At 39.0% G+C, this 46,606-nt stretch carries 40 protein-coding genes, 1 tRNA gene and 2 pseudogenes (1 of these 43 cut by a window edge); 12 read left to right on the forward strand and 31 right to left on the reverse strand.

Annotated elements, in window-relative coordinates; translation table 11 throughout:
• On the reverse strand, positions 1–219 hold the beginning of the coding sequence (locus tag ACOT8F_RS14755; protein WP_421652688.1) for a hypothetical protein. 270 nt of this gene lie to the left of the window's left edge; 219 of the gene's 489 nt are visible here — the first part of the coding sequence; the start codon lies at positions 217–219; its stop codon lies beyond the left edge, outside the window.
• Positions 220–365: 146 nt separating this feature from the next.
• Between ACOT8F_RS14755 and ACOT8F_RS14760 the strand changes: the two genes are divergently transcribed.
• Together ACOT8F_RS14760 and ACOT8F_RS14765 are read left to right on the forward strand one after the other, a co-directional pair.
• Positions 366–725: a hypothetical protein gene (locus ACOT8F_RS14760; RefSeq protein WP_421652689.1), complete on the forward strand. Its 360-nt coding sequence runs from the start codon at positions 366–368 to the stop codon at positions 723–725.
• Positions 722–1,207 carry an endolytic transglycosylase MltG gene (locus ACOT8F_RS14765; RefSeq protein WP_421652690.1) on the forward strand — a complete coding sequence of 162 codons (486 nt, stop codon included), beginning with the start codon at positions 722–724 and terminating at the stop codon, positions 1,205–1,207. Before ACOT8F_RS14760 ends, ACOT8F_RS14765 begins: the two co-directional genes overlap by 4 nt.
• A gap of 68 nt (positions 1,208–1,275) precedes the next feature.
• On the opposite strand, the gene phoU is transcribed toward ACOT8F_RS14765, so the two are convergent.
• The 7 genes and pseudogenes from phoU to dhaK all read right to left on the reverse strand — a co-directional run bounded on the left by phoU (position 1,276) and on the right by dhaK (position 8,253).
• Entirely contained in the window at positions 1,276–1,935 is a 660-nt protein-coding gene (gene phoU / locus ACOT8F_RS14770; protein ID WP_421652691.1) for a phosphate signaling complex protein PhoU, read from the reverse strand.
• Positions 1,936–2,092: 157 nt separating this feature from the next.
• Positions 2,093–2,282 (reverse strand): annotated as a pseudogene (locus ACOT8F_RS14775) (hypothetical protein); the annotation flags it as partial.
• Positions 2,283–2,547: 265 nt separating this feature from the next.
• A complete protein-coding gene (locus ACOT8F_RS14780; protein ID WP_421652692.1) occupies positions 2,548–3,843 on the reverse strand; it encodes an MFS transporter in 1,296 nt (431 codons plus the stop codon).
• Between the two features lie 15 nt (positions 3,844–3,858).
• A complete protein-coding gene (locus ACOT8F_RS14785; RefSeq protein ID WP_421652693.1) occupies positions 3,859–4,641 on the reverse strand; it encodes a carbon-nitrogen family hydrolase in 783 nt (260 codons plus the stop codon).
• Between the two features lie 24 nt (positions 4,642–4,665).
• Positions 4,666–5,343, reverse strand: a complete 678-nt coding sequence (locus ACOT8F_RS14790) for a DUF2848 family protein (RefSeq protein ID WP_421652694.1) — start codon at positions 5,341–5,343, stop codon at positions 4,666–4,668.
• A gap of 42 nt (positions 5,344–5,385) precedes the next feature.
• A complete protein-coding gene (locus ACOT8F_RS14795) occupies positions 5,386–6,078 on the reverse strand; it encodes a GntR family transcriptional regulator (RefSeq protein ID WP_421652695.1) in 693 nt (230 codons plus the stop codon).
• A 417-nt stretch (positions 6,079–6,495) separates the two neighbouring features.
• Positions 6,496–8,253 carry a dihydroxyacetone kinase subunit DhaK gene (gene dhaK / locus ACOT8F_RS14800; protein WP_421652696.1) on the reverse strand — a complete coding sequence of 586 codons (1,758 nt, stop codon included), beginning with the start codon at positions 8,251–8,253 and terminating at the stop codon, positions 6,496–6,498.
• 571 nt (positions 8,254–8,824) lie between these two features.
• On the opposite strand from dhaK, the gene ACOT8F_RS14805 reads away from it, so the two are divergent.
• Both ACOT8F_RS14805 and ACOT8F_RS14810 read left to right on the forward strand, forming a co-directional pair.
• Positions 8,825–9,310 (forward strand): peptidoglycan-binding domain-containing protein, encoded by a 486-nt coding sequence (locus tag ACOT8F_RS14805; protein ID WP_421652697.1) that lies wholly within the window; start codon positions 8,825–8,827, stop codon positions 9,308–9,310.
• Positions 9,311–9,626: 316 nt separating this feature from the next.
• Complete coding sequence (locus tag ACOT8F_RS14810) at positions 9,627–10,001, forward strand: tellurite resistance TerB family protein (protein ID WP_421652698.1); 375 nt, start codon at positions 9,627–9,629, stop codon at positions 9,999–10,001.
• Between the two features lie 153 nt (positions 10,002–10,154).
• Here ACOT8F_RS14810 and ACOT8F_RS14815 read toward each other — a convergent pair whose 3' ends face one another.
• From ACOT8F_RS14815 to ACOT8F_RS14830, 4 genes are all read right to left on the reverse strand, one after another.
• Positions 10,155–13,043: a hypothetical protein gene (locus ACOT8F_RS14815; protein WP_421652699.1), complete on the reverse strand. Its 2,889-nt coding sequence runs from the start codon at positions 13,041–13,043 to the stop codon at positions 10,155–10,157.
• Positions 13,044–13,616: 573 nt separating this feature from the next.
• Positions 13,617–14,816, reverse strand: a complete 1,200-nt coding sequence (locus ACOT8F_RS14820; protein ID WP_421652700.1) for an ROK family protein — start codon at positions 14,814–14,816, stop codon at positions 13,617–13,619.
• A gap of 666 nt (positions 14,817–15,482) precedes the next feature.
• Positions 15,483–16,835 (reverse strand): APC family permease, encoded by a 1,353-nt coding sequence (locus ACOT8F_RS14825; RefSeq protein ID WP_421652701.1) that lies wholly within the window; start codon positions 16,833–16,835, stop codon positions 15,483–15,485.
• A complete protein-coding gene (locus tag ACOT8F_RS14830; protein WP_421652702.1) occupies positions 16,828–17,754 on the reverse strand; it encodes an acetamidase/formamidase family protein in 927 nt (308 codons plus the stop codon). The genes ACOT8F_RS14825 and ACOT8F_RS14830 overlap by 8 nt, the downstream gene beginning before the upstream one ends.
• A gap of 284 nt (positions 17,755–18,038) precedes the next feature.
• Between ACOT8F_RS14830 and ACOT8F_RS14835 the strand changes: the two genes are divergently transcribed.
• Together ACOT8F_RS14835 and ACOT8F_RS14840 are read left to right on the forward strand one after the other, a co-directional pair.
• On the forward strand, positions 18,039–18,260 hold the full coding sequence (locus ACOT8F_RS14835) for a hypothetical protein (RefSeq protein WP_421652703.1): 222 nt from the start codon (positions 18,039–18,041) through the stop codon (positions 18,258–18,260).
• A 1,085-nt stretch (positions 18,261–19,345) separates the two neighbouring features.
• On the forward strand, positions 19,346–19,606 hold the full coding sequence (locus ACOT8F_RS14840; protein ID WP_421652704.1) for a YhjD family protein: 261 nt from the start codon (positions 19,346–19,348) through the stop codon (positions 19,604–19,606).
• 378 nt (positions 19,607–19,984) lie between these two features.
• Here the strand turns inward: ACOT8F_RS14840 and ACOT8F_RS14845 are convergent, their stop codons facing one another.
• A complete protein-coding gene (locus ACOT8F_RS14845; RefSeq protein ID WP_421652705.1) occupies positions 19,985–20,521 on the reverse strand; it encodes a 3D domain-containing protein in 537 nt (178 codons plus the stop codon).
• 1,155 nt (positions 20,522–21,676) lie between these two features.
• Here ACOT8F_RS14845 and ACOT8F_RS14850 point away from each other — a divergent pair.
• Positions 21,677–22,588 (forward strand): DMT family transporter, encoded by a 912-nt coding sequence (locus tag ACOT8F_RS14850; protein WP_421652706.1) that lies wholly within the window; start codon positions 21,677–21,679, stop codon positions 22,586–22,588.
• A 566-nt stretch (positions 22,589–23,154) separates the two neighbouring features.
• Here the strand turns inward: ACOT8F_RS14850 and pstB (ACOT8F_RS14855) are convergent.
• The 13 genes and pseudogenes from pstB (ACOT8F_RS14855) to ACOT8F_RS14915 all read right to left on the reverse strand — a co-directional run bounded on the left by pstB (ACOT8F_RS14855) (position 23,155) and on the right by ACOT8F_RS14915 (position 38,338).
• Positions 23,155–23,964 (reverse strand): annotated as a pseudogene (gene pstB / locus ACOT8F_RS14855) (phosphate ABC transporter ATP-binding protein PstB).
• 33 nt (positions 23,965–23,997) lie between these two features.
• Entirely contained in the window at positions 23,998–25,773 is a 1,776-nt protein-coding gene (locus ACOT8F_RS14860; protein WP_421652707.1) for a methyl-accepting chemotaxis protein, read from the reverse strand.
• A 485-nt stretch (positions 25,774–26,258) separates the two neighbouring features.
• Complete coding sequence (gene pstB, locus ACOT8F_RS14865; RefSeq protein ID WP_421652730.1) at positions 26,259–26,996, reverse strand: phosphate ABC transporter ATP-binding protein PstB; 738 nt, start codon at positions 26,994–26,996, stop codon at positions 26,259–26,261.
• Positions 26,997–27,046: 50 nt separating this feature from the next.
• Positions 27,047–27,784, reverse strand: coding sequence for a phosphate ABC transporter ATP-binding protein PstB (pstB, locus tag ACOT8F_RS14870; protein WP_421652731.1), 738 nt, complete (start codon positions 27,782–27,784; stop codon positions 27,047–27,049).
• Positions 27,785–27,888: 104 nt separating this feature from the next.
• Positions 27,889–28,776: a phosphate ABC transporter permease PstA gene (gene pstA, locus ACOT8F_RS14875; RefSeq protein WP_421652708.1), complete on the reverse strand. Its 888-nt coding sequence runs from the start codon at positions 28,774–28,776 to the stop codon at positions 27,889–27,891.
• Complete coding sequence (pstC, locus tag ACOT8F_RS14880) at positions 28,776–29,696, reverse strand: phosphate ABC transporter permease subunit PstC (RefSeq protein ID WP_421652709.1); 921 nt, start codon at positions 29,694–29,696, stop codon at positions 28,776–28,778. The genes pstA and pstC overlap by 1 nt, the downstream gene beginning before the upstream one ends.
• A gap of 82 nt (positions 29,697–29,778) precedes the next feature.
• On the reverse strand, positions 29,779–30,699 hold the full coding sequence (locus ACOT8F_RS14885; protein ID WP_421652710.1) for a phosphate ABC transporter substrate-binding protein: 921 nt from the start codon (positions 30,697–30,699) through the stop codon (positions 29,779–29,781).
• Positions 30,700–30,889: 190 nt separating this feature from the next.
• A complete protein-coding gene (locus tag ACOT8F_RS14890) occupies positions 30,890–33,037 on the reverse strand; it encodes a peptidoglycan D,D-transpeptidase FtsI family protein (protein WP_421652711.1) in 2,148 nt (715 codons plus the stop codon).
• Positions 33,038–33,281: 244 nt separating this feature from the next.
• The gene (locus tag ACOT8F_RS14895) at positions 33,282–34,574 is read right to left on the reverse strand and encodes an MFS transporter (RefSeq protein WP_421652712.1); all 1,293 of its coding nucleotides are present in this window, start codon (positions 34,572–34,574) and stop codon (positions 33,282–33,284) included.
• A gap of 385 nt (positions 34,575–34,959) precedes the next feature.
• Positions 34,960–35,568 carry a superoxide dismutase SodA gene (sodA, locus tag ACOT8F_RS14900; RefSeq protein WP_421652713.1) on the reverse strand — a complete coding sequence of 203 codons (609 nt, stop codon included), beginning with the start codon at positions 35,566–35,568 and terminating at the stop codon, positions 34,960–34,962.
• Between the two features lie 435 nt (positions 35,569–36,003).
• Positions 36,004–36,077 (reverse strand) — tRNA-Ile (locus tag ACOT8F_RS14905).
• Between the two features lie 60 nt (positions 36,078–36,137).
• Positions 36,138–36,620, reverse strand: a complete 483-nt coding sequence (locus ACOT8F_RS14910; RefSeq protein WP_421652714.1) for a DUF456 domain-containing protein — start codon at positions 36,618–36,620, stop codon at positions 36,138–36,140.
• Between the two features lie 86 nt (positions 36,621–36,706).
• Entirely contained in the window at positions 36,707–38,338 is a 1,632-nt protein-coding gene (locus ACOT8F_RS14915) for a Na/Pi cotransporter family protein (RefSeq protein ID WP_421652715.1), read from the reverse strand.
• 398 nt (positions 38,339–38,736) lie between these two features.
• Between ACOT8F_RS14915 and ACOT8F_RS14920 the strand changes: the two genes are divergently transcribed.
• Positions 38,737–39,519: a DUF1189 domain-containing protein gene (locus ACOT8F_RS14920; RefSeq protein ID WP_421652716.1), complete on the forward strand. Its 783-nt coding sequence runs from the start codon at positions 38,737–38,739 to the stop codon at positions 39,517–39,519.
• Positions 39,520–39,582: 63 nt separating this feature from the next.
• On the opposite strand, the gene ACOT8F_RS14925 is transcribed toward ACOT8F_RS14920, so the two are convergent.
• Positions 39,583–40,782, reverse strand: coding sequence for an MFS transporter (locus ACOT8F_RS14925; RefSeq protein WP_421652732.1), 1,200 nt, complete (start codon positions 40,780–40,782; stop codon positions 39,583–39,585).
• A gap of 142 nt (positions 40,783–40,924) precedes the next feature.
• Between ACOT8F_RS14925 and ACOT8F_RS14930 the strand changes: the two genes are divergently transcribed.
• Together ACOT8F_RS14930 and ispG are read left to right on the forward strand one after the other, a co-directional pair.
• Positions 40,925–41,257, forward strand: coding sequence for a hypothetical protein (locus ACOT8F_RS14930; RefSeq protein ID WP_421652717.1), 333 nt, complete (start codon positions 40,925–40,927; stop codon positions 41,255–41,257).
• 135 nt (positions 41,258–41,392) lie between these two features.
• Positions 41,393–42,502 (forward strand): flavodoxin-dependent (E)-4-hydroxy-3-methylbut-2-enyl-diphosphate synthase, encoded by a 1,110-nt coding sequence (gene ispG, locus ACOT8F_RS14935; RefSeq protein ID WP_421652733.1) that lies wholly within the window; start codon positions 41,393–41,395, stop codon positions 42,500–42,502.
• 63 nt (positions 42,503–42,565) lie between these two features.
• Here the strand turns inward: ispG and ACOT8F_RS14940 are convergent, their stop codons facing one another.
• On the reverse strand, positions 42,566–43,063 hold the full coding sequence (locus tag ACOT8F_RS14940) for a DUF4190 domain-containing protein (protein ID WP_421652718.1): 498 nt from the start codon (positions 43,061–43,063) through the stop codon (positions 42,566–42,568).
• 198 nt (positions 43,064–43,261) lie between these two features.
• On the opposite strand from ACOT8F_RS14940, the gene ACOT8F_RS14945 reads away from it, so the two are divergent.
• On the forward strand, positions 43,262–43,843 hold the full coding sequence (locus ACOT8F_RS14945) for a 5' nucleotidase, NT5C type (RefSeq protein ID WP_421652719.1): 582 nt from the start codon (positions 43,262–43,264) through the stop codon (positions 43,841–43,843).
• A gap of 25 nt (positions 43,844–43,868) precedes the next feature.
• Here ACOT8F_RS14945 and zur read toward each other — a convergent pair whose 3' ends face one another.
• Genes zur through ACOT8F_RS14960 form a run of 3 tightly spaced genes read right to left on the reverse strand, consistent with a single transcriptional unit; the run spans position 43,869 to position 45,894 of the window.
• Positions 43,869–44,279 carry a zinc uptake transcriptional repressor Zur gene (gene zur, locus ACOT8F_RS14950; RefSeq protein WP_421652734.1) on the reverse strand — a complete coding sequence of 137 codons (411 nt, stop codon included), beginning with the start codon at positions 44,277–44,279 and terminating at the stop codon, positions 43,869–43,871.
• The gene (locus ACOT8F_RS14955; RefSeq protein ID WP_421652720.1) at positions 44,279–45,118 is read right to left on the reverse strand and encodes a metal ABC transporter permease; all 840 of its coding nucleotides are present in this window, start codon (positions 45,116–45,118) and stop codon (positions 44,279–44,281) included. Before ACOT8F_RS14955 ends, zur begins: the two co-directional genes overlap by 1 nt.
• Positions 45,115–45,894 (reverse strand): metal ABC transporter ATP-binding protein, encoded by a 780-nt coding sequence (locus ACOT8F_RS14960; RefSeq protein WP_421652721.1) that lies wholly within the window; start codon positions 45,892–45,894, stop codon positions 45,115–45,117. Before ACOT8F_RS14960 ends, ACOT8F_RS14955 begins: the two co-directional genes overlap by 4 nt.
• A 257-nt stretch (positions 45,895–46,151) precedes the next feature.
• Between ACOT8F_RS14960 and ACOT8F_RS14965 the strand changes: the two genes are divergently transcribed.
• A complete protein-coding gene (locus ACOT8F_RS14965) occupies positions 46,152–46,406 on the forward strand; it encodes a DUF2624 domain-containing protein (protein ID WP_421652722.1) in 255 nt (84 codons plus the stop codon).
• Positions 46,407–46,606 lie beyond the last annotated feature (200 nt).

Here is a 46,606-nt window from a genome sequence, read left to right on the forward strand (position 1 = left end):
CAACCGATCAGCATGAATTATTCTGATAACTTTATGTACTGTTTCATATTCTTCGAAAAGGAAATGCATGCAGGATTTCATCGTTAAACTGCTGATAGACCAGCTAACCTTCAAATAATTTGCCTTTAAAGAAAGTGTAAGACTATCCCCTGAAAAAGTATCCTCTTGTCGAATTGCTGTAAAAGGATTTGTCCCTGTTCTTTTATTTTGCCCTCTCATTTCATCACTCCTGAAACAGCAATAGTTTGGATTTTTTTACTTTTCTATAATACGTCAGTTCAGAGTCTTTTTACAAAAATGATTAATTTATTCGACAAATTGTGATATAACTGTATAATGAAAACTTTGTTAGAAGGTGGGGCAATATGGTAATAGTATTGATCATTTTATTGGTTATTTCGATTCTCCTCTTTGGGGCATCTTTTTTTCAGCGCGATAAAGTAAAAGAGCTTGAACAGGAATTTGAACATCTGCAGCTCTCTGCCATGCAGGAGATCTATAAACTAAAGAAAAAAATGCGTGTTTTGGAGGAAGAACTGCTGCAAAACGATGTGCAGCTGACTAAATCTCCAAATACAGATGATGAAATTGACGCCCAGGTGATCAAAAAAGTCATGGCAAAATATCAGAACGGGATGACCTTAGAAGCCATCGCACAATCTGAAAATCTTACAATGCTCGAAGTCAGAACCATTGTAAAAAATAATGAGAGGGTATTAACATGAGCAAAAAAGGCATGCAAGCTTTCTCGGCAGGAATGATCATTGCCTCTTGTATATTAGGCATCGCCTATTTTTTGTCAGGACCGAAAGAAATGACAAAAGCGGAGACAGCCGCTGAAACCAAAGCGGTTACAGACGAAAGTGTCCAGCAGCACCTATCTGATAAGGGCCAAATCGCCATCCCGCGCAAGGATTACGAAAAACTGATTGCAGAAAAAGAATCAGCGGTTGCAAAATCCGGAGGAACATCCCAAGCAAAGTCTCAAAAAGCACCTGCAGACAAGCCATTCACCTTAACAATTAAGGACGGAATGAGTACTGCGGATGTGGCAAAAGAACTTGAAAACGCTGGAATTGTCAGCTCTGCAAGAGATTATGCCACCTTCCTGGTAGAAACTGGCTATCATACAAAAGTACGTTCTGGCACCTATCAGCTCAAGCAGGGAATGAGCTTCAAACAAATTACAAAAGTACTCGTAAAATAATGGAATACATATAAATAAAATCCGCTGAAAAAGCGGATTTTATTTTTTGAAAAATATTCAGGAAAATGTTAGCTGTTCAAGTCATAATGACGGCCTTTAACAAGATAGAAGACACCTTCAGATATGTTTGTAGCGTGATCGGCAAATCTTTCAAGATAGCGGCAAACAAGCAGAAGCTGGGTAATTTGCTGCATGGATTCCCGTTTATCATAGGTTAGTTCAAGCAATTCCCTGATGGTCTGTCCATATAAGTTATCTACCTGGTCATCCATATCAGCAACGTTTTTGGCAAGGACAACATCCTCTTCATTATAGGCTTTCAAAGATAAAGAAAGCATCTTAGAGGATATTTTCGTCATCTCCTTAATGTGAATGATCGGTTTGATGAGCGGCTCGTCTCCAATTCGGATTGTCGACTTTGCAATGTTAACGGCAAAGTCCGCCATTCTCTCAAGCTCATTTGATATTTTAATCGCCACGATTATTCTGCGCAAATCAGTTGCCACAGGCTGCTGTTTCGCTATCAGCAGAATGGCCATATCATTGATTTCTTCATCAAGAATATCTACTGCCTTATCCTCTTCCATGATTTCAAGAGCACGGTCAACATTTTGTTTTTCAAGCGCATCTATTGCTTTTGATAATGCAATTTCAGTTAAACTCCCGATTTCTATTAGCTTATCTCTTAACGTATTCAAGTCATATTGAAATTTTTCACGTCCTGGCATTTCCGCTCTCCTCCTTTATCTCTATCTTCCCATTGTATAGCAAAATAAAGCATGTTACATCTAGTTTTCTAAAGTTAAGAAGAAATATTCAAAAAGGCTGATTTCAGATCAGGTAAGAGGTTCATATACCTTTGTTAATGACACAGTTCTAGTTTTGAAGGGCAGGAATGATAAGGATTGTTACTTCTTTAACATGTTTTCGATTATTAGAAACATACATGAAATCATGTAATATGAGCAACTTCCATAATAAGATCGGTTAAATTTACCCCTGGCAGCACTTGATTAAGGTTTGCACTAAATTTCTTTGCTTCTTCTGGAACATCTTTTTCTAATCGTGAAATAGAATAAGTAACATTATTCTTTGTATTGATGCAGTAAAACGAATAGAATGGGCCCGACAGACTCGTAAAACGCTGTTAGACTTTTCCTGGGAACTAGAACCAAATGATTTTACTCACCGTAATGGATTCGCTTGGCAAAGTGCGGTGGACAAGAAAATAGAGAAGTGTGGATAACACTTCTCTAGGCATATCTTTTATTTTGCGCTATTAAAAATTTTAATATTTTGCAGAGAAAGAAATGTTAGTCAAGATAATGTCCACAGAAATTCTATGCATGCATATTTTCAGTTTCTGTAAAAGACTCCTCTGATTCTTGAAAGAGTGCAATATCTGGGCGAACACCAAACCATAATAAAGCAGTAATTACAATAGGGATAATATTAATCATAAGAGCGGCGTTCCAACCAATTGTTTGAGCAAGCCATCCGCAGATTAGAGGGGATAGGAAAGCTCCGATATTTCCCCACATGTTCATCCAGCCAGAAACAGAACCAGCAAACTGCTGTCCTAAATCATTGGCAACTGCCCAAGAAGTCACCACTGGAAAACCTAGTGAGCCTAAAGATAAAGTCAGCCAAAGTACACTCATTGATGTACTTGTTGCTCTAGAGGCTAGAAACATCGTGATGGCAAAAACAATCAGTCCACCAATTGCAAGTCCACCGCGGGCTGCCATTTTTGATTTACCCTTATTCAAAAGTTTATCTGAGATAGCCCCACCCGTCATGACGGTTATAAAAATCGCAAGCCATGGTAAACTAGCGGATAACCCCGATTTTGCCAAAGTCAGATGTCGTGCTTCCTGGAGATATGTAGGAAGCCAAACCAGATAGATTGTAACAATATAAATAGTAACAAAATAAGTTAAACCAAATATCCAAAAGCGAACATTTTTAAGTAATTTCCCCCAAGGAGCTGCTTTCTTTGCTTCTTTTGAGACAGCTCGTTCCTTCATGATGAATTCAAGTTCATTCTTAGAAATTCTAGGATGATCCTCCGGCTTATTCCTGCCAAGAGCATACCAAATAACACCGATTAAAATTCCGACAATACCAATAATATAAAAAGCTGCTTCCCAGCCGAAAGCCTGAAATATTGCCACCGTAATAGCGGGGCCGATTACCGGACCAAAATAAGAGCCGGCCAGCAGTGCACTTGAAGCTCTGCCTTTTTCTTTTTTACTAAACCAGTAGCTGTTAAATACGGCATTACCAGGATACATTGGACCTTCACCAATACCAAATAAAAAGCGAACCGTACCAAGCAGCCCATATGATTTCACCGCTGGTGTTAACATCGTAAATACTGACCACCAAATCAGAGCAAATGAAACTATGAATCTCGCACCATACTTTTCACTAATGATTCCAGCTGGTATCTGGGATGCAGCATACCCCAACGAAAATAATGAATTAAGAAAACCAAATTCAATTTTATCCATGTGGAACTCTTCCATCATAGGTATAGCCACGACAGCAATTGTGGAACGGTCCATATAGGCCACCAACCCTATAATAAAGAACAAGAATGCCAGCCACCATCGTAAATTTGAGCGTTTTTCCAAGTAAATCCCTCTCCTTTAAAGTTTATAAACAGATGTTCTTCTATCTTTAAAGATTGGCATTCTTTCTCTAACGCTTTCCACCATATCTAAATTTAAATCACAGTATAAAATGGCAGGTTCATTTCCTGCTTCAAGAAGTACTTCACCCCAAGGGTCAATAACCATTGAGCGCCCATTGAATACATCATTTTGATTTCTGCCGGCCGTATTGACACCTACAACAAACATTTGATTTTCTATTGCTCTGGCACGAAGTAAAGTTACCCAATGTTCTTCCCGTTGTATTGGCCATTCTGCCGGAATAAAAAGAACTTTTGCACCATTTAATGCATAAGTACGAGCGAGTTCCGGGAAACGGATATCATAACAAATTTCTACTGCTGCTAAATGGCCATCCAGATCAAATACATTACAATCTGTACCAGGAGCTATATACCGATCTTCAGCCATAAGTCCGATTAGATGAACCTTGCTGTATATATTTCGTAATTCTCCAGTTGGAGAGAATGTAAGGGAAGTATTACGAACCCCATCGGAAAAATTCACTGGAAGCGAGCCTCCGATAATCCAAACTTTAAGCGTTCTGGCTAGTTCGGAAAGAAATTGAGAGGCAGGGCCTTCTAAGTTTTCTTTATGTTCATCCAATCGTTCAAAGTCATAACCCGATGTCCACATTTCAGGTAATATAATTGCCTGTGCACCATTAGCGGCAGCTTCTTTGATCATACTTTGTGCAGTTTCGCGGTTAACTTTTTGATCACCTTGGATAATATTCATTTGACAAACGGCAATTTTCAATTAGAATCACCCTTTCTTTTGAAGTTAAATCGCTATATCGCGAACCCAGTATTCATGTGTTATTTTTCTATTTAGAACTGGATCGGCTAAAGTTAAACGGAAACCCTCTCCAAATATGAATTGTCCGCCAAGAATAGGAACAGTTCCGCAAAAAAGAATGGTTCCTTTCGGATCGACAGCATTTTTACTATTTGCAAATGTCAAGATATCATCAACTGACAAATTTGCTGTAACATTGCCGTTTTGGTAAACCTCCCAATTATTGTTTATAAAAATTTCACAAGTCATTTGTAAATCATCCCAGTGATCGATCACTTCAGTTAATAACCACGCTTCCTTTGCTATAGGCTTGGGGGTAGCTTGTTTTGCATAAGGAATACTGTAACCTTCCAATTCTCGATCTGTGTGATCTGATCCAACTGTCACGTATGTTTTCTCGTTATTGATCAGCAAAACGAATTCTACTTCACCTGATGTTTTTTTACCAAGAACCTGAATTTCATCATCTTGAGTAACTAAAATATTGCTGACTGGATATACCATAGGGACGGATGGAGGCGGCTGGATTCCTTCTGCTGCCAATTCTTCTATATGCTTTTTAACCATTTCCTGGTTACGGCCAGAATACCCAATACATGCTGAATTTTTTACCGAGAAATTAACGTTTTCACCATTTGGTCCAGAAAAATTAATACTGTACATTTTGATCTCTCCCTGAATAATGATAGGTTTAATTTTCAATTTTTAGTACGGGTTTTCCAATCCGCCTCCTTTCTGACAGATTTTAATTATTTTTAAATTTTTTACTATGGCGTCCCGTGTATGTTCAATATGGTTAAGTACTGCCTGTTTTGCCCTCTCAACATCTCTATTTTTTATAGCGTTAATGAGCAGGGCATGTTCTTTTAAAGTTTGTTCATTTCGATTTGGTGTATTGAGCGCACGAACACCAAACCAGCGTAATTGGTCACTTAATGTCCCCATAAGTTGAGCCAGGCGGCGGTTTCCTGATAATTCAGCTAAATAAATGTGAAAGTCTTTATCTGTCAAGATGAACTTGTTCTTATCTTCAGTTAATTCAGCTTGTGTACCATACAGCTTCTCAATATTTTCAATCTCACTATCCGAAATGACAGGGATTAATAATTCAACAACCAAGACCTCAATCGCACGGCGAATTTGAATCACTTCTTCAACATCTTTTTCAGAAATGTCACAAACAAACGTTCCTTTTCTTGGTACCGAAGTTACCCACCCTTCCATTTCCAAAAGGGGGATGGATTCCCTGACAGGAGTTCTGCTAATTCCCAGCATTTCACTTAATTGCCGTTCAAATAAAATTTGACCGGGAACAATGGTCTGGTCGATGATGGCATTCTTAATTGATTCAAAAGCCTGCTGCTTAAGGGATAATTGTTTAACTTTAGATAAATTCATAACATCTCCTAAGTATTGATTTCGTTATTCAGACTGGCATGTGGCATGCCAGATTGTTTATAATATTATGATAATTATGATTGTAAACGCTGTCAATCTTCTTTTTCTAAAACATATATAATACCGTTACTATCAAAATCATATGATACCATCATATAATGAAGAAAAGGTCTACGAGATTCCTATATTGACTTGGCGGATGCTTTTGAAGCTATGCCGAAATTTTAATTTTGTAAGATGATCTAAGTTAGTTAAGAATACGACATTAAATTGATAAGTACCGTTATATAATATAATAGAAGAAATTCGTAAAAACTAGCCTATACTCATCGGGAGCATAGGCTAGTTATCATTCAACAATCGCACCAAATTGGGTTTAAAGAATTATCACTTAAATAACATCTAAGAAAAAGCTGATTATTTTAGACTACGGGAAATTTCCGTAAAAATAACCCCTAGAGCATAGGCACCAGCATCAGGATAGCCAAGGCTTCTTTCGCCAACTGTACCAGCGCGGCCCATTCGAGCAACGATTTCCTTAGTATAATGTGCTCCTTCAACAGCCGCTGCTGCCCCTTTTTCAAAAGCAGTCTTAAAGTCCTCACCAGCTGCTACACTTTCTGACCATGAATTTGCACAAGGTACAAGCGCATCCACGAGGGTTTTATCACCCACCACTGCACCCCTTCCAAATGAGCGCTCTCCAGTAGTCTGTATTCCTTTAACAGCTGCCTGCAACATGTCTGAAAACTCTCCAACGGATAATTCAATTTTTCCCTCAACAGCTTTACCAGCAGCACGGAAGGCCGAACCCCAAATTGGACCAGACGCACCTCCGCAATATTCCATGATGATCATAGAGCATGCATCTAGAAAGGTCCCTATGTTTAAACGTTCTTGATCCAAAACCGTGCTCCACTCCCGCTTTAATTGCTTGAATCCCTTGGCAACGCTCATACCAAAATCTCCATCACCAGCATGCGAGTCGAGTTCACAGAATGGTACTTCATTCTTGATAATTACTTCACTCATTTTATCGACAAGATAGATCATGTTATCTAAGGAAAATACATCATCTTTGATTACAGCGTTTTCTTCCCTTGTCACTGTTCCAAAAGAAACAAGCTTTTCTTCATCGTTATCGAAAATATCAATGTACTCTACACTCGCTACTGGGCCTTCTACTTTGAATGCTGGAGATTTACATTCTCTAGATAACAACGTCTTTAATTCTTCGTCCAGTTTCATTACTGTCAACGAGACTCCTGCCATATCAATACTCGTCATGAAATTGCCGACAAAGGTTCGACAAATTCTAATGTTTCTGCGATGCATTTCTCGGATAACCGAATTATTAAAAAGATACAGTTCTTGTAAAGGAGTTGATCCAAAGCCATTAACTAGTATGGCAATTTCTGTTGTTCCATCGCTATCTATTTCTATATCCTTGAGAAGATCATTCGTCATTCGTTCTGCCAATTCATCTGCAGAGACTATGTGTTCCCTTCTAATTCCTGGCTCTCCATGAATACCGACACCATATTCGATCTCGTCCTCTCCTAACGTGAAAGTAGGTGATCCTTTGGCAGGAACGGTACAGGAGGTAAGTGCTACACCAAGGCTTCGTACATATGCGGCTGCTTTTTCCGCTACTTCTTTGACTTGCATTAGATCCCTACCATCTTCTGCCGCAGCCCCAGCTATTTTATGAACCAACACAGTCCCTGCGACACCACGGCGTCCTACTGAATACAGACTGTCTTCTACTGCGGCGTCATCAGCCACCCGGACGTATTCTACCTTAATACCGTCTTCGGCAGCTAATGCGGCACCATTTTTAAAGTTCATCATATCTCCACTGTAATTCTTTATAATCATTAGAACGCCTTTGTGACCGGCAATTGCTTTGATCGCCTGATACACTTGTATCTGAGACGGGGAAGCAAATACATCCCCGCATACTGCAGCATCCAACATTCCTTTCCCTACAAACCCCGCATGTGCTGGTTCATGTCCGCTGCCACCGCCACTTAATAAACTTACTTTGTTTTCATCAATTCCTTTCTTCTTTATAATTTTATACCTTTTTAGAAACTCCAGTTCCGGATGGGCCATCACCATTCCGTTGCACATTTCCATTACGAGATTCTCAGGTTTATTAATGATTTTTTTCACTTGTGTTGCCCCCTCATTTTTTTAATTTCATATGGATTTAATAAATTTCTTTTTGGACGTTATTCTAGAGCTATTTGGAAATGAACGAAATCTTTTTTAAATATTATTTTCAATAACTATATTAAAAAATGTAAGCGTTTTAGGCAAACGGAATAATCATGTTTATTTATTTTTAGAGAAAAAATATAACTTCTCTAAATTGCTTCCATATTACGAAGCAAAATTAATCCAAAATAGTGATACTATTTAAATTTTTCACTTACTTTTTTCATTTTAATATTTTTTTATCATTTTTCCAATCCTCATTTTCGGTTTAAATCTATAAGTTTCGTTTGTTGTTATTTTTTATTTATATTTTATGAAAAAGTAAATTCTCTTTTGTGTTGGCCCATCTATGGAATGCCTTGGAGAAAGCGCATTGTTTTTCCTTCAAACTAATTAGCTTTGAAAGAGTTATTTATTGAAAAACAGGACATAGGACTGAAGGAAGTTTTAGGAATTGGAGGGAATTAACAAGCTGAAGGGAAATTTGTAAAATGAGTTCGACGCTAAAAAGAAAAGGGAGATGGCTATGAAGAAATTACTTACTGGTTTGTTTGTAATTGCTATGGCATGGGGGATTTCTTTTTCAACCGCTTCAGCCTCTGCTGGAGGATTTCATCACCCGCAAAGCTGGGAAAAGAACTCGATATTACGGGAGAATACACATGGAGTGGAAGTCCGGAATATGCAGTATATCCTGAATGTATTGGGTTTTTATACGGATTCTGCAGTGGTTGACGCAGATGGAATTTTTGGACCGCTAACCAAAGCTGGTGTAAAGAAATATCAAAAAGCACACCATCTGAAAGCAGATGGTATCGTTGGTCCCAGAACCTGGGATAGTTTCTCTCAATATATTAAGAAAAGAGGCACGAACACCTATGGAGCTGGTGGGTACATGGCTCTCAGAGTCCTTTGGAAGTACGATAATTCTTCCTATACATCTGGCTCAAAAGCCTATGTTTACGGTAATGGGGATACATTAAGCGACCAATATCGTTTATATGCAAATTAACTGCGGACAGGAAATTCTTAAAATTTTCCTTCAAACTTCCAAACGTGTCTGCAATTTGGCACGTTTCTTTATTTCCTTTTAAAAGTGTCACCAATATTTTGATAGAAAACCCACACCCATATATTTTATGGAATATAAAATGGAATGTTTTTAATTTTCGTTTCCTCATAAGGATGAATGTGTTTAATATGTAACGGAAGATACATGGTAATATGAATAAAAAAAGTCTAAGAATTTGCTAAAAATCTAATAATATGAAACCAAGTCAGACATTGTTCGTATAAATATAATAATGAATATTAGGAGTTGAGAGTTATTGTTTCTAGCAGAACTCCAGTCAGAGGAAAAAATAGCGTTTCTTGAATTAGCTGTTCTGATGGCTAAAATTGACGGAAATTTATCTATTTACGAAAGTACAATTCTTAACAAGTATAAAAAGGAAATGGGTCTTGAGAATTATAAAATAAAGGACCTTCCCATCGAAAATATTTTAGGGCTATTCAAGAATGAAAGGTCCCAAAATATTGTCTTGACTGAAATCTTTCAACTGATCTATTCAGATGGAGTTTTTCACGAGGAAGAGAGAGAATCTGTCCGCTTAATAAAGAAGCATTTTGGTTTCGATTCTAGTGAATTTAAGAACTTTAAAGATTGGATTGGTAAAATAAAAGAATTATCCATTTCCAGGTAAAGCTCGCGACTCAGCCTTACTAATGAAAAACATTAGACTAGCAAACCATTTTCTTGGGATAGAAATGGTTTTTAAATGGGGTGAAGAAAGACGGATAATTGGTAAAAAGCTGGATAGCCCCTTTAAGACTATTCAGCTTTTTCTTTGAAGAGGTTACTTCGATTCTTCACGTATTAATTGAACATCATCCATTGTCAGTGTACCACCCGCTTGCGAATTGGCAATATTCCCAATTTTCAATACGTCACCTTTAGAAACATTTATATGAGAAATAGTAACTTTTTTCATTTTTTCAGATGCAGGTACCTCTACTATTTGCTTATCTTTGCCATTTTGGACATAAAGGTAAGCATCATCAAAATTGCCGTTTCGTTTAACATTAGCCCTTAACGTATAGATGCCTCCTTTTGGAACAACATATTGCCAGAGATCAGAGTGAAACGGATTAGCGTCGGTACCTCCGATTTGCACAGCTCCATTGACAATAGATTGATTCACCATGTTGCTGCGGCTCCAGTTATCGAACCCTTTATTGAAATCACCATTTTGCAGAGTCCCTGGTGTGTTGTCAACCTGTGCATTTCTTAATGTTATGGAGTCAAGATTAAAGCTGCCGGAAGCATCATGTACCGTTACCAGGTTCGTTCCTTCCTTAAGCTTAACTTTTTCATTTGCTTCTTTCCATTTACCTTTGGTTGCATTCAATGAAATCGGTGTTGAATAAGTGCATTCCCCACTTTTCACATCTCTAACATGAAGAGCTGCTTTACTAGCTTCATCCGCAGAATAGTTTAATTTCAAGTGATAAACTCCTGCTTCTGAGGTACTGATTGCATAAGTCACACTCTGCCCTGATTTATTCACTTTTAGATAGCCGAATCCATTATAACCTTTCGTCTCCTTTGCAAATTGAACCCCTCTAGAATAAGAAGCAACTTCTGCTTCAAAGGTTTTATCCGTGTTTGCCGGTACGATTTTATACACAACACTGTCATGCGGTGCGAGTGTTACTTTACTAGACGACTGGATACCTAAATCCTTATGCGCCCATAAGTCGCGAACTTCACCTTTTTCAATCCCCAGTTCATCTTTAAAATTAAAATCAAACGTTTGGCTCGCATCCTGGCGGTTAAATAATCCGACAACCCATGATCCGTCTGGCAATTGCCCTGCCCATCGCTGGCTGTCGCGGCTGCCATTAGACTGTTCATAAGGAACAGCACTTTCATAAATAGGCTTCCCGACCAGACCCATTTTGTTGAATTCAATCAACTCGGTGTTTTGATAGTACTTGTAGTCGTTTCCAATCGTATCCGGGCGGTCGGAAATCGCAAGCGGTGATCCTGCCAGTGTGTAGAGAGACATGGTTGTCTTCTTCTCGTTTTCTGCATAATCTCCTGAGTACGTATTCAGTCGGAGGAAATCACCATCTAACATCATGTTTGAACGGCCGGAGATATCAGAGAAGCCAGTAAACCCCTGGAAGGCGTTTGCCCATTGTGACCAAGCAGGCTGCCAGCTCTGGCGTCTGCCGCTTATATGATCCCATCCCCCTTGGAACGTATCCTCATCGATTCGAATCATATCTCCATATTTCTGTTCAAGCTCTCCATGATTCGAGAGGTTTGGCATCACCAGACTTAAGGTTATGTGATTTTCCCTGGCTGCCTCAGACATCCACTTTAAGGCTGTTTCATAATCCATTTCATGTGCCTGCCCTACTGTTCCTAAATTCGGATCTTTTCCAGTTTCATACCACGAAAGGAAATCAACCCGCAGAAAATCTGCCCCTTGGTCTGCGAAGTATTTAACGTATCCTTTTATATATTGTTCAGCACCGGGATAATCAACATTAAGCCAATAAAGAGAGGCTGCATTCGGGCTTCCCCCGCTGAAACGGTCACCATCATTCGGATCATTCGGATTACCTTGATCAATCATGTCCGTAACGTATATAGGCCCTCCTGGATTATGTTCCGTCCCTTGGACAATATATTTATCTGGGTGTTTCACAACCTCTGGACTGACCCATAGCGGGTTGTAATAAACACCAAATTTCATCCCTTTTTCGTGAATGTAGTTCCCCCAGTACTTCCAAGTGTGACCTTCGGGATATTTTTCAGATGGATATTGGAACGGCTCATTATCTTGACTAGGCTTTTCACCCGTTTTATAAAGCTCGACATCATCCAGCTGGAACGAGCTATCCTTCGCTTTGGCGTCCACGTTAAACTCAATGGTTAGCCTCCCGTTTGTCACCTCTGCATGAACTTCAAAAAGTCCATAGATCGGCTTTCCAGATGCATCGGTCAAACCGTCTTTTAATTCGACTGTTTGTTCAGGCGCTGCCTCCACATCTTTTCCATCCGCAAAATCTTTCAGCTTCATGTTGGCCGTACTTGTGCCATTAATAAAATCATTCACATCACCATTCGGAAATTTCACCCGTGCTGTCACCGTATAATTTCCGTTTCCAAGTCCTGTTACGGTTTGAGATACTTTTGCAGTATGGGGATCATTGCCATACACCCACAATTTTGAACCTTCATAGGCATCGTTTGAATCAACACCGTAGTAGGCATTCGTTTCAACATTCCACCCATTCAGGCCATCTTCAAAATCACCATTCTGCAGCTGGCCGGTAATAGGTTTAGAGCCTAAAGGATTCGTCATCCAATTATTATTATGACTCACTACATAGCCATTTTTATTTAGTAAAGAGGCTCCTTCAATCCATCCATCTGTACTAATCATGTCGTAGCCGTATGGCTTAAAATTTTGCGCCATCCAATCAATATCTTTCTTATATTCATCCTCATGCATATAGGAATTATTTGTGAACTGATACTCATAGGTTGAAAAATACATCGGACCTGCTCCTTGCCTGGTATATTCCGTATCTTGAGCTGAAGCCGATCCTGTCATTATGGTGGTAAAAGTTATTGTCGAAAGGACAGTAAAAGGAGCAATCTTGGTTAATAAACTCATACCTAGTAATTTATTCTTATTAAACTTTCGGGTATTTGAGAATCTGTTCATCATGATATCCCCTTTTAAAATATGGTATTTGTGAACCTAAATAATGAGTAAACCACTTCTTCCTTCTTTCATTTAGCAAATGCCGTAACTCCGGCTAGCCAAGCTTTATCCTTTATCATGGGTAAAACCAATTTTTGAATAACATCGATCTGATACCGCTTTCATTTTATTTTACGATCCTGGTAAAATACTAAACTTGATTAGCGATACAGCACAAGCGGGCGATTTTTCTTCAGGAAGGGTTCCTCCGTTTTCCTAAGTTTTAATCGTATTCAATTAATTCATTAACCTCACCCCCACCAAGTGTACTTTTAATCGTACATTCTCTGTGAAAGAAGTACTTGGGCCTAAATATAATTAAAACCAAGTTGATTAAAGGGAAATCGGCTGCATTTATCGCTTCAGCCAAAAGAAGTATTGGGGAATGCTGGCTGGCGAATTTGTTCAAATCCTTTGACAAAAATCAGGCTAGATAGGATAGAAAATGGTCCATAAAATATTTCTTGTTATACAGGGGATAAGTCTGGATTTATCAACTGACGATTCAAAAAAGAACTTTTGCCTGTCATTCTGCATTTATTCATAGATTGGCAGCTGAAATAAATGAGTGATAGCAAGGAGTGCACCTCCGACTAACCAAGCTTCATCATTTAATCGAGATTTAACAATTTTTGTTTGATGTCCCATTTTTGAAAAAAAGTTGTTTTGAGCAATTTTTTGAACTTTTTCCATAAATAATTTTTCATATTTTATCCCTTCACCAGCCATCACAATCTTCTCTGGATTTAAGGTATTAATGAGATTATGAATCCCATGGCCTAAATAAGCAGCCATTCCGTCAATTAATTGTAAAGCAAGCTCATCTCCTTTATCCGCTTGCTCAGACACTTCTTCAAATTGAAAATTCTTTAAGCTTGTATTGGGATAATGAAAAAGAAGCTCTTCTCCCTTATTTTCAAAATAAAATTCAGAAGCATACATTTCTAAACAGCCCTGTTGTCCACAGTGGCACGGGTAACCACCTACTTCAATCGTTGTATGGCCAAATTCACCAGCCCCTCCTATAGAGCCGTAATGAATTTTATTTTCCATTACAACAGAAAGTCCTAAACCGGAACCGACAGATATCAAAGCAAAACTATCACTTTCTTGTCCCTCTCCTTTAGAAAGCTCTGCTAGTGCGTATCCGTTAATATTTTTGTCTACCATAACCGGAATATCGGTGAACCTTTCTTTTAACATTTGAGCAATGGGGACATTATTCCACCCTAAAAGAGATGATCGAATGATGATCCCTTTATGGCGATTGACAAGTCCGGATGATAATAGACCAATTCCTTTAAGATCAGACAAATTCTTCTGATTTTTATCAAAAATCATTTTAATGTTTTTTTCGAGAATATCCACGACAACCTCTGGTGCTGTATGTTTTTTGAATGCTATTCTTATTTCATCAATTATTTCAGCATCCATGTTCGTCAACCCAATGAGAAGACGTTTTTCTTCAATTTTTATACTGATAGCCAACCCAAAGTTTTTGTTAAATTCAATAAGCCTTGCTCTTCTCCCGCCTGTTGAAGAGGATTCACCTACTTCAAAAACAAGCCCTAGTTTCGTTAAATCGTCAATTATATAAGTAAGTGTCGACATTCCTAATTCACTTAATCTAGCAATTTCGACACGGCTTATAGGATGTCTCTCACGGATAATTTTCAACACTTTAAAACGATTAATATCTTTTATTAATTCTTTACTTCCATTTCTTATTGTGTTCATACTTTTTCCCTCGATTTCAGCCTATATAGCCACATACTTTCTTCAATGAACGAAGTATGTTTTTATTTTAATGGAAATACCAACCAACCGCAATAATTATTACAAATATTATAAACATTCAATCTATTATCCTGCTCACGATGGATACGGATTGACCTTCCAGTACAGCACTAAACATAACTAGACATAAATGCCATCCAGATAAATCTTTTGGAGTATGATCACTGAGGGTAGGGATATATTCTTTAATACTAATAAACAACCATTATCTTTAGGAGATAACTCGAATCGAACTTAACCTTCTCCCCATTCATACTGCAAGTAAGATTGTTCTTCGAAATCTAAGATCGAAATATCGAAAGAGTTACCTGTCCCGTCATTCATATTGAACTTAATTGTTCAGCCTTTTCGAAGGTCTACAGCTTCTAAGTTTGGCTTCTATTTTTGCAATTTATCATTCTGTGTTAATGTAGCCTAAACCTTTTCAGCTGAATGATTTAGTGGTCGATTATATGCTTCATGTTTTTAACTTTTATGGGGGCTGGATTCCCCGTTAAGCCACCTTCCTGAGAAAAAGGAACAATAACTTATAGACTTCTTTTTTTGTGTTAACACAAAAAAGGAGAAGGGGTTAACCCCTTCTCTCAGCCTGCAGCCATAACCTGCTTACATCGTTTCCTCAAACGAGACGTCCTTCTTCGTTCCTTTTAAAATAAAGAAATATACCACACCGATTGCAATCCATGATAGTCCGAGAGCAATAGAAGCAGCGTCAAGACTGTAAACAACATAGGCTATGACAAGGAACCCGATTCCAGGCAGGACAAGATGAGCTATATAATTGGTTGATTTTTTCTTAATGATAAAGTGGTAAATAACTGACACGTGCAGCAATAAAAACGCTGTGAGCGCCCCAAAATTTACGAGGGATGTTAATGCTGAAGTTTGTCCCATAAAAACAAGACCGATGATAATTGAAATAATACCAACAAAGATAGTACTGAAATAAGGTGTTTTAAATTTAGGATGCACCTTGGCAAGAACCTTCGGAAGATTTCCGTCTCTTCCCATACTGTAAAGAATTCTTGAGATAGCAGCCTGAGCAGCAAGTGCGTTAGCGAGACCCCAGGAGATGGCGGTTGCAATGATGCAAAGGTTTTTTAGCCAGACGCCCCCTGCGAGTTCTGCCACTTGATAAAATGCGACGTCAAGGTTCTGAAATTTGCTGTAATCCGGCCAGATCAATGCAGCGATCCAAGTTTGGACAATGAACAGTGCCCCAACGAGAAGCAGGGAATAGACAGCCGCTTTTCCAACTGTGTCTTTCCCGCCTTTTGTTTCCTCAGCGAGCGTGCTGATTCCATCAAATCCAAGGAAGCTTAAGACAGCTAGGGACACAGCCCCCATAACAAGCGAAAAGCTGAAGCTGCTCGAATCATAAATCGGCTTAAAGGTAAAACCTGAGCCAATTCCTTTATTAATTGCGATAATGCCGATTACAATAAAAAGAAGCAGAACAATCAGTTCAAAGCCAAGAATAATCAAATTGGCTTTGGCTGTGAATTCAACACCGAGAACATTGATCACCGAGTTGATAGCAATAAAGAGAATAAGCCAAATCCAAGTGGGCACGGCAGGAAGCAAAGAGCCAAGCGCGTTGGCAGAAACGATATATAATAAGGAAGGAATAAGAATGTAATCCAGCAGGACAGCCCATCCGGCAATAAAGCCGACAGTCGGATGAATGCCTCTTTGCGCATAGGAGTAAACAGAGCCTGCAATCGGGAAGGCTTTTGACATCTGGGCGTAGCTGAGGGCTGTGAAAATCATGCCGACCATCCCGATTAAATAAGCCAGGGCGACCATTCCTTTTGAACTGCCGGCAACATAGCCGTAAATGCCGAACGGAGCAATCGGCACCATAAATATCATGCCATATACGACAAGGTCCCTTAAGGAAAGGGACCTTTTCAATTCCTGCTTATAGCCAAATTCAGAAACGGACATCTTTTTAGACATGCTCCTTTTCTCCTCTCAAAAGAGAATCCAGGCTGAATTTTTGTTCTACGTACCGAAGTGGCAATTCAACGCGCGCTGTTTTATTCGGATCAACCACCTGGCAAATTTTCAGATCACCTGCTAAAGACAGGAGGAAGATGGCTTCGTCCCGATCTAAACCTGTCTCGGCATCCAAAAAGTCTACCATGTTTAATACAGCCTGATTGGCTGCATCATCAAGCTTTTCTTTGGAAGCAATCGTCATGACATGCGTTTCATTTACAATCATCGGTACCGGGAGCTTCTTTTCTTTAATTACATCAATTTTGACGAGCACTTCACCGGCTACTTCCACGCCGCAGACAGCTGCTTCGCCGTCAGCCATGGCCGCATGAAGGTCACCAAGTGCAAACAATGCTCCAGGAACATTGACTGGCAGCAGAAGTACAGCACCTTCTTTAATTTCCTTGCAGTCCATGTTGCCGCCGTGAGCATTGGGAGTGCCGCAGGATACCTCCCCATTTTCAGGAGCTGTTCCAATTACGCCGATCATTTTATTAACAGGAATTTGAAGAGAGCTGCTAAGCATGGCATTCTCGTCCAGAATCGGAATCATCCGGATGGAATTCTTTTTCAGTTCTCCTCCAAGAATTCCTAAATCGGGACCTGTCACCATAACTCCCTGTTTTTTAATTGTTATTTTTTCAATTTTTACGGCCAAGAGATCTCCAGGTTCTGCTCCTTCAATATAAACTGGCCCTGTTGCAGGGTTAATCTTGTTCCAGTCAAGTGAATCAAAAGGTGTGTCAGCAGAGGTTATTTGGTCCTCAAAGCAATCACATGTTTCAAATAAAACAGCTGTACCAGGGCTGACCCTCAGCACCGGTTCATTTTTGGCGCTCATAGCATAAATTAAATGTTCTTTTGATACTCTCTCCATTTCAGCCACCCCTTAAGTTCGTCTTATCTTTCCCTATGTTACAAAGACAGATAACCCATCTATATTATTAGAATATATTATTTTTCTGAAAATTTCCAACTTTATAAAACTCGACGCTTGAAGCAACCTCCTTTGGAGCGAAGCGTAACATGCGCCCAGAATCCTTGCGGCAGACGGTTGCTTTCTGATCAGTCCGTAGTGCTGCCGCCAAAGATGGTCTTTGATGTTTGGAACGAATTTATTAAATGATAAAATTTCTATAAGAACTTGTTGAGGGGAAACCTATGAAACTGCTAAAAAAGTACAAACTAAAGGAAGAACTGTTGCGAATTGGATCGACTCACCAGGCAGATTATGATTTATTGAAGTCTAAAGATTTTCTATCCAGCAGTGCAATCATAAGACGGGAAAAGAAAACTTGGTGGAAAGCCTGCAAGGACACTTTTGCCGAAAGACGAATTGCTAACTTCCCTAAAAGAAGAATTCCAAAGAATCGGAAGCTATAAAAAAGATGTGTATCGCGAAAAGAGAATTGTTTCCGCATCCAGTGGTCCTTATTGAATATCTAGGTTTAACGTGGCTAGAAATAGCTGAAAAATGCGGTTGCAAGGATCCAAGAATACCAACAAAAGATGATGCAACAACTGAAGAGTCAATTGAAGAATATCAAGCTTTATGCAGATCTAAGGGCAGCTACAATGAAGGAAATAAACCTTGCCTCACAATATACGCACGATATTTACAGGCAGCTCTTCGGAACAATAGTGGAACTATTATAGGAATCATCTATAAAATCTCCCCCTCTATTCAAAAGATAGATTGTTATATTTGCCCCACTCACTCCTACAGTTGGATCGGTACTTACTTTTACATTTTTATAGCTGTTGCGCTGAAGAATCTTGTAAATACCCCTCCTGTCATGCTATAAGTTGAAGAAAATGATCCAGAAGCAAGTGCACCAGCAGCTGACAATAATATTCCAATGGCAATTCTACAGGAACAAGTTTCTTTCCTAAAACAGAATGGATTATTATGGAAATGTAGGATGCTTGCTATGTAACTCCTAATTCTACGGCTGGCTATCAGTTATGGTTAAGAAATTTTACTGGTCTTCCTATGAGTAGACATATTACAGTTAATTATTAAGGAGGATTAAACTTGACTATAGGGCATTTATACGACTTGAAAATGTCTGCACTTCTTATTTTAATAACAATCGGATGTACAGCAATCCTTTTCTTCAACATTTTAATAAGAAAACAAAAAGATGTTTTGCATAACCTTCTTGTATGTTCTCTAATAATATATATTATCTGTTTGATTAAATTTATCTATTTCCCACTATCCATTTTTAAAGAAACCCATGCATTTAACGAGAAGAAGTACCCTGCTAGTAAAAAAACACTGATTCACTCATGAAAGCAGCTCCATTCGAGAAAAACTTAAGCAGAAGCAGTAGCCTCCGCCATCATGAACCATTATGGATATATTGCATGATGAAACAGATTGCAAAACAAATCTACGATTTCCTTTTATTCTTTAACAGATGTCAGACACTTATAGATAAGGAACTTGAAAGGATGGAAGCATCATGAAAGCTCCAATTCCTGTAGCGGAAGAGGACCTTATTTATGAATATATCTATCTTGTCTACCTCATTACAGAGCTGGAAGAGAATCGCCTAAGCTTCGAGAGGCTGCCATTTAAAATTCCCGAGCCTTATGTGGCCATGATTGATGGGATCCTTAAAGCCCTTCGCCTGGAAGCAAGGGAGATGAAAAAGGAAATGAGGAATTTGAAAATCAAGGTTTTGGAGGAACCGCAAGGCGATGAAATCTTCTTTGATTATTAATACTTCGCCCATGGATATGAGGGTAGTTTTCGCACTGTACCTGTTGTGTTTACAGGGGATAAATGGAGCAAATGTTGGATGTTAGAAGGCAAACCCCCTACCATACGTCTTTGCCCCGCCTGGAACTGATAATAAGAGAAAAATCGGTGAAAAAGTCGATATCGAGCAGCTTATCTTTATAGAGGGCCCTAGTGGATATAAGGAAGTCACTCTGACTGAGTTTCAGCCGATGCCACCAGTGGTCCTCGATCAAATCTTCCCTGGCCTAGCATTTGGGCAGAACTGGAGGTCTGCTTCGACATACAGCTCAATAAAGACATCGTGATACGCAGTTTCCAGTGGCCACCATTAAGCAAAAAAATAAGAGACCGAAGTCTCTTATTTAACAACTTTTATTTCAATTGTTCGTCTTCCATATGACAAAGCATCTGAACGATTCGGCATAAAGATGTCGATTCTTTTTCCATTAATTGCTCCGCCAGTATCTCCAGCAACAGCATGTCCATAACCCGGTACATAGACTTTCGATCCAAGAGGAATGACAGCTGGATCAACAGCAATTACTTTTTGATTTGGATTGTTACGCAAATCAATTCCTGTCCGAGTTATTCCAGAACAACCAGCACAAGAAGCCGTGTAAGCAGAAGATTCAACAGTGATTGTTTTTGAATCTTTTTCTTCTTTTTTCACTGGACCTTTTACTGATTTTGTTCCAGGTAATCTTAGTTCTTGACCAACGTAAATCAAATCAATATCTTTGATTTGTGGGTTAGCCTTTGACAATTCTTGCAAGGTAAGATTGCTTTCCTTTGCAATATTTCCCATTGTGTCCCCACTTTGTACTTCATAAGCAAAAGCAGGAGTGGCAATTAGCATCGATAGTCCTAATGCAGTCGTAGCGATTAGTTTTCTCATAAGGGTTTCGCACGCTCCTATATGTATTTGAGCCATTGTATCTATCTGGCTATATCAACATTTTATAGTACGTAAGTTAGAATTAGGTTACGGTTAGATTACAATAATAAAACAAAGTAGGAGATCCTGCTTCCTTCTCAGTTACTAAAGATTTGTCAGATTCAAGCATTATATACTTCGTTCTTATCATCACTAATTTGGTTTAAGGAAGAATGTCTGAAGGATATTCCATAATGGTCATTCTTGCTTTCCTGGACGCATTTAATTTCAACAATCTTTCCTGCTATAGAAGATGGATTTTAACAGAAATCAACTTTCCATTTTTCTTTAAGTACATCTAACCGTTAACAAGTTCCCATAAGCGGCAGTAATACTTCCGTACCAAATTGAAGCATTCCTTTGCCCCAGCTTCAGTATCTTTGATAACTTGCACACGTTCCCGCTACAACTAAATCCCTCCCTTTTGGCGTTCGGGATCAACTCACGTAACTCTAATGGTTCGCATATCCCAACGCCCATAACTGGCTTTCACCGTTAAGTTGATGAAAATGCCTGGCACACAATTAAAAAAGACCATGGTTATCACGGTCCTTAGTTTATCTATTTTTCTACAGAAGGAATTATTAAAATCCCATTTAAGGTTAGATTTGCCCCGCTGTACGGCATGATTCACTTGATTCTTTTGTTTCCCGTATAACAGTTAATCCATTAATTAAAATCGTAAACTTTGATGCACTGGATTTAAAGTATCTGGGAAAGTGGACAATCACGTAGATATCGAATACAAATTTATACGTTATGACACCATTTGTTTAGCAAAATTAAAAAGCCGATTTCCAAGTTTGAAAATAGACTTTAATGATTTTATTCAACTAAAGTACCCTTCTTTTAGGTAATAATGAAAAGAATACATGTTCCCCTAATACATGTTCCTCTGCTACAAAAGATGGTCGGAAAACTTATTAAACACGGTCTTTCTAAAGCTGAAATCATGGAAATAACAAGTTTTTCATCCGACAAAACTAGGACTTAGTTATTAGAACAAAAATATTATCAACTATCTTTTGTCTATTTAAACGAGGACAGAGCATTTAACTTGTTTTATTTAATTTTAGGCGTATCATTATTAGGTACGTATGTCAAGGAGGCACAACTATGAAACAACTTTCGCGAACACATACAGTCTTACTGCTTACATTTCTTGTGATTGTGTGGGGTGTCAATTGGCCATTATCCAAGATAGCACTTAGCTATACACCACCATTATTATTTGCCGGAATCAGAACAATTTTGGGCGGCCTTATTTTACTTATTTTTGCACTTCCAAGATATAAGAGCCTTCGTTTTAAAGAAACATGGCATTTTTACTTAATTTCTGCTTTTTTTAACATCATCCTTTTTTACGGTCTTCAAACGGTAGGTCTTGGTTATGCACCAGCAGGTTTATTTTCGGCCATTGTTTTCATTGAGCCAGTGTTACTTGGGATTTTTTGTTGGATTTGGCTTGGAGAATCCATGTATAGATTAAAAATGATTGGATTAATCCTTGGCTTCGCAGGTGTTGCGATTATAAGCGCAAGCGGATTTACTGGTGATATTTCCGTAATTGGTATTATTCTAGCTCTTGGCTCTGCATTAGGCTGGGGATTAGGCACGGTTTATGTTAAAAAGACAGGTGAACGTGTTGATTCGATTTGGATGGTTACCATACAGCTTATTATGGGGGGACTTTTCTTATTAAGTGCAGGCTCCAGTTTTGAGAGTTGGTCAAATATCCAGTGGGAAATGCCATTTATAGTAAACTTATTATTCATCTCTACTTTTGTAATTGCCTTTGGCTGGCTGGCCTTTTTTACACTCGTCGGTTCAGGCGAAGCAAGCAAGGTCGGATCATTCACTTTCCTGATCCCGCTAATCGCAATCCTTTGCAGTTCTTTCTTGTTACATGAAAATATTACCCTAAATTTAGTAGTAGGTCTGTTATTTATCGTAATTAGTATATTGTTTGTAAACATTAAGCTAAAATCAGTGACGGCCGACTCAGGTGTTTATAATAAAAATGTTTAACTGATTATAAATGTTTGTTTTCTAACCGTCTTCATAATTGCTTTATTTTTTAACCCACCTCTGGCAAGATCAGCCGGCGAAATTTCTCTCAAATTCGAACAATCCGACAATGTGGTTATACACGACAACACCGATCCAGAAGTGATCTTTTTCCAATACGATTTTCAAGGGTCAGTAACAATGTCGAAGAAGCCCTTTACCTTATCATTCATTATAGTGTTGAGGGATCGTGACGGTAAGATAGTGCACTTGAAAGACTATCTCAATCCTCTTGCATACTCCGAAGCACTGAGTTATCTCAAACGAGTGAAAAGTAAAAATAGGGGAAAAGCGTCACATAGAAGGAGAAACTGTAGCACCGTTCGCATCTTTTATTACTAAAGCACTTCAACAGCTGAAGAAATAGCCGCATTCAGTGGTTCAGAAAAAGTAAACCGCCCATAAAAAAAAACTTAACCCATATGTATCAAGTGTTAAAGGCGCTTACTTCGAGATTTAATTTTTCAGGTAAGGTTTAATAAAAGAACCGTGCTGAATGAATCGCACGGTTCTTTCGCTTGTTATATTTAACCGAAACGGCCTGTAATATAGTCTTCTGTTCTTTTGTCTGAAGGGCTTGAGAATATCTGATTCGTATCTGAAAACTCAACAACTTCGCCATTTAAAAAGAAAGCTGTTTTGTCAGAAATTCTTGCTGCCTGCTACATGTTATGGGTTACGATAATGATACTGTAGTTTTTCTTTAGTTCCTGCACCAGCTCTTCAATTTTCAAAGTGGAGATTGGGTCAAGAGCAGAAGTTGGCTCATCCATTAAAATGACATCAGGTTCGATCGCAAGACAGCGTGCAATGCAGAGTCGCTGCTGCTGTCCTCCTGAAAGCCCATGGGCGTTTTCCTTAAGACGATCCTTTACTTCATCCCAAATAGCCGCTTGCCTCAAGCTTTTTTCAACGATCCTGTCAATTTCCTTTTTATCGCGGATCCCATGAATTCTTGGACCATAGGCAACATTCTCATATATAGATTTTGGATATGGGTTTGCTTTTTGAAAAACCATTCCTACTTGTGTACGCAGCTCCTCAACACGATACATATTGTCGAAAATGTTCGTGCCTCTGTATAGGATTTTTCCAGTTGTCTTAACCGTAGGTATTAATTCCACCATCCTGTTTAACGTTTTAATATAAGTGGATTTACCGCATCCTGATGGCCCGATTATGGCGGTTACTTCATTTTCATATACGTCCAGATTAATATCCTTTAAAGCTTGGTCTTTTCCATACCATAGGTTTAAAGCTTCTGTTTTATAAACAATATTCTTAAATCCGCTTTCTGTTTCTTGCGTCTTTTCCAATACATGTGAAATAATTTCCATCTATATATCCCCCTAAAAATATAAAAGACTGCGTTAGGCTTCCTGCTTCATTTCTTCGACTGTAAAGTGAGAAACCTGATTTGACAGCTTGCTTGCATTGGTTTGCAGAAGTTTAATTCTCTCAAGCATTTGCCCCATTTCCTGATCCTGTGTTTGGATGGAAACCGAGGTCTGGAGGGATCCTGATGAAAACTCCTGTGATACCGCAGCAATATTCTGAAACCATGACATAATGGTCTCACTCTTCCGTTGAATATTATTCAAAATAGTGCTGGTCCCTGCAACATTCTCCACCATTCCATTTATCTCGCGATTAATTTCACTAAACTTGTCTTCTGTTAATTTGAATAGATCTGAGCCTTTTTGAACTTCCTGATACCCTTTTTTTAGGGATTCGTTTACTTTTAGGGAATTGTTTTTTATTCCATCCGTTATTTGTGTTATTTCTATTACGGAATTTCCTACTTGGCTCGCGAGCTTTCGTACCTCATCTGCAACCACTGCAAATCCTCTGCCTGCGTTACCAGCACGAGCCGCCTCAATGGCAGCGTTCAATGCCAGCAGATTTGTTTGTTCTGCAATGGACTGTATGACTTCTACAAGCTTCGATATTTTGCTGATATCCATACCAAGATGCTTTACTTGTTCATAAGAATTTTTAATTTCGTAATACATATCATTCATCTGTTTAATTGATATTTGCATAGCGTTGTTGCCTTCAAGAGTCATCCTGTTAACTGCTTTTGAAGAGGAATCCAGTACTGTGCCCATTTCTGCTGCTGTTTGAATATCGTGACTAAAATGTTCAAACGATTCTAGTGCAGTACTTATATAAGAAGCCTGCTCTTCTGTACTCTCGGATAGCCTGTTCATTGTAACCGCAACTTCATTGCTCGTTTTCAGTATTTCATTTGAGGATTCTAGAAGCTTTTGAGATTGTCCGTTAACATCTTTTGAAACAGTGATGATCTGAGCTACAATTTCTCTAAGATTTGCGGAAACATGGTTAACAGCGTGTATTAGCTGTCCTATTTCATCTTTTCCTTTGTAATCGATCGGTTCAGAGCTTAATTGGCCTGAAGCCACTTCTTTTGCAACATATGCCGCCTGCCGAAGCTTCGTTTTTATCGCTCTAATTACAAAATATAAAATGGTTCCAGCTATCAGAGATGAAAAAATAATGGAGGCAACAAGTGTCATAATGGAAAAAATAACTCCGCTTTTCACAGCAGCCTGTGAATCATCACTTTCTTGAATAACAACCTTCTTTGCCTTATCCAGAAGCAGAAGATTTTGATCTCGAAGCTTAGAGATGGTTGCTCTGTCTCTCGTATAAATATCTTCGTCAAGCCGGACCACTGCAGGAGCTACAGAAGATATGAATAATCTGTCTATTTTCAGATTGTTCGTTTTAAGCTGGTTAAGTGTAGCGGTGATTTGATTGCTTTGCGTTTCATTTTGATCCAGTTCATCAAAAAGATCATTCAGCTCACTTCTGCTTTTTCTGTAATCTCTTATATCCTGATCTTTTTGAAATGTTATGTAATCAGCTATATGGATATCTTTAGCGCGGATAAGTGATCCCATTTGCGTTATTAAGATTGCCCGTTCGCTTTTAGTTTTCATAATATTTGTATCATTCAGGACGTTATTGAGTAAGAAAACTACGATAATGGTTGAAATAATAAAGAGACCGATCGTTAAACCAAAAGTCATTCGGATTTTTTTGCTAAAAGAAAATTGCTCCCATTTGGCTGATAAACCGGATAAAGGATGACTGTATTTTTTGTTTCTTAGTTGTTTCAACATGCTGCCCTCCAAATCAGATTAAAAACCTTAAATACCACATCCATATAATAATGCAGGGTAGGCCTCTTGTCTTAATAATTGGAGAAACTTAACAAGAAATTTACAATAAAATTATATCTAAATACCCAACACCCTTCCTTTTCATTCCATTGTAAAAGAAACTTATTTTTTCCATGGCTCAATTTTTACACCTTGTTGATAGGAGCGGGTGCTGAGACTCCTGCTTAGAAAAGCGTGTCAAGGGAAACCCAGGAGGCTCTAAGGTAAAACCGCTAAGCTTTTAGTGCCTGCTTGCTGCAATCAACAGCCAAGTTTAACAGAGCTTTTTCCATAAAAAAACTCCCTTCTTTTTCAAGAAAGGGAGTTTTTAATATTGGCTGTTATCGATTCGTGGCATCTTTTCTTTGGATTCGCAGTTGTATTTTTGTTTAGAAATAATTTATTTCGATGAAAAACAAAAAAGTTTAAGAAAAGAACGTTAATATTTATCCGAACCTGCCTGAAATATAATCTTCCGTGCGCTTATCTGCAGGCTTTGAAAAGATCACATCTGTTTCATTTATTTCAATCAGCTCTCCCATTAGGAAGAAGGCTGTTTTATCAGAAACACGCGCTGCTTGCTGCATGTTGTGTGTAACCATAACGATTGTGTATTTTTTCTTCAGTTCAAGAACCAATTCCTCAATCTTAAGTGTTGAAATTGGATCGAGAGCTGAAGTAGGTTCATCCATCAACAGTACATTCGGAGTTGTAGCTAAAGCTCTTGCGATGCAAAGGCGCTGCTGCTGGCCTCCAGACAAACCCATTGCACTTGACTGAAGACGGTCCTTTACTTCATCCCACAATGCAACATCTTTTAAAGACTTTTCAACAAGCTCATCCAGCTTCTTTTTATTTTTAATCCCATGAATTCTAGGACCGTAAGCTACATTGTCATAAATAGATTGCGGAAACGGATTACCTTTCTGGAAAACCATTCCTACGTTCTTTCTTAGTTCCACGAGATCCATTTTAGAATTTAAAATGTTTTTTCCCTGATAATTGATTTCACCTGACATGCGGACACCTGGCACCATGTTAATCATCAGGTTTAAAGTTTTAATGTAAGTGGATTTACCGCACCCTGAAGGGCCGATGATCGCCGTAATCTCATTATTTAGAATGGAGAAATTAATGTTTTTAAGAGCATGGTTTTCTCCATACCATAGATTCAGGTCTTTCATTTGAAAAATTTCTTTTGTCGTAACAGCGGTCGTCACTAGTGTACTCCCCCTTATCCAAATCTTCCTGTGATGTATTCTTCTGTGCGTTTTTCTTTAGGATTTGTAAAAATATTTTCTGTGTTGTCGTACTCGACCAGGTCGCCATTCAGGAAAAAGGCTGTTTTGTCAGAGATCCGGGAAGCCTGCTGCATGTTATGAGTAACAATAACAATAGAAAACTCTTTTTTCAGATCAATAATTAAGTCTTCTATTTTGCTGTTTGAGATTGGATCCAAAGCGGAAGCAGGTTCATCCAGCAAAAGGACAGTCGGTTTCATTGCGATCGTTCTGGCAATGCAAAGACGCTGCTGCTGACCACCTGAAAGTGAAAGGGCAGAGGTGTGCAGTCTGTCTTTTACTTCAGTCCAAAGAGCAGCTCTTGTCAGGCTCTCTTCAACGATATCATCCAATACGGATTTTTTTCGCAAACCGTTAAATCTGAGAGCATGCGTAATGTTGTTATAGATAGATTTCGGGAAAGGATTCGGCTTTTGGAACACCATTCCGATTTCTTTGCGAAGTGCGACAACATTTATATTCTTGTCAAGGATGTTCAGACCCTCATACATAATAGCTCCTTCAGCACGGGAGCCGGGAATAAGATCATTCATCCGGTTAATGCTTCTAAGGAAAGTGGATTTTCCGCACCCGGATGGGCCGATTAGCGCTGTAACAGCATTCTCACCAATATCAAATGAGATATGATTAACAGCTCGTTTTTCCCCATAATAAATACTTAAATCTTTCACTTCAAGAACAGCAGGCTTATTCGCCGACTCGTCTCTTTTGTCTTTATTTTCTTTTAGTGCTTCTGCTTGTGGTAATTGAGCCAATTGAAATCACCCCGACCTTCTTATTTTGTAGCTGTCAGCTTTTTATGAATGGCACTGCCGAGCAAACGGGCCAGCAGATTAAAGATTAATACACATATAACAAGTACAGCTGAAGCTCCACTCTGTATTACTGGGGCATCCGGAACAAGACTTTGTGTATTAATCGCCCATATATGAACTGAAAGAGTTTCTGCAGGTCTCATGAAATTCAATGGAGAATTATGTGCGAACGGATTCCAATTCGAATAGTCAAGTCTTGTTGTAACTTGCCCTGCTGTAAATAATAGGGCAGCTGCTTCTCCAAATACACGGCCTGCGGCTAAAATGGCTCCTGTAATAATAGATGGAATAGCAGCAGGTATTAAAACTGTTTTAACTGTATGCCATTTTGTGACTCCTAGAGCGAGACTTGCTTGTTTTTGATCAGATGGGACAGAACGCAGGGCATCCTCTGTAACACGAACCATAACGGGTAAGTTGAAAATGGTTATAGCAAGTGCTCCCCCTAGTATAGAATATCCCCACCCTGTAAGCTGAACAAACATTAGCAAGCCAAACAATCCAATAACAATAGAAGGAAGTGAAGCCAGAACCTCAATACATGTTCTAATAAAATCTGTCAGCTTGCTTGGACGGGCATACTCTGCCATATAAATGCCGCCGCCTACGCCAAGAGGAATCGTAATAATCATGGTTAGAATCAGGATGTAAAAGGAATTAAAAAGCTGATCTCTGATTCCCCCGCCTTCCATTATATTGCTTGAGGGACTTGTCAGAAAATCAAGTGAAATATTTTGTACTCCATTAAATAGTATATATCCAAGTAAACTAACCAAAACGGCAACGATAATAACCGCAATGGCAACAAATACCCCTGTAGCTATTCGATCGGAAACTTTACTGTTCATTAAATCTTCCTCCTAGACGACAGGTAACGAATAAACAAAATAAAAATGAACGACATAATAAGAAGGACTAATCCCATTGACCAGATCACATTATTATCAACACTTCCGGTTGTCGTATTCCCCATATTTTGTGTAATGATCGTAGTCAAAGTTGCTGATGGATCAGTCAGGAGTTTTGGAATGCTAGTTACATTTCCAATGACCATCTGCACTGCCAGCGCCTCACCAAATGCACGTGCCATACCAAGAACAATGGCTGTCAGCAGTGTAGGAGTCGCAGCGGGAATCAATACCTTTCTGATGGTTTGCCATCTTGTGGCCCCCAGTGCGAAACTTCCCTCTTTTAAGCTTTTTGGCAGAGAAGCCATTGCGTCTGCTGCAATAGAAGTTATAGTTGGAAGAATCATAATTGATAATACGATCATACCAGCCAAAAGGCTAAAGCCTTGTGTATTTTCAAAGTTCTTTCTTATAAAAGGAACTAATACTGTAAGCCCTATGAATCCGTAAACAACGGAAGGAATACCTACCAATAATTCGACTACAGGCTGCAGAATTTTTTTGCCCCAGGAAGGAGCTATTTCTGTCATAAAAATTGCAGCGCCGATACCTAACGGCCCTGCAATAAGTGCTGACAGCACTGTCACTGCAAACGACCCGAATATAAATGGAAGCACTCCGTATGATTTATCTCCGAGACTCCAGTTTCTGCTGGTTAAGAACTCAATTGGGCTTACACCATTAATAAAAAATGATTGTAACCCCTTTACCCCAAGGAAAATTGTAATGGCAACAGTCGCTGCAATCATGATAAGCGCTGCTGCTGTTACAAGAATTCTGCCGCGTACTTCATCCGATCTTCTATTCTCTCTACTGTAAATTAATCTTTCTTTAGCTGACTGCTGCAGCTTTTTTTCCATTAAGTACCACTCCCAATAACATCATAATAGGGTAAATGTCTTTCGACACTTACCCTATTTTTGATTGTAGCATTACCTAGAATTACTTGTTAGTAACTTTTCCAGTTGCGTCACGTTCAACCTTCATTTTTGTTACAGCAATGTAACCTTGTTTAGGAAGAACTTCGTTTTGAACTGCATCAGTCATCATGTAATCAAGGAATGCTTTCGCAACGCCTTTAGCTTCGCCTTTTGTATAAACGTGCTCATAAGCCCATACAGGGAATTTACCAGAAGTAACGTTTCCTTCGTCAGCTTTAACACCATCGATAGAAAGTTGAGTTACTTTGTCATCAGTGAAGTAAGAAGTTGCAAGGTAACCGATTGCTCCGTCTGTTTCAGAGATGATCTTTTTAACTGTATTTGATGAGTCCTCAGTGATGCCTTCTGCTGGTTTTTCACCATCAAGAGCAAATTTATCAAATGTTGCACGAGTACCGGAAGATTCAGGACGGTTTACAAGAGTGATCTTCATGTCTTTTCCGCCAACTTCTTTCCAGTTCTTAACTTTTCCAGTGAAAACTTTTTTAAGATTGTCTTTAGAAATATCAGTAATGCCAGCCTTAGGGTTTACTGCAGCTGTCATAGCTACTACAGCAACTTTATGGTCAGTCAATTCTTTTGCAGGAATACCATCTTTTTCTTCAGCGAATACGTCAGAGTTACCCATATCAACAGCACCTTGTGCAACTTGGGAAAGACCTGTACCAGAACCGCCGCCTTGAACTTGAATTTCAGCTTTAGTATTGTCATTCATGAATTGCTCAGCAACAGCTTGTGCTAGTGGCTGCAATGCAGTTGAACCGGAAGCTGTAGCTGTACCAGAAACTTCTGCTGTTTTTGGAGCTTTTTTAGCGTCTCCGCCAGTGCTTTTCTTGTCATCTCCAGAGTTACCACAAGCAGCTGCAAAAACAAGAATAGCTGCCATAACTAAAAATAGTGCTAAACTTTTAGCTTTCTTCATTTGCTTTATTCCCCCTAAAATTTTAAAAATCGGTGTTTTGTCCTACGTATTAAAGAATAACGGCTTACTGTTAACCAAACATTAATCAAATGTTAAGCTTTTGTAAATTCATGATACTTTGTGTCGATATTTGTTATAAAAAAATCCCTAATTTATAGAGTGCTTATATTTTAGACACGAAACTAGTCTTTTATTCATCTCCCCTGCTTAAAACTTTTTTCACGATTTTTTGCTTGTTTTTCTCTTCTGTATTCTCTTTGGCCTGTTTCTTTTTTAATTCAAAATATTTGTCCATGATTCTTTTCCCAATCAATTCATTTATTGGATGGCTGTTCTTTTGTTTTTCATATGCCCACGGAACAACAACCGAAAAAGCAATCTCAGGTTTTTTTGCCGGTGCATAGCCAACAAGCGTTAAATTGTAAACAGGCGTTAAAAACTTGCTCTTATCTGGTCCATCATAAAAAGCCTGTGCCGTTCCTGTTTTTCCTGCAGGCTGATAATCTGCTCCCATAAAATAAGGATAAGCTGTACCTCCCTTTTTCTGCATAACCTCGCGGAACCCTTCCTGCACACGGGATATATTTTCAGCCTTCATATCCAGCCTGTTCAGAACGCTTGGCGGTTCTGATTTTATCACAGAACCCAGTCCTGTTTTAGGATCCGGTTCCCTCACTTCTTTTACTAATTGCGGCTTCATTCTGTAGCCTCCGTTTCCAATGGTTGAAACATATTGTGCCATTTGAAGGGGCGTGTATGTATCAAACTGGCCAATGGCTAAATCAAGAAGAAGACCGGATGTCGCTATTTTACCCTTATATCCTTTTGCTTCATTTGGAAGATCAATTCCTGTTGGCACACCAAGTCCAAACTTGCTGAAATTATTTCGAAAAGTTGAAAATGCTTCTTTTTTTAATGGAAGAGGCTTATGTTTTTGATAGTTGCCCTGCCCTATCTTTATAGCGGTTTTAAACATATAGACATTTGATGATCTTTTTAATGCTTCAAGATCATTTACTGTTCCCATGTTTTCGTGGGATTTTTTTGGAGGAGAACCTTTGATGTAAAGCGGCTCGTCCACTTGTACTGTACCCGGCTTAATCGCGCCTGATTTATAACCTGTCAGAACAGTTGCTCCTTTAACTGCAGAACCCATCGTATAGGAAGATGTCATTGCGCCTAGTGCGTTATCATTGATCTTCTGCTTTCCGTCTTTTCCTTTCACAATCTGCTTGCCGGCCATAGAAAGGACTTCTCCATTCTGCGGGTTCATCATAACCACAAAGGCCCGGTCGAGCAGCTCTGTCCCTCTCTTTCTTTTCGCACGCTGCAATTCTTCAGTTATAATTTTTTCAACTTCGTGCTGAAGCTGCATATCCACTGTCATAACAAGGTCTTTTCCGCTTTTTCCTTCTTTTGAAATGATGGTATTAAGTATTCTTCCATTTTTATCAGTCACATTTCTCCCTATTGCCTTTTGGCCTTGAAGGTATTTTTCATATTGGTACTCCAGATAGCTTGTACCAACACGGTCATTTCTTCCGTAACCTTGTGAAAGATAATAATCCTTCTTTTCCTTAGGCAGGCCTTGACTGGAAGAGGTCGTATTGCCAAGCAGCGTTCTCAGCATGCCCTTATACGGATAGGTTCTTTCCCAGTCAGACGTTACATCAACTCCAGGCATTTGACTGAGGTGTTCGCTTACATATGCAAACTCCTCAGGTGTAACTCCTATATTTTTTATGATCTGAGGTGTATTTGAATAACCATTATCCATATCCCGCTTAATCGCAGCTATTTCCAGCTCATTTTTGTTAATCCCTGCGAGATCTTTTTTCGTTACACGGGACGTTTGCAGTTCATAAAGCTTCGCATTGCTTATAGTACCATCGTCTGCTTTTTTTCTGTCTTTAGAAGTAATTTTCTTTTTTGCTTCCTTTGGTCTTGTTAATATCCAATAATCCTTGAGATCACGTTCTGTTAGCTTAGAGGTGTCTTTTTTAATCATGTGCGATAGCTGCTGTGAAATTCTAAGGCGTTCTTGCTGGGTCGCTTCCTCTGATCGTGTATATGTAATGGCATTTAACGGTTTATTATCCACTACCGGATTATAATTCCGATCGAAGATTTTCCCTCTCGGTACTGTGGTGCTGATTTTGACTTCCTGTTTTTTCTGAACTGCTTTTTCATAGGATGTTCCGTTAATTATTTGAAGGATGCCAAGCCGGAGGATTACTGCTGTAAAAACCAAAAATATCAGCAGAAACAGCAAATTCAGACGGATAGGCAAACCTTTTTGAACCTTTTTCTGATTTTGTTCTTTTTCCCTCTTACTCATTCTATTCCACCCTTGCTTAAGTAATAGTTGAAAGCGCAGGCGTTTGCCTCCACTAATGAGAAAAAATAGAAGGCCTCAAGGAGGCTGTTTATACTGAGCTGCACAGCTATATTAAAAGAAATTTCCCGAAGCTTGTCCCTTTTATGCCAAAGAAAGAAAAGAACACCATCAATAGGTGTCCTCTTTTTATTGTATGGCTTCAATTGGTCTTTATCTACCTATTCGTTTTTTTGTCATCTAATTGTTATGTTCCATTTTCCCCGTCGAGAAGATTTGACTCTGTAACTGTATTAGGCCTGTTATCTTTTTCTATTGCTTCTTCGCTTTCAGGCAGAAAAATCCCTCTTACACAAAAATAGATCAGCGAATGTCCTGCTCCAACTATTGCGAGAAGAACGGGCAAACTGTATTTTTGGTTAAACAATGAAACAGCTGCTATAAACAATAGTAATGATACAATCCGGCCAGAGTTGAGATAAAGCTCCCTTACGACGATATACTCAATTCTTGCTTCAGCTGCATTCCACGCCCGCCCTATAACATCATAGGTAAGGGATACATACGGAACAAGCAGAAGAGGATAGGCTACAGCAATACAAACAGCATATAAAAGAAGATTTGGGAAGCTCATCTTCATCATAATAATGAAGAGGGAAAAATAGAGAATGATTCCGCCTATCAAAATTGCCCTTTTCCTCATATTTTTTTTAATTAATCTTGAGGCGAAATAATAGGCTATAAAAGCCACAGCGGAATTGACAAGACCGAATGTTCCGAGGGCTAATTCACTTCCCGACGTTATATAGACAAAGATTCCTATAACAAACGCAAACGTTCCTTCTCTCAGTCCCTGAAAAAAATGAGCATACGTAATTAGCCGCCAGTTTTTATCCCGTTTTCTTTCTGCGAGAACTTTTTTGACAACATACATACCATGTGCAGGCCTTCTATTTAGGGCCATGCTTAGAAAGACAGCTGCAACAAATAGCAATAAAGAAATAGTGAAAATGACATTATAGCCGGTATTATTAATGAAGCGGGAAATAACAGCACCCGCAACAATCGGGCCAATAATACCTGCTGAAGAAGTCAGGATACCGAGAAAACCGTTAAAAAAATCTCTCGTTTCCGGTTCCGTAATTTCAAAAGTCAAAACGTTAAAAGCAAGCCAATAAAATCCGTACCCGATTCCAAGCAATGCACCAAGCAGGAATAGAAACTCATTGGCTTGCTGGCCAATACTGAGAACACATATGTAAAACACAGATAAAAACAGAACTCCCAGCCTAAGTACAATAACTCTGTCAATTTTTTTAGCGAGCCACCCTGCAAGTATAAATGTAAGCGGCTGAAAGATAACTACAGCCAGATTGTAAATGCCCAAATCCTTAAAGTCACCCGTTTGTTTCCATAAGTATACGTTGACAAACGTATTGGATAACGAGATCCCAAGAGAATACAACCCACCGATTACTAATAGGAAAACAAGCTCTCGATTGACTTCAATTTCACCGATTACCTTTTGAAACTTTGTCATAAAAAAACTCCCTTTCTCTAGAGGTTAGTTTTCCTTGAGAAAAGGGAGATATGTATACAAAACGTGTTTTAATGAAAGATAAATGCATCACAAATTTGCATAAATCATTGATTTTTCATATTACGGCGGTCTGAGTGAAGTGCGAAAAACTTTGAGAATTAGTCTGCAAATTATTCCTTTCACATAAAAAGGCGGTTTTCGCAGAGATTATTGTTTTTCGTAAAATCCTTTTATCACGCATTTAAACTTTAATCAGGGCATCTTTTATCAAAGTTTTTGCCATACCAATAGTTTCGAGGACTTAAATATAGTCTCATGAGCAACAAAGTATAAGAAAAGAGCCTATAAAAAAGAGGAGCAAAAATCGCTCCTCTTTTATCATTCATTATTTTGCTTGAGAATAACGTTTTGAAACCTCATCCCAATTTACAACATTCCAGAATGCTGAAATGTAATCAGGACGGCGGTTTTGGTAGTTAAGGTAATATGCATGCTCCCAAACATCCAAGCCAACGATTGGTGTTTTACCTTCCATTAAAGGAGAATCCTGGTTAGGAGTGCTTGTGATTTCCAACTCGCCGTTGTTTACAACAAGCCAAGCCCAGCCGGAACCGAAACGGCCTTTAGCAGCATCTGCAAATTTTTCTTTAAATTGATCTAAGCTGCCAAATTTGCTGCTGATGGCATCTGCTAATTCACCAGTCGGCTCTCCTCCGCCATCTTTAGAAAGAATTTGCCAGAAAAAGCTGTGGTTAGCATGTCCGCCGCCGTTGTTGCGAACCGCAGTGCGAATGTCTTCAGGAACAGTGTTAAGATCCGCTACTAATTCTTCTACACTCTTGTTTTGAAGATCATCATGACCTTCTAAAGCACCATTTAAGTTTGTTACATACGTGTTATGGTGTTTTGTGTGGTGAATATTCATTGTTTCTTTGTCAATATGAGGTTCTAATGCATCATATGCGTACGGCAGTTCTGGAAGTTGATAAGCCATTTTAATCTCCTCCTATTAATATGTATTTGTGTAAAAATGATAAACGGCTGTTCATCATTCGTCCATTCTCAGATTACCAAAATTGGACGGACGTTTCAAAGAATATGCCTTAAAAAAGATAACGTTATCATCCCCTGATACCGCCTTCCTATTCATATATACAATTTTAACTCACATTTTGTTTTTTCATCATTCGTCATTTCCATAGGCTCTTTTCTTAAACTTTGTTGTTTTTTCATCCATTTAAGTGAATAGCAAATTTTAAGAAAAGATGCCACGAAGCGAATCTTATTCGTGGTCTAAGACTATACGAATAGCAACAATCTTTGCGAAAACAGCCTTTCCATAAATCAATCAGCAAACAAAAAGAACAGGCTATGCTATAGCCTGTTCTTTTGAAAAGCTGCATGCGGTTTTAATTCTGCAAATGAATTATGGACCCTGCAGGATTCGAACCTGCGACCGGACGGTTATGAGCCGTCTGCTCTAACCAGCTGAGCTAAGGGTCCTAAAGTCAGCAAGCTACTATATAAACGGTACCATTCACTCAAATTGCCTGTCAACCTAAGTTACAATACGGTAAAAAGAAAATATCCGATCATAATCAGCTGGATAACCGCTTTTGCAAAAGCACCTGATATAAAACCGATTAAGGATCCTACACCTACTCTGACAGCAGTTCCGAAATCTTTTCGATGAACAATCAATTCTGCCAGTACAGCTCCGGCAAAGGGTCCAATCAGGATTCCTGCTACAGGGATAACAAACGGTCCAATAATCAATCCTATTGTACTTCCCCAAATGGCAGCCCTGCTGCCGCCTACCCTCTTTATTCCAATCAGATTGGTCACATAATCTGCTGCAAAAAGAACTGCTGTGAAAATTCCCTCTATGATCCAAAAAATATATCCCAAGTTATAAAATCCGTAAAAGATTCCATAAAGCACAAAGCCTCCGATTATAAACACAACACTAGGAATGATTGGATAAACAAGCCCTGCGAACGCTATGATAAACATGATTACAATTAGTGCCCAATATAAAAAGTCCATCTAAATCCTCCTGTAAGCATACATTCTTGCTTACATTATTTCTATATTTACACTATTTTAACCTTTTTTGAATTGAGGATGTCAGTTTAAATCCTGTATGCTAGCACAGCTTCTGCAATATTAACGGAATGATCACCAATCCTCTCAAGGTTGCTTACGATATCGACGAAAACGATTCCAGCTTGGCCGGAACAGGAACCTTCATTTATTCTCATGATATGTTTTTTCCTTAAGCTGCGTTCCATGCCATCAATGATCTCTTCTTTTTGCAGCACTTTGCTTGCAATTCCGCTATCTTTATCGTCAAGAGCCTCCATTGCGTCCAAAAATGCTTCAGATGCAATTTGAAACATAGACTCTAGATCCAAAATGGCATCCTCAGTGAGTTTCACTTTGTTTGACAGCTGATAGTCAATGAGCTCAATGATATTCTCAAAATGATCTCCCACCCGCTCAATATCCCGAACAGTATCAAGCAAGATTGAATGCTCTTCCGATTCTCCTCTTGTCAGCACATTACTCGTTATTAGAACGAGATAATCTGTAATTTTCCTGTCAAGATTGTTAATGGCATCTTCTAATTGTAAAGCTGTATCAGCATGCTTCTGCTGATTCGTTTTTAAATACAGAGCTGTTTCCTTCATTCCAGCTGCTGCAAGCTTGCCCATTTTTAAAATTTCTTCCTTTGCCTGTCCAAGGGCAATTGATGCGGATTGTTCTATAAAAACTGGATCAAGATGCTTCGCTTTGTAAGCGGCAATGGTTTCGTCCCCGGGAATGCATTTTGTTACAAACCAGGCAAGCGCCCCTATAAACGGAAGCTGCAGCAAGGTATTGATCACATTGTACGTTCCATGCGCAAAAGCAATCGTAAGTCTCGGATTAAGAGAGAGATTCGTTTGTACCGATTCAATAAAGGTGGAAAATAGCGGAAGAAACAATAGAAATATTACTGCACCTATTAAGTTAAACGTCACATGTGCAAGAGCTGCTCTTCTGGCAGAGATTGATGCGCCAATCGATGCAAGTACAGCAGTAATGGTTGTTCCAATATTGTCTCCAAAAAGAACTGGGAGCGAGGTTTTAAGATCAATAAGATTTTGAGAGTACAGTTCCTGCAAAATCCCAACTGCTGCACTTGAACTCTGAACAATGACAGTTGAAAGAGTCCCCGCTAAAACGCCTAGAAGCGGGCTTGAACCCATCCCTAAAGCAAGATCATGAAAGCTTTTTACACTGCTTAAAGGTTCCATTCCTTTCCCCATAAGTTCCAGCCCATAAAAAAGTGCTCCAAAACCAAAAATAACCTGTCCGGCGTTATGTATTTTCCGGCTTTTAAAAAAGAATAGCAGCAAAGCACCTGCCGCAAGGATGACAAGTGAGTATTCAGCCACCCTGATGCCGATAATAAAGGCTGTTACAGTTGTTCCAATATTAGCTCCCATGATGATGCCGATTGCCTGGCGCAATGTTAAAAAGCCGGCACTCACAAGGCCTATGGCTATAATAATTGTCCCGCTGCTTGACTGAATCAGAATGGTGAAAATCATTCCGGTCAATACTCCGTAAAAAGGACTTGATGTAAATTTATCAAGACTGTCCCGCAGCCTGTCTCCTGCTGCACGCTGCAATGCGTCTCCCATATATTTTATGCCAAAAAGAAAGATCCCGAGTCCCCCAATAAACTGGAAGATCAACTCTTGGATGCTGATGCCCAACCTCTTCAACCCCTTTAAGGTCAACTCTTCTATCTCTTATATAAAACTTGTTTTCGCAAAAATCGCTGCTATTCGTACGGTCTTATGACACGCATAAAGATAAGCTTCGTGGCATCTTTTCTTAAAATTTACAGTTGTATTTTAGCTTGATATTCGCTTAATTGAAAGAAAAAACAATAAAGTTTAAGAAAAGAGCCTGTATAAACCATTAATCCTACACAATTATTAACCATACGTATATTTATTGTAAAGTTTTTTCTGATTCACTGATACAACCTTTACAAAAAATTAATAAATATCCTGAATTTGAGCTGTAATGCCCGATTAGCTGTTATCTTGTATAATATAGAAGTTCATACTAAAATTAAGCCGGAGTCTTAAAGAAGGAAGTGAGTCACTTGAACCTGTTCACCCAATTTTATAAAAGCACACATTCTCCAAAAACCATAGCATCCTTTCGATTTCAAGGAATAGGAAAAACCATTTTATACGTTTTTCTTCTCTCTCTTATCTCCATTCTTCCTGTTCTGTTCTTTCTGGGAAGCACAATCGTTACAGGCTTATCCAGTTTTGATCAAACGGTAAAAAAAGATTTTCCTGATTTTCAAATTGTGAACGGAACATTGCAATCAGATGCCAAAGATCCGATTGAAAAAAAAATCGGAAATTATATTATTGTATTTGACTCGAGCGGCAAATACGGAGCTAAAGAAATGGAGCAAAAGGAAAATGCAGTGGGATTGTTAAAAAACCAGTTTATTATGGTATCCGGAGGCCAATCACAGAGTTATACATATAATATGACAGGTAATGTGGATTTAACAAAAGCTGAGATAGTCGATATACTGAATCAGCTTAATTCAATGAAACCAATTCTTTTAAGTGTTTTAGCCTTTATTGTCTACTTCTTTTCAAGCGCTTCAAAATTTATAGAAGTAACTGTTCTTGCTTTAATCGGTTTGCTGCTAAAAAAGCTGGCCGGCAAAAAAGCGAATTACAAGAATCTCTGGGTTATTTCTGCTTATTCTGTTACGCTTGGAACTTTGTTTTTCACTATCATGGGTGCTTTACAAGCAAATGTGCCAAGTCCAGGCCTTCTCAATTGGTTTATTCACATCGTGCTTTTCTATTTGGCCTTAAAAGAAATTCCTGGTTCGACGTCGAATAAAAAATTGGCATGAAAGAGAAAAGGGCAGATCCATAAATATCTAATGGATCTGCCTTTTTATTTGTCACTATAGAGTCTATGAAAATTTTGCTGATAAAAGCTGCTGAATCTTTTTCCGGTAAAAAGAAATCCAAAATAAGGCTTGGCTGAATGCGAGCAAGATAAAGGAGTATAAAAACATCTGTTCAGGAGTATTCATCCAAACACTGTAAACAATCGGGCCAAGTGCAACACCAGAAAACCTTGCCAGCCCGTAAAGTCCAACTACGAATCCTCTCTCCGAATCCTTTACACTTGAGGTTATAAAGGTATTAATACAAGGCAGTATAAACCCCAGCCCTCCAAAACCCACTGTTAGAAAAAACAGCAGAAATGAAAAATTTTGAAAGACAATAACACACATGAAGGAAACAAACATCATCAAGCTCCCCACTGCTAAATACTGCTTCATTAAGTGATGGTCTGTTTTTATTTTTCTCCCGGTCCAATAGGAAGTAATTGTCATGGAGATCAAGGGAAAGGCAAACGAAAACCCTTTAAAAAATCCGTCTATATGATAAGTTTCTTCTATTAAATATGCAAGGTAATAAAGCAGCCCATAAAGCAGGAACAGCCCTGTACCTCCATATAAATATGCAGCAAAAAGCCATCCTTTTTCCCGCTTAACAACTTTTCCAATATTGGATAGATAATCGTTAAATTTAATGGTTTTATCTCCTGAAGGAGCTTTTTTTATCAATAAAAAGATCCCTGCCCCAGTTAAGACTCCAATTACCGGGAAAATAAAGAAAGGGGCATACCAGCTAAATAGAGCAAGTACAGCGCCTGCGATCGGAGCAACGACCTTGGCAAATCCATTGAACCCTTCTAATATGCCAAGCTGCCTTGAACGTTCTTCCCCAATGAATACATCACCGATTAATGCCATTGCAAGAGGCGTTGTCCCACCAGTACCAAGCCCCTGAATAAACCTGCCTGCAAGCAGCGTGTGATATGCTGCCCCCTTATTAATAAAGCCTGACAGAATACAGAGCAAAGCTCCTATTGTAATAACCGCCATCGAAATTAAAATTAATTTCCGGCGGCCGTACCGGTCTGATAAAAAACCTGCAAATGGAATGATTAACGCTGCAGGAATACTAAAAATGCTAAGAATAATACTTGCTTGGGGACTGGTTAAATTCAACTCACCCTCATATTGAGGGAGAAGCGGAATCAGCATAGAATTTCCCAGGACCATTAAAAATGGTAGCATGCCAATAATCAATGTTATCATGAATGTTTTTTTCAAATTCGTTCCCTCTTCTATGAATGGTTTGTGAGGACAAGCATACAATGTAGTAACAACCCGGCTAAACTCTTAACGTGCTTCTAATGATGAAAATTATGTACGGTAAATCAGAGAGGTGGTCCTTAAAATGAAACGTTCTCTCTTTCTTTTGATACTATCTTTTCTTTGCTATATCGTTTATTATGACTTATCGAAAGGAACTTTACCCGCAGTTACAACACATGCCCAGGAAAAAATTGCGGAAGTTTCCACAGTCGAAGTTTCACATAAAGGTTACGAATCAGTAAAAGTTCAGTCAGGTGATACAGTATTATCTGTAATGGAAAGTTTAAACAGCAGCTCCTCGCCCAATCTTTCAATTGAAAAGTCCATAAAAGACTTCGAAGCCTTGAACCCTGGGACAAAAGCGGAACAAATCGTTATCGGAAAAACCTACAAATTTCCCGTTTATAAAAAATAAGGAACCGCGAATTCCTTGTCAATAAGACATATACATTGTTACAATATGAAGGGATGATTTGGTTAATCCAAAAGCAGACCCGGCATAACTTTTTGCCGATTACTCTATTTAAGGAGAGATCCACTCGTGGGTGAAATTACACATCGTACGAAAACTCGTCCCGTTAAGGTTGGTAATTTAACGATCGGCGGAAACAATGAGTTAATTATACAAAGCATGACAACAACCAAAACTCATGACGTAGAAGCAACAGTTGCTGAAATCAAGCGTCTTGAAGAGGCAGGCTGCCAGATTGTGCGTGTTGCATGTCCTGATGAGCGAGCGGCAAACGCTATTTCGGAAATTAAAAAGCGCATTAATATTCCTCTTGTTGTAGATATCCATTTTGATTATAAATTGGCTCTGAAAGCCATTGAAGGCGGAGCAGATAAAATCCGGATCAATCCCGGAAACATCGGCCGTAAAGAAAAAGTTGAAGCTGTTGTGAAAGCAGCAAAAGAAAAAGGAATTCCAATCCGAATTGGTGTTAATGCCGGTTCACTCGAAAAAAAAATACTCGAAAAATATGGATACCCTACCGCTGACGGAATGGTGGAAAGTGCCCTTCACCATATCAAAATTCTTGAGGATCTGGATTTTCACGATATTATTGTTTCCATGAAAGCATCTGATGTCAACCTTGCCATCGAAGCTTATGAAAAAGCATCGAGAGCGTTTGACTATCCTCTTCATCTTGGAATTACAGAATCCGGAACGCTTTTTGCCGGAACTGTCAAAAGTGCGGCAGGCCTTGGAGCCATATTAAATATGGGTATTGGAAACACTTTGCGCATCTCATTGAGTGCGGATCCTGTAGAAGAAGTAAAAGTAGCGAGAGAGCTTTTGAAATCCTTCGGTCTTGCTTCTAATGCAGCGACTCTCATCTCATGCCCTACATGCGGACGTATTGAAATTGATTTAATCAGCATCGCCAATGATGTTGAGGAATATATATCAACGATCAAAGCACCAATTAAAGTAGCTGTCCTGGGCTGTGCGGTAAATGGCCCTGGTGAAGCACGTGAAGCTGATATTGGCATTGCAGGTGCACGCGGAGAAGGATTGCTTTTCCGGAAAGGCCAAATTGTCCGTAAAGTCCCGGAAGAAACAATGGTGGACGAATTGAAAAAAGAAATTGATATTATTGCAGCAGAATATTTTGCAAAGCAAAAAGCTGAAGCAGAAGAAGCAGCTCTTAAGGCTTAATATCGGTCAAAGAAGGAGCCGGGGAAATATCCCCAGCTCCTTTTTTTGATCTTTAAGAATGCCTTAATAGAACGGAGTAATAAACAGTCCCATAAGGACAGCTACTATCCCAATCCCTATAGCCCAGTTACCCATTGTTTTTGCATCTTTTCGGCGTGCTACAAAGCCGACAATAATCCCTGCTGCTCCTAAAATGACCGGCAAAATGAATAAGCCGATAATTGACAATGCTAAGGCAATATAACCTGTACTTCTGTTTGCCCCTTCTCTTGCTGGTTCTTCAGAATGATCCCGATCATGATTTATGCGGTCATGGCTTCTTACTGTGCCTGCGGGTGCTGCAAACTCTGCAGCAGTTTCCTCATCATAACCGTGATCATGGTGATCCACTTTTGTTACAGCCCCAACCGGCGCCGGCATGATGGCAGAGGTCATATCGAAATCATCTTCAGAAACCTCTCCTGCCTCACGCTTTTCTTCTGTGAGATCTTCCTTTTCTTCTCTCTTGCTTGTTATATTTTGGCCGCTATAAGTCCTGCCAGATCGTTTTTCGTGTTCCACGGGAATCCCCTCGCTTTCATCTATAAGGAGCATTATTAGTATGAAAACATACGGGAGGAAGTATGCCTGTTAAAGTTTACTGCTTATGTCAATATTCTTTTGAATGATGATAGAGGCATACAAATATTTTTGTTTACCTAATATGATACACTAATAAAATAACCCATTTATGTAAAACCTGTAAGGGAGTGTGCCTTATTGATTCGCTTTGGAATAGATATTGATGGAACCATAACACCGCCTGAGACGTTTGTCCCCTACCTGAATAAATCCTTCGGCATAAATATTACACTTGAGGATATCATGGATTATGATCTGACAAAGGCGATAAAGGTAAGTGAAGCAGAATTAGATGAATGGATGGAGAAGTTTGAACCGATCATTTACAGCGAAGCTCCTCTCTCCCCTAATGCCAAACCGATCCTTGATCATTGGAAAGAGAGCCATCAGCTGATTTTTATCAGCGCACGCAAAAAAAACTTGTTTGACTTAACAAAAAAGTGGTTTGATGAAAACAATCTTTCTTATCATCATATTGAGCTTGTAGGCACCCATGATAAAATCGAAACCGTCAAAAAACATCGCATTGATGTCTTTTTTGAGGATAAACATGATAACGCCTGTATGATCAGTGAAGAATGCAATATACCTGTCATTCTTTTTAATACCCCGTATAATCAGGATCCTGTTCCGGAAAAAGTGATCCGGGTTTCTAACTGGCTAGAAGCAGAAAAATGGGTCAATCAATATGTAATAGAAAAAAACTTGCACATGAAATAATGTGCAAGCTTTTTTGTATAACCATTTAAACACATTCTGGACATGTGCCGTATATTTCGAATTTGTGGCCGCTCACATCATAACCTTGCAAATCATCATGCAGTTTTTCCATAGGACATGAATGCAATTCCTTCGTCTTTCCGCACCTCATGCAAATAAAATGATGATGGTGATGAACAGCGTTGCAGGAAAACCGAAAATGCTTTTCACCTGCCAGTTCTGTTGTTTCCAAAATGTCCATCTCCGCAAAAAGCGATAAATTGCGGTAAATGGTGTCAAAACTCAACCCAGGATAATCATCTTTCATGAAGGTCAATACATCCCTGGCTGTAAGGTATTTATTGGACCCGGCAAAAAAGGACAGCATTTCTTCCCGCTTGCTTGTATATTTAAATCCTTTTTCCTTTAACATGGATAACGCTTCTTGAACATTCATCATGCAGGTCTCCTCTTATACTTGCTCCAAATGATGGAGCCGATTAGGATGATCACCGAAAGGACTACAATGGTTCCTCCGGGAGCAAGACTCAGCTGGTAGGCTAATATTAATCCTATGATAACAGATATTTCTCCGAAAAGAACAGAAAAAAAGATCGCTTGTTTAAATCCTTTCGCAATTCGGATGCTTGCTGCCACCGGCAAAGTCATCAGAGAAGAAACAAGAAGAATTCCTACAATCCGCATGGAAGCCGCAATAACAAGGGCAACGGTAAAAATAAAAATGAAATGAATCCACTTTGCTTTGATCCCTGATGCCGCTGCATGTTCCTCATCAAACGAAAGCAGAAATAATTCCTTATAAAGGACATAAATAACAAGAAGAACGAATAGTGAAATCGCCGCAATAATCCAAAGATCCGTCCGGGTTACAGCCGAAACACTGCCAAATAAATAGCTGAACAAATCTGTATTAAACCCATCGGCAAGAGATATAAAAATAACCCCAACACCTATACCGCCCGATAAAATAATCGGAATGGCCAATTCCTGATAATGCTTATAAACCGTTCTTAGCTTTTCAATGAAAAAAGATCCTGCAACTGAAAAGGTCATTCCGAGATAAAGCGGATTAAGTCCGGTTAACAAAGCGACTTTCTTTTCTAGTAAAAGGCTGGCTGCGATGCCTGCTAAAGTAACATGACTTAACGCATCGGCTATAAGCGAGAGCCTGCGGACAACAACAAAAACGCCAAGGAGTGGTGCAATCAGACCAATCAGCAGCCCCGATAAAAAAGCATTTTGTATAAATTCCAGTGCGAAAATGTGACTGATCATGATTGATATCCTCCATGGTGATGATGTTCATGTGTGATCGCATGAACAGGGTGTCCATACATATCTGAAAGGCTCTGGTTGTTCTTTTCCTCGTATTCCTTTGGATCGCCATGAAAATGAAGGCTTTTATTCAAACAGGCCACATGGGTTATTTTATCTGTTACAATCCCCACATCATGAGTGACCAAAATCAAAGTAATCCCGAGGTTGTTATTTAACTCCCTGAGCATTTTGTAAAATCCTTGTACCGTTTCTGCATCTACGCCGACAGTAGGCTCGTCCAAAATGAGAAGTTTCGGCTCGCTTACTAGCGCCCTCGCAATGAAAACACGCTGCTGCTGGCCCCCGGAAAGCTCCCCGATATTTCTGTTTTCAAATTCAGACATTCCCACTTCTCTTATGGCATCTCTAACTTTTTGATGATGATGTTTATTGAAACGTTTAAACATTCCGATCTTGGATGTTAAACCGCTTGAGACCACTTCGTGCACTGTTGCCGGAAATCCGCTGTTAAAGCTATTGGCCTTTTGAGATACAAATCCAATTTCGTTCCAATGTTTAAATTTCGTTATGGGTGTTCCAAACAGCTTTATTTCACCTTGCTGTAATTTTAGCAGCCCAAGAAGGCATTTCAGCAACGTCGTTTTTCCAAAACCGTTTGGTCCAACAAGCGCTAAAAAAGCTCCCTCGTTGACTGACAGGCTAATATCTTCAAGCACACGCTGCCTGTCATATTGATATGATAAATGTTTGATTTCAATAATAGGTTCGGACAATCCGTTCCCTCCTTGATGTTCAGTGAAATACGGCCTTTCAAAAGGCAACTTATTTAAGAATGATTACGATTTATACTATAAAAAGAAAATGGCGGCTTTTTTGCCAAACCATTCTAATGAACGATAACTCAACGTAAAAATTATACATGTGCTTTTTCCTTTTGTAAAGCTGCAGTTCTTGCCCCCTATTCACCTTTAAATTAATGCACCTTTTGAGAATGCGCCCATACATTGTTTAGAGAGGAGGGGATTGAAAAATGATACTATTTCAAAAGATCATCAATCAAAAGCTAAACAACATCAATGAAGCTGAGCTCTTGCAGCTGGCAAAGCAAAACAGTCTGTCTTTAAATCAAAAACAGGCGTCCCAAATCGTCTCGCTGATACAGGGAAGAAACATAAATGTTTTTAATGAGCAGGAGCGGAAAGATCTTCTAAAGAAAATTGCCATTATTACTTCACCTGAAACTGCAAAAGAAGTTAATCAATTGCTTCAGCAGTTCGTAGGCTGAATGAAAACAAAGAAAAGCTGTCTTCAGACAGCTTCAGTTTGTAGACAAAAGGCATTCGGATGTCTCTATCCGGATGCCTTTTTGTTCATTTTTAAGTAATTTAATGCTTTACAGACCTCTTCCTTGGATACTTTTATGCCATTTTTCCAGATTCCCAAGTCCAAGTTGCCATCTTCTTTAAGTTCATGGCAGCAAAAGTA

This window comes from Chryseobacillus diguaensis (genome assembly GCF_049220665.1).
In the GTDB taxonomy this organism is placed as follows: Bacteria; Bacillota; Bacilli; order Bacillales; family Bacillaceae; genus Metabacillus_B.

Excerpts from the sequence above, each read along its gene's own strand:
- ACOT8F_RS14760 (WP_421652689.1), top strand. The coding sequence starts at position 366 with ATGGTAATAGTATTGATCATTTTATTGGTTATTTCGATTCTCCTCTTT.
- ACOT8F_RS14765 (WP_421652690.1), top strand. The coding sequence starts at position 722 with ATGAGCAAAAAAGGCATGCAAGCTTTCTCGGCAGGAATGATCATTGCC.
- phoU (WP_421652691.1), bottom strand. The coding sequence starts at position 1,935 with ATGCCAGGACGTGAAAAATTTCAATATGACTTGAATACGTTAAGAGAT.
- ACOT8F_RS14790 (WP_421652694.1), bottom strand. The coding sequence starts at position 5,343 with ATGTACAGTATTAATTTTTCTGGACCAAATGGTGAAAACGTTAATTTC.
- ACOT8F_RS14795 (WP_421652695.1), bottom strand. The coding sequence starts at position 6,078 with ATGAATTTATCTAAAGTTAAACAATTATCCCTTAAGCAGCAGGCTTTT.
- ACOT8F_RS14805 (WP_421652697.1), top strand. The coding sequence starts at position 8,825 with ATGAAGAAATTACTTACTGGTTTGTTTGTAATTGCTATGGCATGGGGG.
- ACOT8F_RS14815 (WP_421652699.1), bottom strand. The coding sequence starts at position 13,043 with ATGATGAACAGATTCTCAAATACCCGAAAGTTTAATAAGAATAAATTA.
- ACOT8F_RS14820 (WP_421652700.1), bottom strand. The coding sequence starts at position 14,816 with ATGAACACAATAAGAAATGGAAGTAAAGAATTAATAAAAGATATTAAT.
- ACOT8F_RS14825 (WP_421652701.1), bottom strand. The coding sequence starts at position 16,835 with ATGTCTAAAAAGATGTCCGTTTCTGAATTTGGCTATAAGCAGGAATTG.
- ACOT8F_RS14830 (WP_421652702.1), bottom strand. The coding sequence starts at position 17,754 with ATGGAGAGAGTATCAAAAGAACATTTAATTTATGCTATGAGCGCCAAA.
- ACOT8F_RS14835 (WP_421652703.1), top strand. The coding sequence starts at position 18,039 with ATGAAACTGCTAAAAAAGTACAAACTAAAGGAAGAACTGTTGCGAATT.
- ACOT8F_RS14840 (WP_421652704.1), top strand. The coding sequence starts at position 19,346 with ATGAAAGCTCCAATTCCTGTAGCGGAAGAGGACCTTATTTATGAATAT.
- ACOT8F_RS14845 (WP_421652705.1), bottom strand. The coding sequence starts at position 20,521 with ATGAGAAAACTAATCGCTACGACTGCATTAGGACTATCGATGCTAATT.
- ACOT8F_RS14850 (WP_421652706.1), top strand. The coding sequence starts at position 21,677 with ATGAAACAACTTTCGCGAACACATACAGTCTTACTGCTTACATTTCTT.
- ACOT8F_RS14860 (WP_421652707.1), bottom strand. The coding sequence starts at position 25,773 with ATGTTGAAACAACTAAGAAACAAAAAATACAGTCATCCTTTATCCGGT.
- pstB (WP_421652730.1), bottom strand. The coding sequence starts at position 26,996 with ATGAAAGACCTGAATCTATGGTATGGAGAAAACCATGCTCTTAAAAAC.
- pstA (WP_421652708.1), bottom strand. The coding sequence starts at position 28,776 with ATGAACAGTAAAGTTTCCGATCGAATAGCTACAGGGGTATTTGTTGCC.
- pstC (WP_421652709.1), bottom strand. The coding sequence starts at position 29,696 with ATGGAAAAAAAGCTGCAGCAGTCAGCTAAAGAAAGATTAATTTACAGT.
- ACOT8F_RS14885 (WP_421652710.1), bottom strand. The coding sequence starts at position 30,699 with ATGAAGAAAGCTAAAAGTTTAGCACTATTTTTAGTTATGGCAGCTATT.
- ACOT8F_RS14890 (WP_421652711.1), bottom strand. The coding sequence starts at position 33,037 with ATGAGTAAGAGGGAAAAAGAACAAAATCAGAAAAAGGTTCAAAAAGGT.
- ACOT8F_RS14895 (WP_421652712.1), bottom strand. The coding sequence starts at position 34,574 with ATGACAAAGTTTCAAAAGGTAATCGGTGAAATTGAAGTCAATCGAGAG.
- sodA (WP_421652713.1), bottom strand. The coding sequence starts at position 35,568 with ATGGCTTATCAACTTCCAGAACTGCCGTACGCATATGATGCATTAGAA.
- ACOT8F_RS14910 (WP_421652714.1), bottom strand. The coding sequence starts at position 36,620 with ATGGACTTTTTATATTGGGCACTAATTGTAATCATGTTTATCATAGCG.
- ACOT8F_RS14925 (WP_421652732.1), bottom strand. The coding sequence starts at position 40,782 with ATGATAACATTGATTATTGGCATGCTACCATTTTTAATGGTCCTGGGA.
- ACOT8F_RS14930 (WP_421652717.1), top strand. The coding sequence starts at position 40,925 with ATGAAACGTTCTCTCTTTCTTTTGATACTATCTTTTCTTTGCTATATC.
- zur (WP_421652734.1), bottom strand. The coding sequence starts at position 44,279 with ATGAATGTTCAAGAAGCGTTATCCATGTTAAAGGAAAAAGGATTTAAA.
- ACOT8F_RS14955 (WP_421652720.1), bottom strand. The coding sequence starts at position 45,118 with ATGATCAGTCACATTTTCGCACTGGAATTTATACAAAATGCTTTTTTA.
- ACOT8F_RS14965 (WP_421652722.1), top strand. The coding sequence starts at position 46,152 with ATGATACTATTTCAAAAGATCATCAATCAAAAGCTAAACAACATCAAT.